General features: G+C 71.9%; 40 protein-coding genes (2 of these 40 only partly in view). 23 read left to right on the forward strand and 17 right to left on the reverse strand.

The features are described 5' to 3' along the window. From P1V51_07620 to P1V51_07645, 6 genes are all read left to right on the forward strand, one after another. A protein-coding gene (locus tag P1V51_07620; protein MDF1562896.1) for a chemotaxis protein CheA crosses the window boundary here: on the forward strand, positions 1–161 show its 3' end. Its footprint begins 1,498 nt before the window's first position; 161 of the gene's 1,659 nt are visible here — the last part of the coding sequence; the start codon falls outside the window, past its left edge; it ends in the stop codon at positions 159–161. A gap of 15 nt (positions 162–176) precedes the next feature. Further along, on the forward strand, positions 177–707 hold the full coding sequence (locus P1V51_07625; GenBank protein ID MDF1562897.1) for a chemotaxis protein CheW: 531 nt from the start codon (positions 177–179) through the stop codon (positions 705–707). Positions 708–775: 68 nt separating this feature from the next. Beyond that, complete coding sequence (locus P1V51_07630; protein MDF1562898.1) at positions 776–3,001, forward strand: methyl-accepting chemotaxis protein; 2,226 nt, start codon at positions 776–778, stop codon at positions 2,999–3,001. Between the two features lie 27 nt (positions 3,002–3,028). Continuing rightward, complete coding sequence (locus P1V51_07635; protein ID MDF1562899.1) at positions 3,029–3,901, forward strand: protein-glutamate O-methyltransferase; 873 nt, start codon at positions 3,029–3,031, stop codon at positions 3,899–3,901. 9 nt (positions 3,902–3,910) lie between these two features. Continuing rightward, on the forward strand, positions 3,911–5,008 hold the full coding sequence (locus P1V51_07640; GenBank protein MDF1562900.1) for a chemotaxis response regulator protein-glutamate methylesterase: 1,098 nt from the start codon (positions 3,911–3,913) through the stop codon (positions 5,006–5,008). Continuing rightward, positions 5,005–5,661: a hypothetical protein gene (locus P1V51_07645; GenBank protein ID MDF1562901.1), complete on the forward strand. Its 657-nt coding sequence runs from the start codon at positions 5,005–5,007 to the stop codon at positions 5,659–5,661. The genes P1V51_07640 and P1V51_07645 overlap by 4 nt, the downstream gene beginning before the upstream one ends. Here the strand turns inward: P1V51_07645 and P1V51_07650 are convergent. Genes P1V51_07650 through P1V51_07670 form a run of 5 tightly spaced genes read right to left on the reverse strand, consistent with a single transcriptional unit; the run spans position 5,647 to position 12,494 of the window. Continuing rightward, positions 5,647–6,885: a hypothetical protein gene (locus P1V51_07650; GenBank protein MDF1562902.1), complete on the reverse strand. Its 1,239-nt coding sequence runs from the start codon at positions 6,883–6,885 to the stop codon at positions 5,647–5,649. The genes P1V51_07645 and P1V51_07650 overlap by 15 nt on opposite strands. A 45-nt stretch (positions 6,886–6,930) precedes the next feature. After that, positions 6,931–8,298: a hypothetical protein gene (locus P1V51_07655; GenBank protein ID MDF1562903.1), complete on the reverse strand. Its 1,368-nt coding sequence runs from the start codon at positions 8,296–8,298 to the stop codon at positions 6,931–6,933. A 25-nt stretch (positions 8,299–8,323) separates the two neighbouring features. Beyond that, positions 8,324–9,067 (reverse strand): outer membrane lipoprotein-sorting protein, encoded by a 744-nt coding sequence (locus P1V51_07660; GenBank protein ID MDF1562904.1) that lies wholly within the window; start codon positions 9,065–9,067, stop codon positions 8,324–8,326. Positions 9,068–9,069: 2 nt separating this feature from the next. Then, entirely contained in the window at positions 9,070–11,904 is a 2,835-nt protein-coding gene (locus P1V51_07665) for an MMPL family transporter (protein ID MDF1562905.1), read from the reverse strand. Beyond that, entirely contained in the window at positions 11,901–12,494 is a 594-nt protein-coding gene (locus P1V51_07670) for a TetR/AcrR family transcriptional regulator (protein MDF1562906.1), read from the reverse strand. The genes P1V51_07665 and P1V51_07670 overlap by 4 nt, the downstream gene beginning before the upstream one ends. A 113-nt stretch (positions 12,495–12,607) precedes the next feature. Here P1V51_07670 and P1V51_07675 point away from each other — a divergent pair, with 113 nt between their 5' ends. Further along, positions 12,608–14,209, forward strand: coding sequence for an FAD-dependent oxidoreductase (locus P1V51_07675; protein ID MDF1562907.1), 1,602 nt, complete (start codon positions 12,608–12,610; stop codon positions 14,207–14,209). A 46-nt stretch (positions 14,210–14,255) separates the two neighbouring features. Next, positions 14,256–14,993, forward strand: coding sequence for a TVP38/TMEM64 family protein (locus P1V51_07680; GenBank protein MDF1562908.1), 738 nt, complete (start codon positions 14,256–14,258; stop codon positions 14,991–14,993). Here the strand turns inward: P1V51_07680 and P1V51_07685 are convergent. Together P1V51_07685 and P1V51_07690 are read right to left on the reverse strand one after the other, a co-directional pair. Beyond that, positions 14,959–15,876, reverse strand: a complete 918-nt coding sequence (locus P1V51_07685; protein MDF1562909.1) for a radical SAM protein — start codon at positions 15,874–15,876, stop codon at positions 14,959–14,961. The genes P1V51_07680 and P1V51_07685 overlap by 35 nt on opposite strands. Before the next feature lie 9 nt (positions 15,877–15,885). Continuing rightward, positions 15,886–16,884, reverse strand: coding sequence for a DUF4388 domain-containing protein (locus tag P1V51_07690; protein ID MDF1562910.1), 999 nt, complete (start codon positions 16,882–16,884; stop codon positions 15,886–15,888). 44 nt (positions 16,885–16,928) lie between these two features. Here P1V51_07690 and P1V51_07695 point away from each other — a divergent pair, with 44 nt between their 5' ends. Then, entirely contained in the window at positions 16,929–18,047 is a 1,119-nt protein-coding gene (locus P1V51_07695; protein ID MDF1562911.1) for a GTPase domain-containing protein, read from the forward strand. A gap of 25 nt (positions 18,048–18,072) precedes the next feature. Here the strand turns inward: P1V51_07695 and P1V51_07700 are convergent, their stop codons facing one another. Both P1V51_07700 and P1V51_07705 read right to left on the reverse strand, forming a co-directional pair. Next, positions 18,073–20,178, reverse strand: coding sequence for a thioredoxin domain-containing protein (locus P1V51_07700; protein ID MDF1562912.1), 2,106 nt, complete (start codon positions 20,176–20,178; stop codon positions 18,073–18,075). Positions 20,179–20,189: 11 nt separating this feature from the next. After that, a complete protein-coding gene (locus P1V51_07705; GenBank protein MDF1562913.1) occupies positions 20,190–21,407 on the reverse strand; it encodes a radical SAM protein in 1,218 nt (405 codons plus the stop codon). A gap of 73 nt (positions 21,408–21,480) precedes the next feature. Here P1V51_07705 and P1V51_07710 point away from each other — a divergent pair, with 73 nt between their 5' ends. From P1V51_07710 to P1V51_07720, 3 genes are read left to right on the forward strand one after another with little or no spacing between them, the layout of a single operon-like run. Beyond that, complete coding sequence (locus P1V51_07710) at positions 21,481–22,620, forward strand: endonuclease/exonuclease/phosphatase family protein (GenBank protein MDF1562914.1); 1,140 nt, start codon at positions 21,481–21,483, stop codon at positions 22,618–22,620. Then, entirely contained in the window at positions 22,617–23,468 is an 852-nt protein-coding gene (locus P1V51_07715) for a hypothetical protein (GenBank protein ID MDF1562915.1), read from the forward strand. The genes P1V51_07710 and P1V51_07715 overlap by 4 nt, the downstream gene beginning before the upstream one ends. Before the next feature lie 22 nt (positions 23,469–23,490). Beyond that, positions 23,491–24,624 carry a hypothetical protein gene (locus tag P1V51_07720; protein ID MDF1562916.1) on the forward strand — a complete coding sequence of 378 codons (1,134 nt, stop codon included), beginning with the start codon at positions 23,491–23,493 and terminating at the stop codon, positions 24,622–24,624. A gap of 8 nt (positions 24,625–24,632) precedes the next feature. Here the strand turns inward: P1V51_07720 and P1V51_07725 are convergent, their stop codons facing one another. Both P1V51_07725 and P1V51_07730 read right to left on the reverse strand, forming a co-directional pair. Beyond that, positions 24,633–25,502 (reverse strand): outer membrane beta-barrel protein, encoded by an 870-nt coding sequence (locus P1V51_07725; GenBank protein MDF1562917.1) that lies wholly within the window; start codon positions 25,500–25,502, stop codon positions 24,633–24,635. 26 nt (positions 25,503–25,528) lie between these two features. Further along, positions 25,529–26,674, reverse strand: a complete 1,146-nt coding sequence (locus P1V51_07730) for a hypothetical protein (protein ID MDF1562918.1) — start codon at positions 26,672–26,674, stop codon at positions 25,529–25,531. 165 nt (positions 26,675–26,839) lie between these two features. Between P1V51_07730 and P1V51_07735 the strand changes: the two genes are divergently transcribed. The 3 genes from P1V51_07735 to P1V51_07745 all read left to right on the forward strand — a co-directional run bounded on the left by P1V51_07735 (position 26,840) and on the right by P1V51_07745 (position 32,730). Continuing rightward, entirely contained in the window at positions 26,840–30,175 is a 3,336-nt protein-coding gene (locus tag P1V51_07735) for a hypothetical protein (GenBank protein MDF1562919.1), read from the forward strand. Between the two features lie 92 nt (positions 30,176–30,267). After that, complete coding sequence (locus tag P1V51_07740) at positions 30,268–31,236, forward strand: hypothetical protein (protein ID MDF1562920.1); 969 nt, start codon at positions 30,268–30,270, stop codon at positions 31,234–31,236. Positions 31,237–31,299: 63 nt separating this feature from the next. Further along, positions 31,300–32,730 carry a hypothetical protein gene (locus tag P1V51_07745; GenBank protein MDF1562921.1) on the forward strand — a complete coding sequence of 477 codons (1,431 nt, stop codon included), beginning with the start codon at positions 31,300–31,302 and terminating at the stop codon, positions 32,728–32,730. Here P1V51_07745 and P1V51_07750 read toward each other — a convergent pair. Next, the gene (locus P1V51_07750) at positions 32,727–34,733 is read right to left on the reverse strand and encodes an OPT/YSL family transporter (protein ID MDF1562922.1); all 2,007 of its coding nucleotides are present in this window, start codon (positions 34,731–34,733) and stop codon (positions 32,727–32,729) included. The two genes, P1V51_07745 and P1V51_07750, sit on opposite strands and share 4 nt — an antisense overlap. A gap of 127 nt (positions 34,734–34,860) precedes the next feature. Between P1V51_07750 and P1V51_07755 the strand changes: the two genes are divergently transcribed. Further along, the gene (locus P1V51_07755; protein MDF1562923.1) at positions 34,861–37,761 is read left to right on the forward strand and encodes a patatin-like phospholipase family protein; all 2,901 of its coding nucleotides are present in this window, start codon (positions 34,861–34,863) and stop codon (positions 37,759–37,761) included. Between the two features lie 7 nt (positions 37,762–37,768). Here the strand turns inward: P1V51_07755 and P1V51_07760 are convergent, their stop codons facing one another. Continuing rightward, positions 37,769–39,334 carry a CARDB domain-containing protein gene (locus P1V51_07760; protein ID MDF1562924.1) on the reverse strand — a complete coding sequence of 522 codons (1,566 nt, stop codon included), beginning with the start codon at positions 39,332–39,334 and terminating at the stop codon, positions 37,769–37,771. Between the two features lie 122 nt (positions 39,335–39,456). Here P1V51_07760 and P1V51_07765 point away from each other — a divergent pair, with 122 nt between their 5' ends. The 4 genes from P1V51_07765 to P1V51_07780 are packed head-to-tail and all read left to right on the forward strand — an operon-like array spanning position 39,457 to position 44,721. After that, entirely contained in the window at positions 39,457–41,502 is a 2,046-nt protein-coding gene (locus P1V51_07765) for a hypothetical protein (protein MDF1562925.1), read from the forward strand. Then, on the forward strand, positions 41,503–42,933 hold the full coding sequence (locus P1V51_07770; GenBank protein ID MDF1562926.1) for a radical SAM protein: 1,431 nt from the start codon (positions 41,503–41,505) through the stop codon (positions 42,931–42,933). After that, positions 42,933–44,180 (forward strand): hypothetical protein, encoded by a 1,248-nt coding sequence (locus P1V51_07775; GenBank protein ID MDF1562927.1) that lies wholly within the window; start codon positions 42,933–42,935, stop codon positions 44,178–44,180. The genes P1V51_07770 and P1V51_07775 overlap by 1 nt, the downstream gene beginning before the upstream one ends. 10 nt (positions 44,181–44,190) lie before the next feature. Further along, entirely contained in the window at positions 44,191–44,721 is a 531-nt protein-coding gene (locus P1V51_07780) for a hypothetical protein (GenBank protein ID MDF1562928.1), read from the forward strand. Here the strand turns inward: P1V51_07780 and P1V51_07785 are convergent. Then, positions 44,703–46,976, reverse strand: coding sequence for an ATP-binding protein (locus P1V51_07785; protein MDF1562929.1), 2,274 nt, complete (start codon positions 46,974–46,976; stop codon positions 44,703–44,705). The genes P1V51_07780 and P1V51_07785 overlap by 19 nt on opposite strands. A 127-nt stretch (positions 46,977–47,103) precedes the next feature. Between P1V51_07785 and P1V51_07790 the strand changes: the two genes are divergently transcribed. Beyond that, a complete protein-coding gene (locus P1V51_07790; protein MDF1562930.1) occupies positions 47,104–49,770 on the forward strand; it encodes a hypothetical protein in 2,667 nt (888 codons plus the stop codon). Here P1V51_07790 and P1V51_07795 read toward each other — a convergent pair. From P1V51_07795 to P1V51_07805, 3 genes are all read right to left on the reverse strand, one after another. After that, entirely contained in the window at positions 49,767–50,918 is a 1,152-nt protein-coding gene (locus tag P1V51_07795; protein MDF1562931.1) for a lytic transglycosylase domain-containing protein, read from the reverse strand. The genes P1V51_07790 and P1V51_07795 overlap by 4 nt on opposite strands. Before the next feature lie 143 nt (positions 50,919–51,061). Next, positions 51,062–53,815 (reverse strand): hypothetical protein, encoded by a 2,754-nt coding sequence (locus tag P1V51_07800; GenBank protein MDF1562932.1) that lies wholly within the window; start codon positions 53,813–53,815, stop codon positions 51,062–51,064. Between the two features lie 37 nt (positions 53,816–53,852). Next, positions 53,853–56,162, reverse strand: a complete 2,310-nt coding sequence (locus P1V51_07805) for a glutamine--tRNA ligase/YqeY domain fusion protein (protein ID MDF1562933.1) — start codon at positions 56,160–56,162, stop codon at positions 53,853–53,855. 212 nt (positions 56,163–56,374) lie between these two features. Here P1V51_07805 and pal point away from each other — a divergent pair, with 212 nt between their 5' ends. Then, on the forward strand, positions 56,375–57,148 hold the full coding sequence (pal, locus tag P1V51_07810; GenBank protein MDF1562934.1) for a peptidoglycan-associated lipoprotein Pal: 774 nt from the start codon (positions 56,375–56,377) through the stop codon (positions 57,146–57,148). 13 nt (positions 57,149–57,161) lie between these two features. Continuing rightward, a protein-coding gene (locus P1V51_07815; protein ID MDF1562935.1) for a tetratricopeptide repeat protein crosses the window boundary here: on the forward strand, positions 57,162–57,671 show its 5' portion. 375 nt of this gene lie beyond the right edge of the window; 510 of the gene's 885 nt are visible here — the first part of the coding sequence; its start codon is at positions 57,162–57,164; the stop codon falls past the right edge of the window.

Below are 57,671 nucleotides of genomic sequence, written 5' to 3' on the forward strand. Positions count from 1 at the left end.
AGCACCAGACGGTCGTGAAGTCCCTGGGCCGGATGTTCGACGAGGTGCCGGGGATCTCGGCCTCGACGGTGCTCGGGACCGGAGACGTCGCCCTCATCGTCGACATCCCCCAGCTCATCGAGACCGTCGAGCTGGAGGTCGAGAGCGCCTCGCGCGCCTGAAGGATCGGAGAAGCCATGACCCTGGAAGAGAGACTGGACGAGCACCCGCAGTACCTGACCTTCGAGATGCTGGGGGAGACCTACGCCCTGGGCATCCTGCGGGTGCGGGAGATCATCGAGTACAGCCGGATCACCCGGGTGCCCCGGATGCCGGCCTTCGTCCGCGGGGTGATCAACCTGCGCGGCCACGTGGTGCCGGTGCTGGATCTGGCCACGAAGTTCGGGCTGGAGGCCGCGCCGGTCACCTCCGACACCTGCATCGTGATCCTCGAGGTCGCGGCGGAGGACGGGAAGCAGATCATCGGGATCGTCACCGACGCGGTGGACGAGGTCATCGACCTCGCCCCGGAGCGGATCGAGCCCCCCCCGACCTTCGGGACCCGGATCGACACCCGCTTCATCGTCGGGATGGGCGTGATGGAGGAGTCGTTCCTCCTGATCATCGACATCGAGCAGATCCTCTCCGACGACGACCTCGCAGCGGTCGTGGTCGCCGCGGAGAGCGGGGACGAGGCGCTGGTGGCCTCCCAGGAGGCCCGCCCCTAGGGCCACGGCGAAGAGACCTTTTCGAATCGGACGCCCGAGCGCGTCACCCATAGTCGAAGGAGAAGAAGATGAGCTGGAAGGACATGCGGATCGGAGGAAAGCTGGCGGTCGGTTTCGGGAGCCTGCTGGTCCTGATCGCGGTGGCGGGCTTCGTCGGATGGCGCGGCATCGAGAACATGGGCGACGCCCTCTTCGTGGTGGGTGACCGGGAGGCGCCGGTCCACCACGTGGCCAACGAGATGAAGCTCTCGGTGATGCACGCCCGGGACGCCACCGCCGAGTACCAGAGCAACTCGACCGTCGTCGCCCTGGCCAACGCCGAGGAGCTGCCCGAGCTCGAGCGCAAGTACCGGGAGGCGATGGAGAGCTACGAGCACTACGCCTCCATGATCCTCAACGGCGGCCGCCTCGAGGAGGGGACGGTGGTCCACAAGACCGAGCACGCCGAGCTGGCCGAGGCCATCCGCGAGGCCGTGCGGATCAACGAGGAGTCCTTCGTGCCCGCCGCGGACGAGCTGGTGGCGGCCGGCAAGGCCCTGATCACGGCGGACGTCGCCAAGGAGGCGGCCATGAAGGGTCTCGAGGAGGCCTTCGCGGTCGTCACCCGGGAGGCCCACGACCTCGAGCGGGTCTACCTCTCGGAGGAGGGCGCCGACGCGGCGGCGGATCTGCAGGGGGCGCTGGCGATGCAGGTCGCCGAGCAGGTGCAGACCGAGATCGCCCACTCCCGGATCTACGCCGAGGAGTACGCCCAGGTTCGCAACGCGCGGGAGTTCGAGGAGCTCGACCGGGAGATGGCGGAGACCCGCCTGGAGTTCGACGCCGCGACCACCCTGCTCCTGGACGGAGGAGAGGTGGCGGGGCGGAAGCTCGAGGCCACCGCGGCCCGCCGCGGGAGGGAGGCCGTCCGCTCCCTCCAGCGCTCCTTCACGGACTTCGACAAGCAGCTCGGCAAGCTGATCGAGGCCCACCGGGTGGCGCTGGCCCAGACCGAGCGCTCCCGCAAGGCCATGGAGCGGCTGGACGCCGCGGGCGACGAGGTCGACGCCGTCCTCGACCGGGTGGAGCGCCTGGCCGAGGAGGCCATGTCCACGGCCAAGGCCGATGGCGCCACCTCCAAGACCAGCTCGGTGACCGTGCTGGTGGTCGTGGTCTTCCTCTCCCTCCTCACCGGCCTCTTGCTGGGGCTGGTCATCGCCCGGGGCATCACCAACCCCCTGGCCCGGAGCATCGGCTTCGCCCAGGCCATCGCCGAGGGTGACCTCTCCCAGGACCTCGATCTCGATCGCGGGGACGAGGTGGGGATGCTCGGGCAGGCCCTCCAGAAGATGTCCGAGTCGCTGCGCAGCATCGTCAGCGACGTGCAGGCCGCCGCCGACAACGTCTCCTCGGCGGCCCAGCAGCTCGGCGCCTCCTCCGAGGAGATGTCCCAGGGGGCCTCCGAGCAGGCCGCCTCCGCGGAGGAGGTCTCCTCCTCGATGGAGGAGATGGCGGGCAACATCCGGCAGAACACCGAGAACGCCCTGCAGACCGACCGCATCGCCAGCAAGGCGGCTGACGACGCCGGCTCCGGCGGGAGCGCCGTGGCCGAGACCGTCGCGGCGATGAACGAGATCGCCCAGAAGATCACCATCATCGAGGAGATCGCCCGGCAGACGAACCTCCTGGCCCTCAACGCCGCCATCGAGGCGGCGCGGGCCGGCGAGCACGGCAAGGGCTTCGCGGTGGTGGCGGCCGAGGTGCGAAAGCTCGCCGAGCGCAGCAAGCTGGCGGCGGCGGAGATCTCCGAGCTCTCCGGCGGCAGCGTCGAGGTCGCGGGGAAGGCGGGCGAGATGCTCGAGCGCATCGTCCCCGACATCCAGCGCACCGCGGAGCTGGTCCAGGACATCCGCGCGGCCAGCCGGGAGCAGAGCACCGGCGCCGAGCAGATCAACCGGGCCATCCAGCAGCTCGATCAGGTGATCCAGCAGAACGCCGGCGCCGCCGAGGAGATGGCCTCCACCGCGGAGGAGCTCTCCAGCCAGGCGAGCCAGATGCAGAGCACCATCGGCTTCTTCCACCTGGGCCGCCACCAGCAGACCCGCAACGGCCACCGGCGCGGCGAGTCTCGCGGGCACCACCCGGAGCTGACCTCCTTCCTGGCCCGCCTGGGCCACGCCGAGGATGAGGAGCCCCGGGAGTCCCGGAACGGAAGCAACGGCCACGGCCACGGCAACGGCAACGGCGTGCACCTCGACCTGGGGATGGTCGCCGGTGACGAGCAGGACGCCGAGTTCGAGCGCTACGCCGACTAGCGGGTGAAAGGAGAGGAGGAGGTCCCCATGTTGGCCACGCCCACCCACGAGAGCGCCCTGCGGGAGTCGGACTACCGGCGCCTGCGGGACCTCCTCCACGAGCGCTTCGGTCTGCACCTGCCCCCCACCAAGAAGGTCCTCCTCCAGGCCAGGATCCAGAAGCGGCTGCGGCGGCTGAAGATGGGCTCCTTCGCCGAGTACTGTGAGCACCTCTTCTCCCCCGAGGGCCTGGAGGAGGAGCTCCCGCGCCTGGTGGACGTCGTCACGACCCACAAGACCGAGTTCTTCCGGGAGTCGGGCCACTTCGAGTGGATGGTCGAGACGCTGCTGCCCGAGCTCTCGCAGAGCGTGGGCCGGATCGGGCCGCTGAAGATCTGGAGCGCGGGCTGCTCCACCGGGGAGGAGGTCTACTCCCTAGCCATGCTCCTCTCGGAGTGGCGCCGGAAGGTCCCCGACTTCGACTTCGAGATCATCGGCTCGGACGTCGCCGCGGACACCCTGGAGAAGGCCCGCCAGGGCATCTACCGGCAGGATCGGATCGTCGGCCTCTCGGACGCCCTGCGCCGGCGCTACTTCATGCGCAGCAAGGACCGCCGGCAGCCGCTGGTCCGGGTGGTGCCCGAGCTGCGATCGAAGTGCCGCTTCGAGCTCCACAACCTCATCGAGGAGCGCGAGGCGCCGCTGGCCGAGGCGGACCTCATCTTCTGCCGCAACGTGATGATCTACTTCGATCGGCCCACCCGGCAGCGGGTGGTCGAGGGGCTGGTGAGCCACCTGGCCCCCTGGGGCACCCTCTTCGTGGGCCACGCCGAGACCCTCGGAGGCATCGACGTCCCCCTCCTCCCGGTGGCGGCCGCCACCTACCGCCACCGGGCGCACCTCCAGGCCCCGGGACGGTAGAGCCAGACCATGCGCAAGCCCATCCGCACCCTCATCGTCGACGACTCGGCCCTGGTGCGCCGCCTGCTCCGGCAGATCCTCGACTCGGACCCCGCCATCGAGGTGATGGGCACGGCGGGGGACCCCCTCATCGCCGCGCGCAAGATGACCCGCGAGGTTCCCGACGTCGTGCTCCTCGACGTGGAGATGCCGCGGATGAGCGGGCTGGAGTTCCTCGAGCAGCTGATGAGCCAGCACCCGATCCCGGTGGTCATCTGCTCCAGCCACACCTCGCGGGACTCCCAGGTGGCCTTCGACGCCCTGCGGATGGGCGCGGTGGAGATCATCGAGAAGCCGAAGGTGGGCACCGCGGCCTTCATCGAGGAGTCCCGCCTGCGCCTCTGCGACGCGGTGAAGGCCGCCTCCCGGGCCAGGCTCGGGCCGCCCCGGGCGGACGCCGCGGCCTGGCAGCCCCGGGAGCGCGCCATGGTGAGCCAGCCGCCGCCGGCCCAGCTCGCGCGGGCGGTCGCGGGCTACCGCAACGTGGTGCTCGGGGCGTCGACCGGCGGGACCGAGGCCATCCGGGGGTTGCTCACGGCCCTCCCGGCGCAGTCGCCTCCCATCGCCATCGTGCAGCACATGCCCGAGCACTTCACCCGGATGTTCGCGCGCAACCTCGACGAGCTCTCCGAGCTGGAGGTGCGCGAGGCCGCCACCGGCGACCTCATGCGGCCGGGCCGCGTCTACATCGCGCCCGGCAACCGGCACCTCGAGCTGCGGCGCCGCCGCCACGGCGTCGTCTGTCAGGTTCGGGACGGGCCCCTGGTGCGGCGCCACCGCCCCTCCGTGGACGTGCTCTTCCAGTCGGCGGCGGACTCCCTCGGGGCTCAAGCGCTGGGCATCCTCCTCACGGGGATGGGCGACGACGGCGCCCGGGGCCTCCAGGCGATGCACGAGGCCGGCGCGCGCACCCTCGCCCAGGACGAGCAGAGCTCGGTCGTCTTCGGGATGCCCGCCGAGGCCATCCGGCGAGGTGCGGTGGACCGGGTGATCTCCCTGCACGACCTGGCCCGCTGCCTGCTGATGGAGTCCGAGCTCTCGGGGGGGAGTCGAGGAGCCGTAGGATGAGAGAGACAGCCCATCGTTCTTTCGAGAGCCTCGTCCCCCTGCAGGAGATGCGCTGCGAGGCGGCCGTGGGGCGCCTGACGCGGAGCTTCGTGCACCAGCTCGCCAACGATCTGGCGATGGTGCAGACCGCGCTGGACCTCATCGGCATGCGGCCCACCGATCCACCCGAGAAGGCTCTCCAGGTCGCGCAGAAGGCGATCGACGAGGCCAGCTGGCTCCTCCACCGGCTGCGGCTCATCGCTCACCACGAGCGCACGGGGCCCTGCCGGACGGATCCCGGGCCCGTGGTGGAAGAGGTCTTCCAGCTGGTGGACCGGGCTCACCAGGCCCGGCTGGCCGTCCGGCTGGAGCTCGCGCCGGAGCTGCCGGTGATGGCCATCCACCCCAACGCGCTGCGGGAGGCCCTGCTCATCCTTCTGACCGACAGCATCCAGGACTTCCAGCGCCGGCACGCCCAGAGCGGCGGCGCCACGCTCCGGGCCGTCGTGAGCGGACGGCGCGCCCGCGCGGAGGGTGCGGGGCCGGTGACCCTGCTGCTGGAGCTCGGCTTCCACCCCGGGCGTGGTGCGACCCGCGAGCAGCTGGCCTCGGCGAGGCCACTGGAGAGCCGCCGGGTCGAGCTCTGCGACACCCCCGCTTCAGAGCAGGGGTAGCGCCGGGAAGCGCAGGGAGTAGACCTGCGCGCCGCCCCTCTGGGAGGTCTCCACTCCGAAGGGGTGGGCGTCGGCGAGCTCCTGGATCGTCTGCCGGGACGCCTCGGGCAGGGGCTCCTCGGCCTCGATCTCGAAGAGGATCGCGAAGGGCGAGGGGCGGGCGACCCGCACCCGGACCGTGCAGGTCTGCCCCGAGCAGGGGCTCTCCCGCAGGCCGGTGGAGAGGATCTGCACCGCCAGCTCGGCGGGGAAGAGCAGGTCGCCCAGATCGTTCTGCAGTCCGTCCACGCAGTGCATGGCGCAGCCGGGGCTCTGGCAGCCCTGGCAGATCGCCGCCGCGGACTCGAGGATCTCGCGGGCGGGGTGGGTGGTGACGACCGGCCGATCCAGGTGCAGGCCGAGCTGCCGCAGATCCCCGAGGAGCGCGCTCATCCGGGAGGCCGTGTTCTTCAGGTGGGTGAGGTGCGCTGCGGGATCCCTGCCCCGCTCCAGCGCGTTCTGGAGGGTGTCGGTCAGGGCGAGGAGCGCCGAGGCCTGGTTCGAGAGTCCGTGGACGGTGCCCCGGGCGAGGGTCAGCGCCAGGTCGGCGGGGGCGAGCTGGGCGAGGCGGGTGGCTGCGAAGCGGCAGAGGAGGGCGCAGCGCTCGAGGCGGGCGATCCCCGGCAGGGAGCCCCCCAGCTCGGCGAAGCCCAGGAGCCGCTCCCCCGCGCCCAGGATCGGGAGCACGGCGCCCATGGCGCTGCCGTACTCGTGCTCGGCGGTGACGCCGTTCTCGAGCAGGACCCGGGCCGGGGGGTAGCCCGGCGCCGTGTCCTCGAGGCCGGCCACCAGCGCCTCGGCCACCTGGATGGGCGCGTGCAGCGCCGAGCGCAGGGTCACCGAGACCCGGCGGTAGTCCCGCCGCGCGAAGTCCGGATCGCCCTCGGGGTGCAGCAGGACGGAGACGAAGACCAGGGCCGGGCGCCGGAGGCGCTGGACGAGGAGCGTGACCCCGCGCCCCTCGCGGCTCTGCCCGCGAAAGCGCAGCGGGCGCCAGCTCTCGCCGATCCGGTCGATCAGGGCGGCGAGGCGCTCGGCGCTGCGGGTCCCCAGCCAGCTCTCCTCGCTGCGGTCGAAGGGGGAGCCGAGCCGGCGGGCGGAGGGAGAGGCCCCGGCCAGGGCGCCGTCCTGGTCGAGAAGCCAGCAGGGGACCGTCAGGTCGCCGACTCGGAGGGCTCCGCTCACCCCTTCACCCTAGGTCATGGCAGGGCCCCTGGGGGACCCTCCACCTCAGAAATCCGCCCGGGCGCGCAGGTAGATCTGATCGAGGCTGGAGAAGCCGTCGAAGGTGGTGCCGGCGTCGCCCCGGGCGGCGAGGCCCCCGAGGGTGAGCTTCACGGCGTCCGAGGGCTGCCAGCCGATCTCCATCCCGGCCAGGCCGCCGAGGCTCTCGCCCTCGTGCAGCTCGCCGCCCAGGCGCAGCTCGAAGGTGAGGCTGTCGTCCAGCACGCTGTAGCGCAGCGCCATCAGGGCGTAGTTCTGGATGTTCTCGGCGGTGAGCTCGTGGAAGAAGCCGTGCAGGTACTGGAGGTTGAGGTAGAGGCCGCCCGGGAGGGTGTAGTCGAGGCCCGCCACCAGCTTGAGGTAGGGGTCGCCGGAGATCACCGGGATCGCGGGCAGCGGCTCGCCGGTGAGGGGGTCGTTCGGATCTCCCATGAGGGTCACCTCGGCGATCAGCTCCTCGGGGAGGAAGACCGCGCCTTCCACCCAGAGGCCGACCCCGAAGAGGGAGGTGGCGGCGTCGAAGCCGATGGCCTGGGTCTTCGGGTAGGCGAGGGAGGCCTCGACGTGGGCCAGCCAGGGGCTCTGGCTCAGGTCGAGGTCGTAGACGTCGATGCCCGCGAGCTGGGGCAGGGTCTGGTAGCCGTAGAAGTAGGAGAGCGAGAGGTCGACGTCGAAGACGTTGGCGGCCAGGCGCAGCGCCACCTGCGTGCTGCGCACCTGGGTCGCGGGGAACTCGAGCCGGTCCCGCTGGCTGCCGAGCTCGACGTAGTCGGGCAGCTCGAAGGGGACGTCCATCTCGGCGGCGAAGAGGTCCACCGGGAGCAGGGAGGGGGTGAAGACGGGCACCACCGCGGCCGAGACGGTGAGGTCGGCCGGGAAGTAGAAGGTGGCCAGGAGGGCCGGCACCCCCAGGCGGGTCGAGAAGTCGAGGGGGTTCTCCAGATCCAGCGGGGCCAGGTAGCTGGTCGGGTTCATCCCGTCGGCGGTGCCCCAGGTGATGACCTGCTTGCCCACCCGCAGATCGAGGTACTCGGTGCCCAGGGCGTAGAGGTCGACGTAGGCCTCCTGCATCCGCAGCCCCAGCGGCTCGACCGAGTCCCGGTCGCCCAGGAGGGCCGAGGTCGTGGCCGAGGTGAAGCCCCGGTGGCGCAGCTCCAGGTTGCCCACCGCTACCACGTCCGGGTTCACCTGGGCCTGCAGCTTCAGGCCGAAGACGTTGGTGTTCCCGTAGTCGAAGAGGTCACCGTAGACGAGGCCGACGTAGTGGTTGGTCTCGACGTGTCCGCCGATCTCCAGCTCGCCCGCCAGGGCGGGGCGCAGGAGGAGACCGGGGACGAGGAGGGCGAGGGCGAGGCGGAGCGGGTGGGTGCGCATGGTGGGGGCCTTTCGGGTGTGCGAGCTAGCGGCGCTTCAGGTAGCGCTGGCTGAACTCATCGTCCGCGAAGCCGTTGTTGCTCTTGGCCTCCCGGATCTCGATCTTGGTGCTCGAGCCCTTCACCAGGTCCTTCACGATCATCTCGTCCGCCACGGCCTTGCCGTCGTCGATCCGGAACTTGCCGCGGGAGAGGGTGCGCTCCTTCTCCCCGGACTTCTTCGCGAAGTAGTCGACCTGCGTGTGGGCGTTGTCCTTCTTGCGCACCGTCATCTCCAGGTGCTTCCAGGGGGAGCTCTCCTTGAGGGGCTCGAGGGTGAGCACCACGGACTCTCCGGCGTCGCGCTCGCTGGTGACCTCGTAGTTGCCCACGAAGGTCATCTCGCCCATGTCGTCGTAGGTGAAGTCGCTGCCCATGAAGCTGTCGTTCCGGGCGGAGGAGGCGAGGCGCTTCACCTTCTTGAAGGCGGGCATGTAGACGTACATGACGTCGTCCTCGAGCACGAGGATGCCCACGCCCTTCATGTCGGCCGGGCTCTCGAACTTGAAGAGGCGCTTGGAGTTGCCCTTCTGCTTGATGGTGGCCTCGCGGACCTTCTCCTGGCCGTCCTTCGAGGTGATGGTCATCGTCATCTTCACGAAGGAGTCGGTGGGGGTCTCGCCGTTCTTGTCGACGGCGGCGAGGCGCTCGGCCCCGGTCATGGCGTGGGCGCCCAGGGCGGGGAGGGTGAGGGCGAGGGCGAAGAGGAGGGTCGAGAAGGGGTGTCGCATGATCAGGACTCCGAGGTGTTCGGGGCGCCTCGGCCGAAGAAGCGCCCGCCGGTCAGGTGGATGGTCGCCGGCAGGGTGGTCAGGGCCCCCGCCGCGCAGACGAACATGTTGAGGGCCACCAGCAGGCCGAAGTGCCGCAGGGCGATGAGGCCGGAGAGCAGCAGCACCAGGAAGCCCAGGGCGACCGAGAGGGTGTTCACCAGGATGGCCCGCCCGGTGGTCTTGATGGTGGTCCGGATGGCCTCGTCCACCGTCGCCCCCTCGCTGATCTCCCGCTTGAAGCGGGTGAGGAAGTGGATGGTGTAGTCGATGCCGATACCGATGGTGACGCTGGCGATCATCGCCGTCGCCATGTCGAGGGCGATGCCCGCGTAGGCCATCACGCCGAAGGAGATCAGGGTGGCCATCGCGATCGGGATCATCGCCAGCAGCCCGCCGGTGAAGGAGCGGAACTGCAGCATCATCAGGGCGAGCACGAAGAGGAGGGCCAGGGCGATGGACTCGAGCTGGTTCTTCACCAGCGCGCTGTTGAGGGTGAGCAGGATCCGGTGGAGGCCGGTCTCCTCCATGGTGGTCGTGATGGGCTCGCCCTCGCCGCTCTCGTCGCTCTCCGGGGCGATCAGATCCCAGAGCTCGGCCTCGATCTCCTTCCGGGGGGCCTTCTCCCCCAGCGCGGCGGAGACCTTCTCGCCCAGGGCCGCGATGCGCGCCCGGCGGGTCTTCTGCTCGATGCGGGCGACCAGGGACTCGGCCATCATCTCGATGCCCTCGGGATCCTCGGCGGCCTCGGTGCCGGCGAGGGCCTCGGTGAGCCCGGCGGCGATGTCGGCCTCGCTCCAGGGCTTCCGGGAGAGGGCCTCGCCCAGCGCGGCCTCGGCCCGGGAGAGCTCCTCCTCGCCGAGGGCGATCTCCGCCTCCTCCGAGCCGAGGTAGGCCAGCGCCGCCGCGCGAGCGGGCGGGGGGACCTCCGCCGCGGTGACCTCGACGGCGAGGCCGGGATCGGCCAGCAGGGCGCGCAAGGTCGCGCGCCGCTCGTCGGAGAAGGGGGGCTCGCCGCTGCGGCGGCGGTGGACGGTCTCGACGCCGTCGAGGACCCAGTCCAGGCGCGCCTCGCCGGTGGGGAGCGCGCGCACGCCCTTCCCCCAGGCGGACTCGGCCAGCATCGCCTTCACCTCGGCGGCGACCTTCCCCATCACCGGGGTGTCGTGGGAGTCGACCCGGGCCGAGAGGACGCCCCGGGTGCGGCCGGAGTTCACCATCTGCTCGAGGAGCTCCTGGCCATCGAGGAAGAACCAGAGGTTGCCGACCTCGGTGCGGGTGTCCGGCACGCGCTTCACGCCGTTCATCACCTCGTTGAGGTCGGCCAGGACGTCGGCGAGGGAGGTGGGCTGCGCGGCGCCCCCCAGGGAGTCGATCTTCTGGCCGAAGCGGCGGAGGTTCTTGAGGACCCAGGGGTCCTTCATGTCGCCCTTCACGTCGATGAAGAGGGGCGCCGAGCCGCCGAAGCGGTCGTGGAGGAGCTCCTCCGACTGCCGGGGGAAGCTGTCCTCGTGGAAGTGGTTGAGCATGTTCACGTCGGTGGTGATCCGGGGAATGCCCGCCGCGCCGGCGAGGCCGGCCACCAGGGCGACGACGACCAGGAGGCCCGGCCGGTTCCTCACCTGCCGCGCGAAGTGCTCGAGGAGGTGATCGATGGCGCCGTGGACCTGCTTCTCCTCGATGGCCGGCCGGGGCGTCTTAACCGGCAGGAAGGAGAGGATCACCGGGAGCAGGGTCACCGAGGCTCCCAGGCCCAGGATCACGCCGACCGCGGTGAGCACGCCGAAGTCGCGGATGATGGTCATCGTCGCGGTGGAGAGGGTGGCGAAGCCGATGAAGGTCGTCAGGCCCGCGGCGATGATGGGCAGGGCGACGGCCCGGATGGCGGCGGTCACCACCTCGGCGGGATCGCTGCTCTGGTGGGCGTCCTCGTTGTAGCGGGACACCATGTGGATGCCGTAGGCCGATCCCACGGCCAGCAACACCACCGGCATGATCGCCGAGACCATGGTGATCGGGTAGCCGAGGTAGGTCATCAGCCCGATGGCCCAGAGGGTGGCCAGGCCCACCGTCGCCAGCGGCAGGATGACCCCCCGCAGGGTGCGGAACATCGCGAAGAGCACCCCGAGGATCACGAAGGCGACCACCGGGATGAGCAGCTTCATGTCCTCCATGATGAGGTCGTTGATGCTCACCGGGGTCATGGGCATGCCGGCGTAGTAGACCTTCACGCCCTCGGGCAGGCGGGCGTCGGTCTGCTTCATCAGCTCGCGGGAGATGAGATCCTTGCGGCCCTCCGAGCCGAGGTTGGCGACCACGAGGGCGACGGTGCCGTCCTCGGAGATGATGCCGCCCCGCACCGTCTCCTTGCCCAGGGCGCGCTCGCGCAGGGCCTTCAGGGCCTCGGGGGTCCGGGGGATCGCGTCGGGATCGACGAGCTTCACGACCTCGACCGAGTCCTCGGTGGCCTTGAAGTCCATCATGTTGGTCAGGGAGATGACCGACTCCACGCCCTCGGTGGCCTGGTAGGTCCGGGTCAGATCACGGATCAGCTCGAGCCCCTGCACCGTGAAGACGTCGTCCATCTCCAGGGCGACCATCGCCACGTGGTTGTTCCCGAAGGCCGAGCCGATCTCCTCGAAGAGGACGACGTCGGGATCGTCCTGGGGCAGGTAGCGCAGGATGTCGCTCTCGAGGCGGGCGTCCGGGAGCTGCAGCGCGGCCAGGACCGTCGCGGTCAGGGAGAGGATCACGATGAGCGCGCGCAGGCGCAGGATGGTCCGGGCGATGGAGGTCATACGTCGCTTTCCTGGCGAGTTCCCCGCAGGCCGATGGCGGTCAGGCGCAGGGCGAGATCGAGGGTCTCGAGCCCGGTCTCGATCCGGTCGGCCTCGGCGAGCATGTCCTCGATGCCCTTGAGCGAGGCGCTCAAGAGCGCCGCGACCTCTCCGGGCTGCGCGAGCCGGCAGGCCCCCTTCGCGTTCGCGGCCTCGAGCAGCCCGGTGAGGAGCTTGCGCTCGCCCTCGTAGAAGCCGCTGCGGGTCTCGACGGAGAGGCGGCCGAGCTCCTGGGCGATCTCGTCGGGGACCCCCATGCTCTCGGAGAGCGCCCGCAGGGTCGTGAAGCGCGCCCGGATCGCCGCGACGAGCGCGTCGATGGGATCCTCCACGCCGGCGGTCGCCGCCCGCATGGACTCGAGGACGTTGTCGCTGATGGCGTCCACCACGGCCGCGAAGATGGCCTGCTTGCCGTCGAAGTAGTGGTAGATGGCGGTCTTGCCCAGCCCACAGGCGCCGGCGATGGCGTCGAGGGTGGTGTGGCGGTAGCCATGGCGGGCGAAGAGGGTCGTCGCCACACCGAGGATCTCGTCTCTGCGGGTCGTGCTCATGGGGCAGGAGTATTGAACGATAAGTTCAGTTGTTCAAGCGAATTCGACCGTGTTCGATTCGATGGCGAATCCCCGGGGGTAACCGCAAGCTCTCTCCTGGCGAAGGAGAGAGCATGCAGGGAACCACCACCAGGTCCGGGGAGGAGCGCACGCGCGGGGCCGGCTCCGGCGTCCACGACCGGGCCCTGCTGGCCGAGGTCGCTCCGTCCGGGTGGCGCAACCCGGCGCCGGAGGGGCGCTACGACCTGGTCGTGATCGGCGGCGGGCCGGCCGGGCTGGTGGCCGCGCTCGGCGCCGCCGGGATGGGGCGGCGGGTGGCGCTGATCGAGCAGCACCGCCTCGGGGGCGACTGCCTGAACGCCGGCTGTGTCCCATCGAAGGCCCTGATCGCCTCCGGCCGCGCCCTGGCCGCCGCCCGCCGGGCGCCTCGCCTGGGGGTGCGCCTCGAGGGGGAGCCCCGGGCGGACTTCCCGGCGGTGATGGAGCGGACGCGGCGCCTGCGGGCCGGGCTCGCGCCGGCGGACGGGGCCGGGCGCCTGCAGGCTGCCGGGGTCGCGCTTCACTTCGGAGCCGCCCACTTCACCGGCCGCGACACGCTGGAGGTGGCGGGGCAGCGCCTTCGCTTCGGCCGGGCGCTCATCGCCACCGGCGCGCGGCCCGCCCTCCCCGCGCTCCCCGGGCTGGAGGAGGTCCTGGCCACCGGCGTCCTCCCGGTGCTCACCAGCGACACGGTCTTCGAGCTCGAGGCCCTGCCGGCCCGCCTGGCGGTGATCGGCGCCGGCGCCATCGGCTGCGAGCTCTCCCAGGCCTTCGCCCGCCTCGGCGCGAGGGTGCACCTGATCGAGGGCGGCCGGGGGCTGCTCCCGGAGGAGGAGCCCGAGCTGCGCGAGCGCCTGCGGGAGGCGCTGGCGGTTGACGGGGTGGAGCTCCACGGCGGCGGGGACGATGCCGCCCTGGAGGTGGATGAGCGGGGCGCGCGGCTCCGGCTGGGCGCAGGGGGGGAGGGGAGGGTCCTCGAGGTGGACGCCCTCCTGCTGGCCACGGGCAGGACCCCGAACGTGGAGGCGCTCGACCTCGAGGCGGCGGGCGTGGCGCGCGGCCCCGCCGGCGTCCGGGTGGACGACCACCTGCGCACCACCAACCCCCGGATCTACGCGGCGGGGGACGTCTGCACCGCGGTGCGCACCACCCACGGGGCCGACGCCATGGCGCGCATCGTGCTGCGCAACGCCCTCTTCCCCTACCTGCCCGGCAAGGCCCGCCTCTCCCGGCGGGTGATCCCCCGCACCCTCTACACCGATCCCGAGCTCGCCCGGGTGGGGCCGACCGCCGCCGAGCTGCGGGCCCGCGGGATCCGCTTCGAGACCCTGAAGGTGGACCTCGCCTCGGTGGACCGCGCCCGACTGGAGGAGGAGGAGGGGGCGCTGATCCTCCACGTGAGCCGGGGGCTGCGCGGCGGCCGGATCCTGGGGGCCTCGCTGCTGGGCGCGCAGGCCGGCGAGATCCTCCCCCTGCTCACCCTGGCCCTCACCGAGGGCATCCCCCTCCACCGCCTGGCCGGGGTGCTGCACGCCTACCCGACCCGCGCCGAGGTCATCAAGCGCGCGGCGGACGCCCACCTCCGGCGGCGCCTGCTCGACCTGCGGGACCGGATCCTGCGACCCTGGACGCTCCTCGGAATCGCTCGGCCGCTCTCGCGGCTCTCACCCCCATGATGATGACGCGCTCCCTCTCCCCGCTCGCGCTCCCCGGGGCTCGCCGATGAGCCCCCGCGCCCGGATCGCGCTCGCCCTCCTGACCCTCGGCGCGCTGATCGCGGGGGTCTTCCTCTTTCCGGTGAAGGCCTGGCTGGTCGCCTTCCTCGACTGGAGCGCCGGCCTCGGGGTGATGGCGCCGGTGATCCTCGGCGCGGCCTACGTGCCCGCCGCCGTGCTCATGCTCCCCGGCTCGGTGCTCACCCTCGGCACGGGCTTCGTCGCGGGGCTGGGGCCGGGCTTCCTGGCGGTCTGGAACGGCGCCACCCTCGGCGCGACCGTGGCCTTCCTCCTGGGCCGGACCGTGGCCCGGCCCTGGGTGGAGGCGAAGGTGAAGGACAGCCCCCGCTTCCGGGCGGTGCAGGAGGCGGTGGCCCAGCGCGGGCTGCGCATCGTCCTGCTCCTGCGCCTCTCGCCGATCTTCCCCTTCAACCTCCTCAACTACGCCCTCGGCGTCACCGGCGTGCGCCTGCGCGACTACGTGCTGGGCACCTGGCTGGGGATGATCCCGGGCGCGCTGATGTACGTCTACGTGGGCACCGCGGCCAAGGACCTCGCCGAGGTCGCCGCCGGCAAGGCCAGCGGGGGGCTCGCGACCAAGGCCTTCTTCGTCTTCGGCCTGCTGGTCACGATCGTCGTCACCGTCTGGATCACCCGCATCGCCCGCAAGGCCCTCTCGGCCGCGGTCGGGGAGGCGGCGGGGGACGCGGTCAGGGACGAGACGCTGGAGGCGGAGGCGGCCTGAAGATCTCGCCCCCGTGGATGCGCAGGTAGTCCGCGCGCGGGCCGCCGCAGCGCGGCCGCAGGGAGCAGCCGGCGCAGGTGTCGAGGAAGGCGCCGCCCTCCATCGGCGAGGTCTCCAGCAGGAAGCGATCGCCGCCCGGGCAGGCCACCATCAGCCCCAGCTCCGGCGGGTAGAAGAGCGCCCGGTGGTGGCTGGCCGGCACCGTGCACGGGGGCGTGTGGTAGGAGGTGATGAAGGCGGGGTCGTCGGAGAGCCCGAGGTCGAGGGCCTCGACCAGCCGGGCGACGACCTCCTCGATGCGGGGCACCTCGCCCGAGAGATCCTCGCCGCCCTGATCGACCGCGGAGAAGAGCCAGAGCTTGAAGCGGTGGACGCCCTCGCCGTGGAAGAAGCGGACGATCTCCGGGATCCGGTGGAGGTTGCGCTGGTAGACGAGGATGTCACCCTCGACCGGGACGTCCCGGGCGCGCAGCTCCCGCAGCCCCTTCAGGAGGTGGTCGAAGCAGCCCTCGGTGGCGGCGAGCTCGTCGTGGAGCGCGGCCTCGCTGTCCATCAGGTGGAGGCTGACCTCGGTGAGGCCCGCCGCGAGGGCGCGCTCGGTGAACTCGGGGTAGGCGAAGAGCATGCCGTTGGTCTGCAGCTTCAGGTCCCGGTAGCCGAGCTTGCGGGCAGCGCGGAGCAGATCGAAGAGGTCGCGGCGCAGGGTGGGATCGCCGCCGCCCATCCAGAGGCCGGTGGCGCCCTCCAGCCGGCCGGCCTTCATCGTGGCGAAGGCCTCCCGCGAGTCCATCCCGGGCAGGGTGTCCGAGACCGAGAAGCAGCCCAGGCAGCGGTTGTTGCAGCGGTAGTCGGCGACCAGCTCGAGCCAGCGGAGACGGCCCATCGGCGCCGCCTAGCTGGCCGAGAGGCCGATGAGGTCGAGGTGGAGCATCTTCTCCAGGGTGCGCAGGGTCTCCAGCTCCCGCAGGGGAGAGGTGAGCACCAGGGTGCCGATGGCCATGCCCCCCTCGATGCGCTCGTAGAGCTCGCGCTCGGTGGCGGTGAGGCCCGCGGCGCCGCCGCGGCCGGCGTGGGAGATGCGGTAGATCGTGAGCTCGCTGACGAAGGTCTGGCGCAGCTCGTCGAGCTGCCGGCCGGACACGTCGTCGAGGAGGGCGCGGAGGCGGGCGTCGCTGGGGTCGGTGGCGAGGACCGTCTCGAGCACGTGCCGGGCCTCGTCGTACTGGCCGGCGGTCGCCAGCTGCATGGCCTGGGCCGTGAGCTGCCCGACCGGGTCGGCGCCGGCGTCGGCGCCCTCGACGCGCAGGGCGCCGAGGCGGACGAGGTCGTGGACGCGCCGCAGGATGGCCGAGCGGGAGAGGGCGAAGCTCACCCGCACCTGGCCGAGGGTCAGGCCGCGCTGGGCGCAGCGCAGCAGGATCCTCCCGAGGCCGCTCACCCCCGCGGCGGCGGCGGCGTCGGCGATGTGCAGGCCGGCCGACTCGTCGGGGTAGGCCGCCTCCACCTGGGGCCACTCGTCGCGGTGGCGCATCCCCTCGTGGACCAGCTGGCGCACCGGGATCTCCACCTGCACGGCCCCCTCCGGATCGGGGACGCCGGGCTCGAAGACGAAGGTGCCGTCGTCCTCGAGGAAGAGGTCGAGGAGGCGCTCGTGGGCCTCGAGCGGGTCGGGGAGCTCCAGCCAGGGCTCGTCCGCGGCCCGGGGCTTGAGGCGGGCGATGACGTCGGTGCCGGCCGGCGCCGGGGAGGCGGCGGTGATCAGCCGGCCGTCCACGTGCATCCAGACCTCGTGCCCCTCGCGGTTGAGCACCAGCAGGCCGCTGCGGCTGCTCAGGTCGATCCACTGAAGGACCTCCGCGAGAGGCATGGTGTCCAGCTCACCCCGTAGCATCGATCCCCTCTCTTCGCCGGCCGGACCCGTGGTACCGTGGCGGCGTGTCTCGTATCAATCCACTCTCCCGAGAGATCTCGGCCAAGATCGTCTACTACGGTCCCGGGCTCTCCGGAAAGACGACGACTCTACAGTACATCCACGACCACGTCCGTCCAGCCCAGCGCGGGGAGATGATCTCCCTGGCCACCGAGGGCGATCGGACGATCTTCTTCGACTTCCTGCCCCTCTCCTTCGAGCGGGTCCGGGGGATGTCGGTGAGGCTCCAGCTCTACACGGTGCCCGGCCAGGTCTACTACGCGGCCACCCGGAAGCTGGTCCTCAACGGCGCCGACGGCGTGGCCTTCGTCGCCGACAGTCAGCCCGCGGCCATCGAGCGCAACCGGGAGTCCCTCCAGGACCTCTCCGAGAACCTCGCCGAGCTGGGCTACGACCTGGCCAGCTTCCCCTTCGTCATCCAGTACAACAAGCGCGACCTGCCCACCGTGATGTCGGTCGAGGAGCTCGACGCCGAGCTGAACACCGGGGCGCACAAGGTCCCCACCTACGAGACCTGCGCCACCGTGGGCACCGGGGTCTTCCCGGCGCTCAAGGAGATCGTCCGCCTCACGATCCGCGACCTGAAGGAGCGGCGGGAGGCCGCCGCCCGGGCGCCGCGCGAGGCGACCTTCGACGAGGTCGAGCCGGGCGAGGGCATGCTCTCGGCCGGCCTGGCCCTGGCGGCGCAGGCGATGGAGGCCGAGGCGGCCAACGAGGCCGAGGCCGCGCGGCCCGCGCCGCCGCTGCCGCCGGAGGGTGTGGCCGAGCCCGAGGCCGCCACCGAGGACCGGGGCAGCATGACCCCGGGGGTGAGCTTCGCCTCCTGCTTCGAGGGGCCGACGCGCGACGTGGTGCAGGTCCTCGAGGCCCACATCATCGAGAAGCGCTGGGCGCCCGCCGTCCGGCTGGCGGCCCAGCTGGTCCACGAGATCCTCGAGGGGCTGCCCGGGGCCACCGAGGCCGACGGTCCGACCGCCCGGGCGGTGGCCCTCGGCCTCGACGGGCGGGAGTTCCTCCGGCTCTCCCGCCTCGCCAGCACCCCCGACGAGGCGGTGCAGCAGGCCGACGCGCTCTTCGCCCTCCACCAGGTGGTCGCGGCGCGGCTGAAGGTCCGCTCGCTCTGAAGCGACGCTCGGTCCGAAGCGACGATCAGGGTAGGGGGCTCGGCTCGGCGAGGAGGGTCGCGAGGACCTCCGGATCCGAGGTCGGCAGCTCGCAGGTCCGACCCCGGCAGACGTAGGCGGTCGCCCGGCCCTCGAGGGCGTTCCTCCCGGCGAGGAGGGGCAGGCGTCGGGCCAGGGCCTCGACCCGCTCCTCGGCGACGACGAGGAGGCTGCGGTTCGGCAGGTAGGTGCGGCGCAGCCGGGCGAGCAGCGCCTCGCCGGGATCGCCCTCGGGGAGGACCACCACGACCTCCGTCACCCGGTCCAGGCGGCGCTCGAGCGCGGCGCCCAGGAGGGGGACCGCCGGGCCGGCCTCGCGCAGCAGGCTCGCCTGGCCGCAGAGGATCCCCTCGGCCCGCGCGAGGTGCGACGGGTCCTGGAGCAGGTCCGCCAGGCGCAGGTGCAGGAGGGCGGCGACCGAGTTCCCCGAGGGCAGGGCGCCGTCGTAGTCGGGCTTCTCGCGGGTGATCAGCGCCTCGTGCCGCGCGCCGGTCTGGAAGTAGCCGCCGGCCTCGTCGTCGCCGAAGCCCGCCTCGAGGCCGCCGAGGATCGCCTCCGCCTCCTCCAGCCACGCGGGCTCGCCGCTGGCCTCGAAGAGATCGAGGAGCCCCTGGGCGAGGAGAGCGTGGTCGTCGAGGAAGGCCGGGCCGCTCCGGCGCTCGCCGGTGAGCGAGTGCAGGAGCTCTCCCTCGACCCGCGCCTCGTCGAGGAGGCGGCGGGCGCAGCGGCGTCCGGCCTCGAGGTAGTCCTCCCGCGCGAGGGCGAAGCCCGCCCGGGAGAGCGCCGAGAGGACGAGCCCGTTCCAGGCCACCAGGATCTTCTCGTCCCGCCGCGGCGCCGGGCGGCCCGCCCGGGCCTCCAGCAGCTTCAGGCGCAGCGGCTCGAGGCGCCGGTGGAGCGCCTCCGGCTCCAGCCCCAGCTCCCGGGCCAGGGCCTCCCGGGGCCGGGGCCGGTGCAGCACCGAGCGGCCGTCGAGGTCGCCCCCCTCGCGCACGCCGAAGGCGCGGGCCACCAGCGCGGCGTCCTTGGCCGGCAGGAGGGCCTCGAGCTCGGCCGGGGTCCAGGTGAAGAAGGCGCCCTCCTCGAGCGCCCCGTGCGGGTCGAGGCTGTCGGCGTCCGTGGCCGCGTAGAAGGCCCCTTCCGGGGCCTGCATCTCGCGCAGCAGGTAGTCGAGGGTGTGCTCCACCACCTCCCGGAAGCGGGGCTCGCCGGTGAGCTGCCAGGCCTCCAGGTAGGTCAGGGCCAGCTGCCCGTTGTCGTAGAGCATCTTCTCGAAGTGAGGGACGCGCCAGCGCTCGTCGACGCTGTAGCGGTGGAAGCCTCCGCCGAGCTGATCGTTCAGGCCGCCGTCGGCCATCGCCCGCAGGGTGTGGACCACCTGCTCGAGCAGCCGCGGGTCACCGGTCCGCCGGTGGAAGCGCATCAGGAGGTCGAGGGTCACCGGCCGGGGGAACTTCGGCGCCCGGCCGTGGCCTCCGTGGATCGCGTCGTAGGAGAGGGCGATCCGCGCCACGGCCTCGCGCAGGGCGCCGGCGTCGGGCAGGGCCTCGGGCGGGCGGGGCGCGGCCCGGGCGACGAGGTGGGCGGTGAGCTCGCCGGCGGCCCGGGCGATCTCCTCGCGCTGCTCGCGGTAGTCGCGGGCCAGGTGCTCGAGGAGCTCCTCCAGCCCCATCCGCACCCCGCGGACGCCGGCCCGGGGCGGGAGGTAGGTGGCGGCGAAGAAGGGCTGCCCCTCGGGGGTGAGCACCACCGTCATCGGCCAGCCCCCCTGGCCGCGCAGGGCCATGACCGCGGCCATGTAGGTGGCGTCCACGTCGGGGCGCTCCTCCCGGTCGACCTTCACCGCCACGTACTCGCGCGCCAGGAGGGCGGCGATGGCCTCGTCCTCGAAGCTCTCGTGCTCCATCACGTGGCACCAGTGGCAGGTGGCGTAGCCCACCGAGAGGAAGATCGGGCGGTCCAGGCTCCGGGCCCGCTCGAAGGCCTCCTCCCCCCAGGGGTACCAGTCCACCGGGTTGTGGGCGTGCTGGAGGAGGTAGGGGCTCGACTCGTGGATCAGGCGGTTGGAATGCGCGGGCTCGTGAGAGGCCATGCGGGGCAGATCTAGGCCCCCCGTCGACCTCGGACCAGCAGGCGCCGCAGCAGACCCCAGAGGCCGCGGGGCGCCGGCCGGGGTTCGCACCCGGGGGGGTGCCGGATCTCCCGCGGGGTCTGGCCACCGCCCTCGAGGTGGGGCGGCTTGGCCAGGCCGGGGTGTTCGGCCGCCGCCAGGCACTCGGCCACGACCCCCACCGGGTAGCCGAAGAAGGGCGAGGTGGGATCGGCGGCGAGCTTCGCCGGATCGTCCTCGTACCTCGGCTCGGGGAGGGGCCTCCCGAAGATCTTGGCCAGCGAGCGGCGGGGGTCGTCGGCGGGCTCCCGGAGCACCTCGGTGAGGCGCTCGAGCTCCAGCGGGGCGTCATGGGGGATCAGCGAGGGATCGAGGTGGTCCCGGTGGATCGCGTCGTAGCCCACCGGGAGCCCGGCGCAGGCCTCGCCGCCGGGGCAGCTCTCGCAGGGCGCCCGCGGCAGGTCCCCGGGGATCAGGCTCAAGCGCAGGTTCTCGGGCGGGGCGGGCTGATCGCGGCGCAGGCACTCGGGGAGGTTCGCGAGGAAGAACATCCGCCCGGGGTGCTTCCGGGCGGTCTCGCAGGCCACCCGGTAGACTCCCGAGAGGGGGGGCTGGAAGGCCTCGGCGAGGCCGATCTGGGTGGTGGCGTTGGGCAGGAGGGTGAGGGGCTCATCCGGCCCGAGGGCCTCCGCGTAGAGATCGACGATCTCGCTCAAGCGCAGGTAGTTCGCCCGCATCAACAGCACGTTCGGCATCAGGGTCAGGCCGAGCCGGCGGCACTGCTCGATGAGGCGGCGCTTGGCGTCCGCCACGCCCTCCCCGTCGCAGAAGAGGTCGGCGGAGGCGCGGTCCCAGGCGAAGAGGGAGAGCCGGACCTCGTCGAGGCCGGCGTCGACCAGGGCCTGGAGCAGGGCCGGATCGCTGATCCGCACGCCGTTGGTCACGATCGCCTGGTGCTCGATGCCCCGGCTGCGGGCGTAGGCGAGGGCCTCGGGGAGGGGCGCGAAGGTGCCCGGCTCGTGGTCCCCGGCCCCCCAGACCACCTCGGTCACGCCCTCCTCGACGGCGCGGTCGATCTGCTCGCGGAGGGAGGCCAGCGCCTCGGCGTCCACGGGGGGCACCTGCTCCCGGAAGTAGGAGACGCAGAAGACGCAGCGCAGGTCACAGGGACCGGGGGCGGTGAGGAATGCGACCTTCGGGGCTGCGGGCATGGCAGGAGAATAGTATCCTCCCGCCGCCCGGCACGAGGGGTGCCGTGGGTGTCCTCGAACGAAGGAAGGCACGATGCGCCAGCGATGGTTCCTGCTCCTGCCCGTGGCTCTCGGGCTCGCCGCCTGCGAGCCCTGGTCCGACGTCCTGAAGGAAGAGCTGGTCGATGCGCCGATCTTCAGGGCGCTGAGCGTCGACGAGCCCACCAGCGTGCCCGGCCACCTGCGGGTGATGACCTGGAACGTGAAGTACGGCGGCGGCCGCCTCGACTTCTTCTTCGACGGCTGGGGGGACCGCACCGAGATGAGCCTGGACGAGGTCCGGGCCAACCTCGAGGCGAACTACCAGCTCATCGAGGAGGTGAAGCCCGACATCCTGATGGTCCAGGAGATCGAGGTGAACTCGCGCCGCTCGGCCTACGTGGACATGGTGCAGGACCTCCTCGACAACACCTCGATGAACTACGGCGCCTACTACCCGGTCTGGGACACCCGCTACGCGCCGGACGAGGCCTTCGGTCGGGTCGAGATGGGCAACGCCATCTTCTCGCGCTTCCCGATCACCGAGGCCCAGCGCCACCGCTCCGCCGACCGCACCGATCAGGCCTTCTACGAGGACTACTTCCTCCTCCACCGGGGCATCGGCCGCGCCGTCCTCGACGTGGGCGGCCGGGAGCTGGCCGCGTGGGTGGTGCACGCCGAGGCCTACGACGACGACGGCACGAAGAAGAAGCACGTCGACCAGGCCCTGGAGCTCTTCACGGCCGAGACCCTGCCGGCGGTGATCGGCGGCGACTTCAACAACCTGCCCCCGGGCACCGTGAAGACCGAGGCCTTCAACGACGACCCGCCCGACCTGGTGGGGACCCGCTACGAGACCCCGCCCTACGAGCTCGACGCGATGGACGGCTTCTTCACCCCGGACTTCCTTCCGGCGATCGACACCGCCCGCTACGGCACCGCCGTGGCCTCCCAGGAGCGCTACTACACCCACACCGTCATCGGCCCGGCCCACACCGGCACCGACGGCGAGCCCGCCTTCTGGAACCGCAAGCTCGACTACCTCTTCATCAAGAACGCCGATCGCTGGATCCCGGCGACGACCGACGTCATCCAGGCCGCCGGTCGCGGGCCGGTGGACATCGCCGTGACCGTCGATCCGATGGAGCTCTCCGACCACTGCCCGGTCGTCGGCAACTGGGAGCCCGCGCCATGAAGAAGCTCGCAACCGCTCTGGCGCTCGCCGGCGCCCTCGTCCTCCCCGCCGCGGCCCTCGCCGAGGCCCTGCCGGCCCGGGAGACCGCCCACCCCCTGGGGAAGAACCACGGTGAGGTCGGTATCTTCAACGAGCTGCAGTGGGGGCTCACCGACGAGCTGTCGATCGAGGCGCACCCGATCCTCTTCCTCGCGGGCGACTTCCACGCCACCCTGCGCTTGCGCCACGCCGAGGTCGCCGGCTGGACCCTCTCGGGCGAGTACGGGCTGGCCGTGCCGACCCTGGGGATGCGCCTGACCCAGAACCTGGGCTTCGCCAGCCCCTTCTTCCCGACCTGGGAGGACTCCGACAACAAGGTCGGCCTCTTCGTCGTGCCCCACGTGGGCCTGCTGGCCTCCTCGGGGAAGCCCACCGGCGCGGTGATCACCGCCCGGGCGGACCTCACCGTCGGGGTGCCCCTGGGGCAGAACGATGCCCTGCCGGTCGACTCGGTCTTCGCGCCCCTCGAGCTGGTGATGGCCCCGATGCTCACCGGCTTCCGGCTGCGGATCGGCGGCGGCTACGACCACCCCCTGATGGACTGGCTGCGCCTGCGCGGGCAGGTGAACCTCTTCGTCACCGGCAAGCACCCGGAAGGCTACGCCCAGCTCTCGACCTTCTTCCTCGAGCTCTACGCCGGGGTGGATCTCCGGGTGACGACCAACACCCGCTTCACCCTCGGGGTGAAGATGTTCAACTGGGATCAGCACGCGACGAAGGTGAAGGTCGGCGCCGACGGCTACGCCACGCGGGAGCACGTCCGCTCCACCGACTTCTGGCCCACGATCGACTTCATCTGGCGCTGGTAGCTTTGCGTTACAATCGGTCCCGATGATCCGGACCGGCCCGCTCTCGATCGCCCTCGCCGCGCTCCTCCTGCTCCCCGCCTGCGGGCCGGAGGGAGGGGGCGACGATGGGGGCTCGGGGATGGACAACCCCTGGGTGCGGGACGGCGGCGCCCCCGACGGCAGCAGCGACGGGGGGCTGCCGGATGGCAGCAGCGACGGCGGTGGGCTCACCCCCGGCGTGGACAGCGACGGCGACGGCCTCGACGACGTCTGGGAGGACGCCGCCGGGATGCCCGGGGTCCTCGACTGGGACCTGGCGGACACGGACGGCGACGGCACCCCCGACGGAGACGAGGATCCGGACGGCGACGGGCTGACCAACCTGGAGGAGTTCGCCCTCTCGCGCCTGACCTCCTCGCCGGCCGGCCACGCGCCGGACCCCACCCGGATCGATCTCGTGGTCGAGCTCGACGCGATGGACGCCCGGGCGCTCTCCGACGCGATCCTCGCGGAGGCGGTGGCGGCCTACGACGCCGCGCCGCTGGTGAACCAGCTGGGCGTCGAGGGGATCGGCCTCACGATCTACCGGGACCAGGAGTCGATCCCGGTGCGGGCCTTCGATGGCGCCTTCGCCCCGCGCCACGCCCTCCTGGCGGACAACGGTCCGCGCTTCGGAGATCAGGCCGATCCGCCCATCCCCTACGGCAAGCTGATCCACGTCGTCGTCGCGACCCAGCGCACCGACCTCCCCACCCGGGGAGGCGAGGTGGTGACCGACGGGAACGACGTGCTGACGAACACCGGGGTGATCCTCTACCCGGACGCCCTCGCCCCCCTCCACCCGGCCTGCGACGGCCTGGGCGATCCGCCGATCACCCTGGACGAGGCCATCACTGCCACCTTCGTCCACGAACTGGGGCACACCCTCATGCTCGGCCACGAGACCGACCTGAACGGCGGGGTGAACGACTACAACATCATGGCCGTGCCCGGCTCGTGCGGAGAGGCCCAGCGGCGCTTCCACGGCCTGGGCAACACCGACCCCGACCTCGGCAACACCGAGGCCGTCGCCGCGCCGCGCTTCTCGGTGGAGGCGGCCGCCCTGATGGACTTCACCCAGATCCTCTCGGTGCACCGGGCCACGATGGGCGGAGGCGGCGACGGCTTCGAGATGTAGCGGCGGTCCTAGAAGTGAGCCATGACGCCGAGGGAGGCGCCCTGGCCGAGCCCGAGGCCGAGGTTCAGCCACCGGGTGGTGATGGCCTCGGTCTCGCTGCGGGTCGTGGTCGGCGTGCCGCCGGCGCTGTTCTCGATGGTGGTCTCACCGCGCACGGAGGTCCACCGGAAGACCGTCAAGCCCAGCGTGTACTCGGCGTAGAGCGAGAAGCTCTCGTGGACGCGCCAGCTGATCCCGGCGAGGCCCTCGAGGCCGACCCCCCAGGAGCTGGTGCGGTCGTTCACCTGGGTCACCTGGTCGGTCACGCTCACGTCGTCGGTGTAGCGCAGGGCCGAGTGGCTCATGTCGACGAAGAGGCCGACGCCGGCGAAGGGCGCCACCTTCCGGCGGGAGAGCCGCCGCACGAGGTCGGCGCCCACCGAGGCCCCGAAGTAGTCCGTCGGGCCGCTGATGGTCAGCTGGTAGTCGGTGACCGTGGTGTTGCCGGTGATGGTGGTCACCCGCTCGACCCGCACCGGGTTGGTGATGCGGGTGACGTCCAGGCCCAGGCGCAGCCCCCAGACCTCGCCGAGGTCCAGCAGGTAGCCGAAGCCGTAGCCCCGGTGCTCGTCGAGGATCGCCCCGCTGGTGAAGACGTTGTTGAGGTTGAAGAGGAGGGCGGCCCCGACCATCTCGTCGGCCGGCGCCTCCTCGCTCTTCTTCGCCACGACGGCCGCCGCCGGCTCGGGCTCGGAGGCCGGCGCCTCCTTCGGGGCCTTCGGGGGAGGGGCGTCAGCGGTCGCCTCGACCGTCTGCACCGTCACCGGGTTCTGTTCGGCCAGCGCCGGGAGGGCCACGAGCAGGCAGCCCACCATCAACACCCTGGAAAAGGATCGCATCACTCGCCTCCTTGGCAGGGTTCCGGTCAGGGCGCCGCCCGGACGTGGATCTCGGTGTCGACCACCGGCCAGCCGCCGGTGTTCCGCAGGGGGACGTTGTCGAGGTCGGTGCAGCTCCCGGCCGAGGCACCCCTCGGTCGCAGGCTCACGCCCCAGAACTCGACGTAGAGGGCGTCGCCCGCGTCGTCGTTCTCGGTGTCGAAGGCGAGGGTGAGCTCCGTGTTCCCGGCGCCCAGGGTGGCGGTGACCGGCGTCACGGGGTGGGGAGAGGTCACGGTGCCGTCGAAGTCGGTGTCGACGTTGGTGTGGCGCCCGGTGGTGTTGCTCCACCCGTGGTCGGCGTCGGTGCTGCAGAGCTCGACCGCGAAGGGGAAGGTCACGACCAGCTCGGCGTCGAAGCCCTCGTCCTCGTTGTTCACGGTCAGCGCCACCGGCGTCAGGGTCGGCCGGGAGAGGAAGACCACGATCTCCTGGACCTGCTGCCCGACCGTCACCGTGCGGTTGGAGACCGGGACCAGGTAGACGCCGTCGGCGTCGAGGGCGCCGAAGACGTCGATCTCGTAGCGCCCGTTCATGATGAGGGTGTCGAAGCCGAAGGTCGCCTTGCCGTCGACGCCGCTGGTCGCGCCGAGGGTGGGGGGCAGGATGCCCATGTTCGGCGCCAGCGGGCTGTCGATGTCGATGACCGCGCTGACCGACTCCAGGGAGACCATCACCGTGGCGTCGGGCACCGGGGCCCCGTTGGTGCCGTCGTAGACCGACACGACGAGGTCGGCCGGCACGGTGCCCACGGGGTACATCAGGACGTTGTTGAACTCGTAGTCGAGCGCGTCGCCGCGGGTCAGCGAGCCGTTGCGGGTGAAGGTCCGCATCGCCCGGAAGTCCGTGTAGCCCTCGGCGCTGACCAGCACCCGGAAGGAGCCCGCCGGGATGCCGTAGACCGTGTAGAAGCCGTTGTCGTTGTTGGCGTCCAGATAGTGACGGCCCACCTGGATCCGCATCGTGGCGTCCGTGATCAGCGTCCCGGTCAGGCCGTCGACCACCTGCGCCTCGAAGACGTTCACCCCGTTGTCGAACAAGGGACGATCGGTGAGATCGATCTGAGTTCCGGTGTTGCAGCCGGAGACCGCCAGCAACAGCGCCAGGACGAGTCCTCTACCCCTCCCCATCATCTCGGCACTCCTTTGCCCGGGTGTTCCCGGGCGTGCTATCTGTGGAATCAACACGTTCAGGGAAGCACCAATAGTAGCCGAATGCAAGCTCCCGGCTGCCTCCCGCGGGCCGGAGCATCACCAATTGAGGGGCGACGCGCCGGCAGGTGCGTCGGGGGTCTCGTGATGAGCCAGTCGATCCGTTTCGGAGTCGCGTTTCTCTTCCTGTCGTCGCTGCTGGTGGGCTGCCCCGGTGAGCCGACCCCGGACTGCGTCGACGCCGACGGTGATGGCCGGGGGGCGAACTGCGACGAGGGCCCCGACTGCAACGATGCCGACCCGCTCCACTTCAGTGACTGCTTCACCTGCGCCGACCCCGACGGCGACGGCTTCGGGGCCGGCTGTGACCCCGGCGCGGACTGCGACGAGACGGACGGCAACCACTGGGCCGACTGCGGGGCCTGCACGGACGCCGATGGCGACGGCCGGGGCGGTGGCTGTGACCGCGGCGCGGACTGCGACGACGACGCGCCGAGCGCCTGGGAGGCCTGCGGCACCTGCACCGACGCCGACCTCGACGGCAGCTGGGCGGGCTGCGACGCCTACGTGGGGATCGCCGGCCCCGACTGCGACGACGCCGACCCCGACAACTGGTTCGGCTGCGCCACCTGCGTGGACGCGGACGGTGACGGCGAGTATGCGGGCTGCGATCACTACGGCAGCGTCGCCGGGCCCGACTGCGACGACGGCAACCCGGACGCCTGGGACAGCTGCGCCACCTGCACCGACGCCGATCGGGATGGCTGGTGGGCGGGCTGTGATGCCTACGGGAGCGTCAGCGGTCCGGACTGCAACGACCGTGATGCCCTGCACTGGCAGGACTGCGGGACCTGCTCCGACCTCGACTTCGACGGCTATGGCGCCGGCTGCGACCTGGGCGCCGACTGCGACGACACCAACCCCAACAACTTCTCGAGCTGCGGGAGCTGCGTCGACGTCGACGGGGACGGCCGGTACATCGGCTGCGACGCCTACGCGACGGTGGCGGGCCCCGACTGCGACGACGCGCGCCCCGAGACCTGGAGCACCTGCGAGGTCTGCGTCGACCAGGACGCCGACGGCGCCTACGGCGCCTGCGATGCCTACGTCGGCGGCATCTTGGCCGACTGCAACGATCGCAACCCCAACGCCTGGGGCTCCTGCACCACCTGCCGGGACGACGACCACGACGGCCAGTACGCGGGCTGCGACGCCTACGTCACCGTGGCGGGGCCGGACTGCTCCGACGCCGACCCCAACGTCTTCTCGTCCTGCGGCGCCTGCCTCGACGCGGACGGCGACGGCTGGTTCGTGGGCTGCGACGCCTACGTGACCGTCGACGGTCCCGACTGCGACGATCAGGCCAGCGACCACTGGCAGGACTGCGGCCTCTGTCAGGACGCGGACGGCGACGGCTACGGGGCCGCCTGCGACATCGGCGCGGACTGCGACGAGGGCGATCCCGCCCACTGGGCCGACTGTGGCCTCTGCCAGGACGGCGATGGTGACGACCGCGGCCCCGGCTGCGACCTGGGCGTCGACTGTGACACCCTCGACCCCAACGTCTGGGCGGCCTGCGGGACGTGCCGCGACCTCGACGGCGACGGCGCCTACGGGGGCTGCGACGCCTACGTGACGGTCGCCGGCCCGGACTGCGACGACACCGATCTGAACGCCTGGACCACCTGCGCCACCTGCCAGGACACCGATGGCGACGGCTGGTGGGGGGCCTGTGACGCCTACACCACCGTCACCGGCCCGGACTGCGACGAGACCAGCGTCGCCCACTGGGACGACTGCCTCGTCTGCACCGACGCGGATCAGGACGGCTACGGCGACCAGTGCAACCTCGGCGGAGACTGCGACGACGGCGCCCCCGCGCACTGGAGCGACTGCGGGGTCTGCGTGGACCTCGACCTCGACGGCTACGGCACGGGCTGCGACCTGGGGGTCGACTGCGACGACGGTGATCCGCAGCGCAACGCCGGTGCGGTGGACGACACCTGGGACGGGATCGACCAGGACTGCAGCGGCTTCGACGGCCCCGGGCTCTACGACGACTTCGACACGGGCGCCACCAACGCCGCGGTGTGGTCCTCCCTCACCGGCGACGGCGCCATCAACGCGACCTACTCCTACTCCTCGAGCTACTCGCTGAACATGGGGGGCGGGAGCGCGACCCTCACCAGCAACACCCTGGACACCAGCACCTGCGCCACGCTGGTCTGGTCCTACCGGGTCAAGCGCGGCCCGGAGTCGCCCGACAGCGGAGACTACCTGATGCTCCAGTACTTCGATGGCGTCACCTGGGTGCAGGCGGACTACCTCGCCGGCAACAGCGGCACCGACGCCAGCTTCAGCCTCCGGAGCGGCACCCTGAGCGGCGCCAGCGTCTCCCACCCGGCCTTCCAGGTGCGCTTCACCACCCGGGGCTCCGGCACCGGCACCGACGACTTCTACATCGACGACTTCTTCGTCGGCTGCGCGGTCGACACCGACGGCGACGGAACCTACGACGGCCTGGACTGCGCGCCCCTGGACGGCGCCCACTGGAACGACTGCGCCACCTGCCTCGACCCGGACGGTGACGACCGGGGCGCGGGCTGCAACCTCGGCGCCGACTGCGCCCCCGACGATGGCCTGCACTGGGCCGACTGCGGGCTGTGCACGACGGACACCGACGGCGACGGGCGAGGCGGGCCCACCTGCGACCTGGGGCCGGACTGCGACGAGAGCAGCCCGCTGCACTGGGCCGACTGCGGGCAGTGCACCACGGACACCGACGGCGACGGGCGCGGGGGCCCCACCTGCGACCTGGGGCCGGACTGCGACGAGTCCTCCGCCAGCCACTGGGCCGACTGCACGACCTGCCTCACCGACACCGACCTCGACGGCTACGGGCTCGGCTGCGACCTGGGCCCCGACTGTCTGGAGGGGGACGCCAGCTACAACCCGGAGGCCAGCGACACCTTCGGTGACGGCAACGATCAGAACTGCGACGGCGTGGACGGGGTGCTCACGGTGACCACCCACTCCCTCTCCCCGGCCCTCGCGATCCCCTACACCGGCGCGGCCATCGGCTGCGGCGCCGCGAACGCGGTCTCGAGCAGCCTGGTGACGACCGATCTCGGGTCGATCCTCGACGTCGACGTCACCCTGGACATCACCCACACCTACGACTCCGACCTCGACATCTTCCTCGAGTACGACGACGGGGTGAACCCCCCCATCTGCGTGGAGCTCTCCACCGACAACGGCGGCTCCCTCGACAACTACTCGGGGACGATCTTCGACGACGAGGCCAGCACGCCCATCTTCTCGGGGACCCCGCCCTTCACCGGCCGCTACCGGCCCGAGGGCCTGCTCTCGAGCCTCGACGGGCAGAGCGAGGCGGCCACCTGGACCCTCTGGGTGAGCGACGATCTCTCGGGCTTCACCGGGACCCTCTGGAGCTGGGGCCTGACCATCGAGGCCGGGCGCTAGCCCCGCGTTCCGGGTCAACAGGATCTGGGCTCCAGGGGCCCTTCTTGCTAGGGTCGCCGGCTTCCAACGCGCCCTTCGAGAAGGAGAGTCCCATGTCCGATTTCATCAAGCACCTGCTGGTCTTGGCCCTGCCCGCCTCCGGAAAGTCCGAGGCGCGGAAGTACATGGCCTCGCTCTCCCCGGAGCAGTGCCGGGAGACCTTCCACATCGGGCCCACCGTGCAGCTCGACGACTACCCCTACGTCGAGTTCATGCGGGAGGTCGACGAGGTCACCGACAAGATCCTCCACCTCGGCTGCATCTTCTTCGAGGATCACGATCGCTCCTTCGCCGACGAGCACGAGTGGGGCACCCTGGTCGAGCTGCTCAACGAGGACTACGCCGACCTGGTGGCCCAGAAGGACACCACCTCGGACCACCCGGCCCTCGACCTCTTCGCGCGGATCGACGCCGCCCAGCAGCGCGCCGGCGCCAAGATCAAGCTCGGCCGCCTGCCCCAGGACGTGCTCGACGTGATGGACGTGCAGCTGGACAAGGCGGCCCGCAAGGTGAACGACCACAAGGTCGCCCTCTGCAAGGCCGGCCTGAAGGCGGACGAGACCCTGGTCATCGAGTTCGCCCGGGGCGGCCCCGAGGGCCCGATGCCGCTGGATCCCCCCTTCGGCTACGCCTACTGCGTCAGCCGCCTCTCCCCCCAGATCCTGCGGGAGGCCGCGGTGCTCAACGTCTGGGTCGATCCCGAGGAGTCCCGCCGCAAGAACTTCGCGCGCGCCGTGCCACCCCCGGGGGTCGATGACACCTCGATCTACCACGGGGTCCCGCTCTGCGTGATGCTCGACGACTACGGCTGCGACGACATGGAGTGGCTGCTGGAGACCTCCGGCAAGCCCGACCACATCCGCATCGACGCCCACGGCGAGACCTTCATGCTGCGCACCGCCCGCTTCGACAACCGGGACGACAAGACGACCTTCGTGCGCGAAGAGCCCTGGGACGACGCCGACGTGAAGACGATCCACGACGAGCTGAAGCGCGCCATGGACCTCCTGATCGGGGAGTAGGCTGCCCGCGAGGTGTTCTCGGGGACAGCAAGGACGAATAGCCAGAGGAGAGAGGGAGGCGCCGTGGCGGACCTGAAGGCACTCATCAAGGACATCAACGACGGGCTCCGCAAGGGGCAGAACCAGTTCTTCGGCGGCAAGTTCGACGAGGCCTACGCCCTGCTCGACGGGGTCGAGGCTGCCCTGGCGCAGGCCGCGCAGGTCGATCCGGACGACTTCCAGGTCAAGCAGGGCACCAACAAGGCCGCCAAGCTGCGCAAGGACCTGGACAAGCGCACGGGGAAGGCGACCTCCGGGCCGCTCTCCACCCAGGCGCTGCCCACGCCTCCTCCGGCCGCGGGGCCCGCGAAGTCCACCCAGGCTCCGCCTCCCCCGGTGAAGGCGGCCGCCGCTCCGGCCGGTGAGGCCGCCACCCCGTCGGCGGCCGCCGCCGCGCCGGCGAGGCTCCCCGGGGGGGTGAGCAAGCGCATCCAGGACACCCGCGACTTCCTGGCGCGCGGCAAGCTCGACTACGCCCGCAACACCCTCGAGGAGATCGAGCGGATGTATGCCGGGCAGTTCGACGACCAGGACCCCGACTATCAGGACGTCCGGCGAGCCTACGACGAGGCCCTCGCCGCCGCCGAGCAGGCCGGGGCCGAGGCTGCGGCCGCTGCCGAGGCCAGCGCCGAGGCCGAGGCTGGCCGCAGAGCGCTCGAGGAGGAGTGGGGAAGCCGCTTCCAGGCGTTGACGACCTTCGGGCACCGCACCGGGAACGCCTCGGAGCTGATGGAACAGCTGCAGCGCTTCGAGGCCGCCCTGCCGGTGGTCGAGGCCTACCGGGCGGCCGAGGCCTTCGAGGCCGCCCCCCACATCCAGGCGAAGATCGACGAGGTCTCGGCGGCCGTCGATGCCTGGCCGGCCTTCTTCGAGGAGAGCAAGCAGCGCTTCCTGAAGGCCTGCCTGGACGAGATCGAGAGCCGCTCGACGCAGCTGGACCGGCCGGTGGAGGGCAAGCCCTCCTTCATCAGCGAGAAGAACCTCGAGATCCTCGCGGCCTTCCCCGATCAGTATGCGCCCGCCTTCGCCGAGGATGGGCCCGAGCGGCAGGCCATCGCGGCCGCGATGGAGGCCCTCCGGGAGAAGAACCTCGCCAACCGGCGGGAGCGGGCCAAGCTCATCACGCTGCGCGAGGACGTCTACCCCGGCGAGGACGCCGGCGAGATCAAGGGCTGGTGCACGCAGCTGGCCATGAAGCACGCGGGCACCGAGGAGGTGCTGCGGGTGAACCTGGTCAAGGACGACTGGGCGGAGAAGACCGGCTGGGAGGATGGCTCGGGGGAGCGCCTCTGGGTCACCCGGCGGGAGCTCTACGCCGAGGTGGCGGCGCGGGTGAAGGGGCAGGCGGTCCTGCACGCCCTCTACGTGACCAAGACCCTGCGCTCGGATGAGACCTGGTCCTCGCTCGATGGCAACATCATGTGGAGCGAGGAGATGCTGGCCGAGAACGCCTAGCCGACCAGGACCAGGTTGTTCAGGGCGGCGACCAGCACGCCGATGATCGAGACGCCGGCGATCACGCCGGCCGCCACGGGCACGAGGTAGTTCTCGGCGCCCTCGGCGTCGCGCTTCGTCCAGATCGCGGCGCCCACGGCGCCGATCAGCATCGAGAGCGGGTACTGGAAGGGCAGGATCAGCCCGAGGCCGATGCCGGTGGCCGAGGGCAGCCAGTCCCGGTACTTCGGCAGGAGCTGCTCGAGGGCGACCATGGCGGCGCCGAGGACGAGGCCCCAGATGATCGCCTGCTGGTGCATGGGGTGCATGTTCTCCAGGCCCATGCGGAAGACCTCGGCCACGGCCTTCCAGGCCTGGGCGGCCGGGGCCGGGAACTTCGGCGCGGCGCCATCGACGCCGGTGAGCACCGTGGCGTCGGGCACCAGCAGGTACCAGCCCGCCACGGTGGCGATGGTGCCGGCGAAGATGCCCATGAACTGCGCCAGGAACTGCCGGCGGGGGTTGGCGCCCAGGAGGTAGCCGCTCTTCAGGTCGTTGAGCAGATCCGCCGAGGAGCCGGCGGCCGAGGCGGTGATGCTCGCGGTCATCAGGTTGGCGGTGGTCGACTGGGGGATCAGGACGCCGTAGGTCAGCTGCATGATCTTGCCCATCGGCCCCACCGGGGTGATGTCCGACTCGCCGGTGGCCCGGCAGGCGACCAGGGAGAGGACGAAGGTGAGCGCCACGGCGAGCACGCCGTAGTACCAGGGGATGTTGAAGAAGGCGGCCGAGACCGTGACCACCGCGGCGCCGGAGAGGGCGGTCCCCCAGCCGAACCAGGAGAAGGGGACCTCGGTCCTCGCCACCAGGTCCGACTCCTTGCCGCCACCCAGCAGGCCCGTGAAGGCCCGGGCGATGGTCCGCCACTGCAGGGCGAAGGAGAGGAGGCCCGACGAGACCATGATCGGCACCCCCAGCCAGATGCCGATCTCCTTCCAGGCGCGCCAGGGCTGGGTCGTCGCCCGCACCATCTCGCCCGCGGCGGGAGAGAGCCACTCGGACTCGTAGCCCAGGGGCCCGACGACGTAGACCAGCAGGAGCGCGCCGATCGTCATGTAGATGGCGACCCGCAGCCCGACCAGGGCGCCGGCGGCGATCATCACCGGGTTGTGGTCGAAGACCATCGTCCAGTCCGAGGGCTTGTTGGCCACCGCGGCGCCGTCGGCGAGGTGGGTGCCCGGTACCGGGAGGTGGAGCAGATCGAAGAGGTGGGACTCGGCGGGGAGCAGCGCCCGGCGGGTGGCCTCGACGGCGCCGGCGGCCTTCTCCTTGATGACCTGCAGCTCGATGAGGAGGGGGAAGGCGCCGCCGAAGATGGCCGACCACATCAGGGCCCGGGCCTTCTTGAGCGCCTCCGAGCCCCGGGAGAAGAGCGACTGCAGGGTCACCGCGGCGGCGGTCCCCGAGGGGAACTTCAGCTTCTCGCGGTTGATCATGTTGCGCTTCATCGGGATGGCCATCACCGTCCCGAGGGCGCCGAGGAAGAGGGTCCAGGCCGCCAGCACCGGCCAGGAGAGGTGGGCCCCGCCCGGGTTCTCGGGCGTCGCCGAGAGCATCAGCAGCGCCGCGATCGCCGAGACCATGGTGCCGCCGGTGGCGTAGCCCGCCGAGGAGGCGGTGGACTGCATGCAGTTGGTCTCGAGGATGGTCATCGGCGAGCGCGCGATGCCGGCCTTCATCAGCACGTTCCAGAAGGCGTAGGCCAGGATCGACGCGGTGATCGCCACGCCCAGGCCCCAGCCCGTCTTCAGACCGATGTAGAGGTTGGTGAAGGCCAGGAGGAAGCCGAGCAGCGAGCCCATGGCCACCGCCCGCAGGGTGAGCTGCGGGACGTCGTCGCCCCGGTAGACCTCGGCGTACCACTGCTCCTCGTCGTACTCGAGGACCTTGCCGGGAGGCAGGTCGAGGGGGCGGGCGAGCTCGTGCTCCTCGGGCGTGGAGGGCGGCTTCTGGAAGAGGGCCATAGGGGTGGGTCTCCGGCGGTCGGTGGAGGTGCGCCGCGCATCATGCCGACCTCTGGCCCGAGGGCAAGGGCGAAAGGGAGGGCCACCGGGGATGGTTCCGGGGGCGGCTCCGTCGCATGATTGAGCGGTGAAGCGCGCCCGCCTCCCGCTGCTCCTCGCTCTCCTCCTCGTCACGCCGGCCTCCTCGCCGGCCCAGACCCCGGAGCCCGCCGCGATCGGCGGGGAGCCGGAGCGCCCGGCGGAGCCCGGGCCGCTGCCCGAGGCGGCGGCGGAAGCTGAGGCGGAGGCGGAGGCGGAGGCTGGGTTGGTGCCGGGACCTGAACCCGCGCTGCGCTTCGCCCTCGCGATCAGCGGGGGCGCGAGCAAGGGGGCCTACGAGGCCGGGCTGACCTGGGGGTTGCTCGAGCTCCTGGCACGGACCTCGGGGGAGGCCGGCGTGGACGGCGGCCGCCTGCGCACCTTCCGGCCCGCGAGCTTCTCGGGGGCCTCGGCGGGGGCGATCAACACCCTGCTCGCCGGGCTCTCCTGGTGCTCCCTCCCGGAGGAGGAGGGCGGCCTGCCCGATCGGCTCACCGACAACGTCTTCCGCGACGCCTGGATCCCGCCGGACCTCAACCGGATGCTGCCCTCGCGGGCCGACTCCGACCTCTACGCCGCCGACGACGCGCTCTTCGCCCGCCACGATCTGCTGGTCGGGGCCCGGGCCCTCAAGCGGGCCTGGCGGCAGCCGCGCTTCCGGCCGGGCTGCGAGATCTCCCTCGGCGTCACCCTCACCCGGGTCGAGCCCGAGGTCGTCAGCCTCGGCAACGTCGAGGTCGAGAACCAGAAGTTCTTCGTGCCCTTCGTGATGCGGGTGGGGGAGGACCGCCGGGTGCGCTTCGTCTTCGAGCCGGACGCCTTCCCGGGCCTCGCCGACCCCGACATGCTCCTCCTGCCGCGCCACGAGCACGCGCGCCCCTTCCTCCTGGACGACGAGCGGGTGCTGGACGCGATCTTCACCAGCAGCGCCTTCCCCGTGGCCTTCGGTCGCCGCCGCCTCCTCCACTGCCGCCCCGGGGCGGTGCTCGGCGACGCCCAGCGCCGGCGGCTGCCGCCCGAGGCCGATCAGCTGGTCTGCCCGGCGGGCTACGTGCTGGCGGAGGCCGACTTCGCCGACGGCGGCCTCTTCGACAACCTGCCCATCGGGCTGGCCCGCCGCCTCGCCGAGTCCGGGCGGGGGGACGCCGAGGAGGCGCTGCCCGCGACCTACCTCTACGTGGATCCCCACCGGGTGCGCTCGACGCCCGAGCCGAAGCGGGTGCAGCCGCAGTGCGAGCGGATGCCCCACCTGCCGGTCTGCCGCGAGCGGGAGTTCAGCGTCGGCACCGAGAGCTCCATGCTCCTGGGCGCGGTGGGGACGGCCCGGACGATCCAGCTCTACCAGGAGCTCGCCGGGGAGAGCTGGCGCAACCAGCTGCCCGGCCTGGCCCGGGAGACCGCCGACGCCCTGGAGCGGGAGATGCGCCTCTCCCGCTGCGACGCCCTCGCGGCCTTCTTCGAGGAGGTGCCGGACTGCCCGGCGGCGCTGCGCCGGGGCGCGGCCCTCCTCGGCCTGCTCCAGGAGCACCAGCGGGTGCCGGTCGACGGCACCCTCGCGCGCGAGGCCCTGGAGGCCGAGGGCATCCTGAGCGACTGCCTCCCCGAGGAGGGGAGGGAGAGCCGGGTGGAGTGCCGCGGGCATCCCACGCTCTTCCGGGAGCGCCTGGCCTGGGGCATCGCCGAGGGGCTGCAGGCCCTCGGGGACAAGGCCGGCGATCTGGCCCGGCGCCTCTCCCTGGGTCGGGCCTCGGTCCACGCCGACCGCCACATCCTGGTCACGAGCCGCGGGGCGCCCATCACCGGCGCGCTCCTGGGTGACTTCGCCGCCCTCCTGGAGCGGGAGTTCCGGGAGTACGACTACCAGGTCGGCGTCTACGACGCGGTGGTGCTCACCGCCTCCTACCTCTGCGAGCGTCGGTGGGAGGCCAACCCGCACCCCACCGGCGGCCCCTCCCGGGGCTGCCTCTCCCGCACCGCCGAGCGCCTGCACGACGCCCTCGGCCTCGACCGGAGCCCGCGCGGCCGCTACCTCTTCGCCCTCCTGGCCCGCCGGGAGTTCGGCCCCTCGGGTCAGCTGGCCTTCGCCTACGCGAAGATGCCCGTGCCCGACCGGACCTTCCAGACGATCTACGAGGGGCTCGAGAAGGCCCGCTCCGCGCCGCCCCCCGAGGCGCCCGTGCGCACCTTCCGGATCGAGTACGAGTTCTTCCAGCACCTGAAGGCGGAGGGCTTCGAGCCGACGCCCCTCGACGATGGAGGCCAACCCCTGCTGGCCCAGATCATGGCCGACCCCGGCCGCTGGGCGCACGAGATCACCCGGCGGATGACGACCCGCCTGGTGCTCCTGGAGAAGCGGGCGCAGAAGCTCTACCGGAAGCGGGAGCCCGATCGGCGACTGCGCCAGCGCGCCTCCCCCGGCGGGGTCGGGGCCGCCGCCCACGCCCTGCAGTCGGCCACCTACATCTACCCGCGCTTCAGCTTCGCTCCCTCCACCGCGCCCGAGCAGTGGTACTGGCGCTACGTGATCCCCTACGAGGTCGCCCTCGACCTGCACGAGGGAGACATCCTGCTCTCCTGGCAGCCGACCTGGTCGGCCTCGGCCCGCACCAAGGTCGGCCTGCGCGCCAGCTTCGGCATCGCCGGCGGCCTCTTCCCGCCCGCCTACGCCGAGGGCCTCGAGAACTACTTCGTCCTGGGCCTCGACCTCACGGGGCTCTTCGACCTGGGGCCGATCTCCAGCCTGGGGGCCACCCCCATGTACCACCGCACCATCTTCCGGCCCGACAACGGCCTGCGCGACGGCGCCGGCATCGGGGTCCACACCTGCTGGCTGGGCAACCGCCTCCGGGTCGGCGTCGGCTTCCGCAACGTGAAGGCCGTCACCGACACCTGGTTCATCCTCGTCGGGGTCACCGACATCCCCGGCTTCGTCTACTGGCTCTCCCGCTGACCCCGGGTCAGCGCCGGCGCCGCCGGAGGAGGAGCCCGCCGAGCAGGGCGGCGAGCAAGGCTGCGGGGGCCTCGCCGCCGGGCGTGCCGCACTCGGCGCCGCCGCCACGGCCGGTGATCACGAGGTCGACCTGGGGCGAGACGACCTCGTAGGCCTCGCTGCTGCCCTCCAGGCCGAAGCCCACCACCACGAGGCTGGAGGCGGAGAGGCGGCCGAGCTCGGGCATGGCCTCGATCTCGAAGGTCCGCTGGTCGCCGGCCTGCATGGCTCCGACCACCACGCTTCCGTCGAGCCCGCTCACCGGCACGCCGTCGATGGCGAGGGTCTGCAAGCCCACGTGAGCCGGCTGGATCACGACCTCCTCGAGGGGCAGCTCCGAGGGGACCGTGACCGAGAGCTGCAGCCGCACGGCCTGGCCGGCGACGGCCTTCCGGGAGAGCTGCACGTAGTCCAGCGTGACGTAGGTGCCGCCCTCCTCCGGGGCCTCGACGATGAGCTGGGTCTGGCGGGCGCTGATCAGCTCGGGCGCCGTGACCTCCACGGTCCTCCGCCCCGGGTGCGGGTAGTCCACGTAGAAGGTGGCCAGGTTGGAGCTCGCCTCGAGCACGGCGAAGTCGGTGTCCCGGGCGCAGAGGGGGTCGGGGCGCGTGTAGAGGCTCGAGCGGATCAGGGTGATCTTGGTGTCCTCCGGCGGGGGGCGCGGGTTGCCCTCCAGGTCCTGGGCCTGCACCCGGATCGGCGGCGAGCACTCGGAGGGGCCGAGCACCCGGGGCGGGGTCACGAAGACCAGGCGGCCGCTGGGGTTACGCACCTGGAAGGGGGCGGTGAAGGCGTTGTTCGTCTCGTCCAGCTCGGGGATGCGGTCGTCGAGGTCGGCCAGGAGGCCGAGCTGGTAGGTGCCCAGGGGCAGCTCCTCGGGCAGGCTGAAGGCGACGGTGATCTGGTCTCCCTCGCCCGGGAGGAGGTTGCCGATCCAGCGGGTGTGGATCCGGGTGTCGTTGTTGGTGACCTGCTCGTTGTCGGAGAGGAAGACGCCGAGGTCGAAGCAGCAGACGGTGCCCGTCCCCTCGTTGGCCAGGGTCACCTGTAGCTTGACGAGCGCCCCCGCCGCGGCGCTCGAGGGGATGCTGGCCGAGCGGATCGTGATGTCGGCGGACACCTCGAAGGTCATCGTGTCCTGCTCCAGCCAGTTGTTGTCCTCGTCGGTCTCGTCGACGTCGCCCTCGGCGTCGACCTTCGCGGCCAGGTAGTAGACGTCGTCGCGGTAGTCGCCCGGGCTCTGGATCTCGAAGGTCACCGGGAGGGAGGCCCCGGCGGGCAGGCTCGCGACCACCGTGCGGCCGAGGTAGTCGCAGGAGGTGGTCACCACCGGGTGGTCGTCGCTCCAGATCCGGATGGCGAAGGCGCCGGCGTCCACCGTGCCCTGGTTCTCGACCGTGACCGTGACCTCGAAGGGGGTGCCGGCGGGGGCCGAGGGCGGCGCGGCGAGCTCGGTGACGATCAGATCCTGGGCCAGGGCGGGAGCCCCCACCCCGAGTGCGGCCAGACAGACAACGATCCGCTTCCAGCTCATCCGCCCCTCCCGTGCCCCGCACGAAGTCACGCCGATCCAGGGTAGTCGATGCGCCGCACTAGGAGCCACCCACCTTCGGCCGTAGAATCCCCGCGCTCTCGCGAAACGAAGAAGGAGAGGCCATGCGATCCGCGCTCCTGCCCGTCCTCCCGCTCCTGCTGGTCCTGCTCGGCTCGGTGCCCACCGCCGCCGGGGCGCAGCCCGTGACCCTCCTCGAGCAGGACACCCAGGCCTTCGTCCAGGACGACGGGGGGATGGACGTCATCTATGCCCTCACCTTCCGGGACAACGAGGGGCGCAGCTTCATCCGCCAGGCTGGGCCCTTCTACTCGCCGGTCCACTTCACCCGCGCCCTGCTGCGCGAGGGTGAGGCCACCCACGAGGCGAGCGTCTCGGCGGTGGGCGGGGACTACTACCGGATCGACTTCGGCGGCTTCTCCACCCGCGCGGGCGGAACCTACACGATCGAGCTGCACCACCGCTACGACAAGCTCTTCGTCGAGCCCGCCGGTGCGGTCGAGGGCGTGGAGACGGTCGCGGTCTGGTTCAACCCCATCCGCTGGGTCCTGCCGATCGGGAAGTCGGTGATCCACCTGGTGCTGCCCCTGGCCCTCGATCCCGCGGTCGTCGCGGAGCACGAGGACATCACCCCCGCCATGGTCGACGGCTTCGGGCTGAAGACCGATCCGGCGACCTTCGGGCAGCAGGATCACCAGGCCTGGGTCTACACCGACTACCGCGAGGAGCGCCGGCTCACCGTCTACGCCGAGCAGAAGGGGATGGCCGCCGAGGACGTGCACCTGCTTCGGCTCTACCTCCCCCGGGAGGCCTTCCCCGAGCTGCGCCTCACCGAGACCGTCGAGCACCAGCCGGACGGCGTCCCCGACCTCGCGCAGGGCTACCCGGGCGAGGACTCCTCTGCGGAGTACGACGAGTCCCTCACCCTCGAGGAGGTCATCGGCGGCCTCGTCCTCTGGACGATCTTCGCCTTCGTCTTCAACGCCCTCCTCCTGGGGATCGCCTTCCTGATCCTGGGGCTGCCGCTCTGGATCATCGACCGTCTCGCCGGGACCCGCCTGCTCCGGAGGGTCTTCCTGCCGGCGGGCAAGTTCAAGGTCATCGGCCTCTTCTCGGGGACGATCTTCGGCCTGACCGGGACCCTGGTCCCCCTGCGGCTGCTCTGGATGCTGATCGCGGGGATCTTCGCGGGCGTCGTCTCGCTGCTGCGCCTGCATCCCGTGATCGGCCGGTGGCTGGAGAAGGAGGGCCCCGAGTACCTGGCGCCGGAGATCACGGTCGCCACCTTCCAGAAGCCCGGGCACGTCGTGGACCTGGAGGCCGAGGAGGCCGCGCTCCTCGGGCACCGGCCGATCAAGGCCGTCAACCTCCTGGTGCTCCAGCTCCAGGAGGCGGGGGCGGTGCGCATCGTCCGGCGCAACCCCCTGCAGCTGGAGATCGTCGACGCCGGGGAGGCGGCCACCGAGGCCCAGCGCACGCTCCTCCAGCACATCGACGAGCGTGGCCTGCTCTCCCGCAAGGGGGTGCAGGAGGTGCTGGCGCAGCTGGCGACTCAGACCCGGGCGAAGACCTGGCGGGCCGACACCGAGGCGACCCTGGCCCGGGCGCAGGGCCGCTCGGAGGAGGCCTGGCGGGTCCTCGAGGCCACGCCCGAGGTCCGGCGCGGCGAGACCTTCCAGCACCACTACGCCTGGCTCTACCTCCACGACGGCTTCTTCGATCGCAGCAGCGACACCCTCGGCACGGTGGCCCCGAGCGCGCCCGCGGACTCGGCCCTCGCCGCCCTCACCTCGGCGCGCACCGAGCCGACCCTGGGCGGGGTTCCCGCGCAGGTGCAGGGCTTCGCCGAGGGGCTGGTCACCAGCATCGAGTCGGGGGCGGCGGCGACGGTCGAGGGCCTGGAGCGCTTCTTCAACTTCGACAACGACGCCGTCGCCAGAGCCGAGGCGACCGAGGCCGCCCGGGCGGCGGGCGCGAACATCGCGCTGCCGGCCATCGCCACCCAGGGCTACGACGCCTGCCACTCCGCCTGCCACTCGGCGTGTCACTCGGCCTGCCACTCGGCGTGTCACTCGGCCTGCCACTCCGCCTGCGCCTGCCACTCGGCCTGCCACTCCGCCTGCGTCTCCTCCTGCGCCGGGAGCTTCTAGATGGAAACGGCACTCCACCAGCGCATCGACGACTTCGTGGCCTCCACCCGGGAGGTGCTCTTCGTCCGGGAGGCCGACGGGGTCCTGATGATCCGGCCGGACAAGACCCTGGGGCTCAACGAGAGCGCCGCCACGATCCTGCGGGCGCTCTACCGGCCGGGGAGCGAGGGCGCCGCCCGCGAGCTGCCGCGCCTGGCGAAGAGCTTCCGGATCCCCGTCGAGCGCCTGGAGTCCGACGCCTCCGATCTCATGGGCGCCGTGCGGGCGCTGCTGAACGAGGACTACAGCCCCCGCCCGGGGCTGCGCTTCGACGTCTTCGATCCCGGCACGGTCCGCTATCCGACCCTGGCCGAGATCGCCCTGACCTATGGCTGCCAGAACCGCTGCCTCTTCTGCTACGCCTCCAGCCCGCACCGGGAGAAGTCCCAGCGGACGATGAGCACCGAGGAGGTGAAGCGGGTGATGGAGATCATCTACCGCGAAACCCACGTCCCCTCGCTCTCGTTCACCGGGGGCGAGGCGACCCTGCGCAAGGACCTGCCGGAGCTGATCGCCCACGGCAAGGCGCTGGGGCTGCGGATCAACCTCATCTCCAACGGCGTGCGGCTGGGCGACGAGGCCTACGCCGCCTCGCTGGCCCAGGCCGGCCTGGACTCGGCGCAGCTCTCCCTCGAGGCCGCCGAGGCCGGGCTCCACGATCGGATCGTCGGCAAGCCCGGGGCCTTCGCGAAGACGGCGGCGGCGGTCGGGCACCTGCAGCGGCACGGCGTGCACGTCCACACCAACACCACCCTCAACCGGCTCAACCTGGAGCACGCCGAGGCCCTGGTGCGCTTCGCCGCCCGCGAGCTGAAGACCTCGGTCTTCTCCATGAACCTGGTCATCCCCACCGGCGAAGCCCTGCGCGACGAGGAGGAGATCGGCGTGCGCTACGACGCGGTCGCCGGGCGCCTGCCGGCGATCCTCGCCACCTCGAAGGAGGAGGGGATCCGCTTCGTCTGGTACTCGCCCATCCCCTACTGCCTCTTCAACCCGGTCCTCCACGAGCTGGGCGCCAAGTCCTGCGCCTGCGTCTCGGGGATCCTCTCGGTCGATCCGGCCGGGCGGGTGCTGCCCTGCTCGAGCTTCGAGGCGAGCGAGGGGATGGGCTCGCTCCTGGAGGAGGGCTACGAGGCGATCCGGGAGAAGGAGGCGGCGCGCTACTGGAGCGAGCGGCGCTACGTGCCCGAGGCCTGCAAGGCCTGCCCGGACCTGGACGTCTGCGCCGGCGCCTGTCCGCTCTACTGGGACGCCGCCGGCAGCTTCGAGCAGATCCCCGGCGCCGCCGGGCGGGGCGACCGTGAGGGCTACGCTCGCTGGAAGGCCGGCCGTGAGGCGAGCGCCACCTTCGGGGTCCGCCCGGTCGAAGAGGACGAGAGGAGGGTTTCCTGATGGGTGACCTGCAAGGCTTCGGATCGCAGCTCGAGGGCTGGAAGCGCGTGCTGGCGCGCACCGAGAAGCGGCTCTGCGAGGTGCAGGAGAAGTACGAGAGCTTCTTCGCCGAGATCGAGAAGGCCCGGGAGGGAGAGCTGGCGCAGCTGGGCGCGCACCTCCTGGAGAAGCGCGGCAGCCTGCCCGAGGGGCTCGACGCGAAGCTCGACGCGGCCTGGAAGGAGGCGGAGGCGGCCCTGGAGAAGGAGCTCGCCGCCCTGCGCGAGCGCCAGGCGCTGCTCGACCTCCAGGCTGAGGAGGCCCGCCGACGCTCCGAGGAGGAGGAGCAGAAGGTGCACGCGAAGAACGTGGACCTCGACCTGAAGGAGGAGGCCCTGAAGGTGAGGGCCGCCGAGCTCCTCTCGCGGATCGAGGGCTACCAGCAGCAGCTCCGCGAGCTCGGCTCCGGCTTCGGCTTCTTCTCGAACCTCTTCGCCCTGCGCGACCTGAAGCGGGAGCGGGACGTGCTCCGGGAGGAGCAGGAGGACGTCCTCGGCCGGATCGAGGGCCTGCGGAACTCCTGGCAGAAGGCGGACGGCAAGTGGGCCGAGCTCGAGGTCCAGCTGCGGGAGATGTGGATCGAGCGCACGACCCAGGCCCAGGCGGTGCAGGCCAAGATCGACCACATCGAGCAGGTCCGGCCGCAGCTCCTGGAGCGCAGCGCCCTGGAGAAGGTGCTCTTCGAGCGCGAGCCGGTGCTCCCGGCGGTCCCGACCACCGGGGCCCGACCCTGCGAGCGCTGCCAGACCCCCAACCATCCCGAGCAGCACTTCTGCGCGATCTGCGGCAAGCGCCTGCTGGAGGACCGGCCGGACCTCCTCGGCTCCCTCCTCGAGGTCGCCGAGCTCAACCTGCACCACCGGCGCTTCTCCACCGGCGTGAAGGCCTGCCAGGAGATCATCGGCCTGGTGCGGGGCCTCATCTCCGGGCTCTCGAACTTCAAGGAGAGCGTCGAGGGGATGATCGACACCGAGAACCGCTACCCGGTGGGCAAGCTCGACATCGACGTGCCGGGCGCCGCCGTGCAGTACGCGAAGCATTTCGGGCAGCTGGAGTCCGCCGCCAACGTGGAGAAGGGCTTGCACCCCCGGGACTTCGCGGCGCAGATCGAGGCGGTGATGGAGAAGACCTACACCGAGGAGAAGATCCAGAGCTTCTTCGAGACCATGGGCGAGGAGCTCTCGCGCCAGGCGGACAGCCAGTGGTGAAGGGGACGAGATGAAGCGGCTCTCCGGATCCCTCCTGACCCTCTGCGGCGTCCTCGGTGTCCTCCTCGGGCTGCTCTTCCTGGTCGGCGCCGACGGCCAGCTGCGCCGCCTGGCCATCGCCGCGGTGGGCCTCTTCGGGGGCGCCGCTGCCACCGGCCTGGGTCTGAAGCTCCTGCGGGTGGCGCGCTCGGAGGAGCCGGAGGTCCTGGCCTCGCGGATCCTCACCCTGGCGCGCACCTCGGAGGGTGAGCTCTCCCGGGGTGAGCTGCTGGCCGAGCTCGGAGCCCTCGGCGGCAAGATCGACGCGGCGATGCTCCTCCTCGAGGCGCGGGGGGTCTGCCAGCGGACCGAGGCGGGCGCGAACCCCACCTGGATCTTCCCGGCCTTCCAGACCGAGGTGCTGGTGCGCCGCTGCGAGTTCTGCGGCGCCGAGCTGCCCCTCCACGAGCAGCTGGCCAGCTGCCCGAAGTGCGGCGGCACCATCGCCACCGGGGTGGAGCGCTTCGCCGCCGGCGGCGACAGCTACTCGATGGACGAGTAGCGCTCTCCGCCCGACTCGCCGTCGAGGATCTCCCGGACGAGCCGCGCCAGGGTGAGGACCGAGAAGGGCTTCTCCAGCAGGGCCGCCAGGGCTCCCCGCTCACGCTGGTGGGACTCGAGGCCGGCGCCGTAGCCGGTGGCGAGGATGCAGGGGAGCTCGGGCCGGCGGGTGTGGAGCTCGTGGCAGAGCTCCAGGCCGGTCATCCCGGGCATCCCCTGATCGGTGACGATCAGGTCGATGGCCTCGGGCGAGGCGTCGAAGAGCTCCAGCGCCGCGGCGCCGTTCGTGGCGCTGAGCACCTTGTAGCCCAGGCCCTCGAGGTACTGCCGGCTCATGGCGAGGATCACCGGCTCGTCGTCCACCAGCAGGAGGGTCTCCTGGCCCGTGGGCAGCAGCGCGGCCGCCCGGGCGCTCGCGGTCACCTGCTCGCCCCCCTCCACGAGCGGCAGCATCACCGAGAAGGTGGTCCCCACCTCGGGCCGGCTGTCGACCAGGATCCGTCCGCCGAGCCCCTGGACGATCCCGTGCACCACCGAGAGCCCGAGCCCCGTCCCCTGGCTCCCCTCCTTGGTGGTGAAGAAGGGGTCGAAGATGCGGTCCAGGACCGAGGGGTCCATCCCGCAGCCGTCGTCGCGGACCTGGAGCCGGACGCTGTGGCGGATCGGCGCGGGCTCCGCGCCACCTTGCTCGAGGGGATCCTCGATCCGGTCCAGCCACACCTCGATGGTGCCCTGATCGGCGCCGATGGCGTGGGCCGCGTTGGTGCAGAGGTTCAGGATGATCTGGTGCACCTCGGTCGGCTCGGCCGCCACCACCAGGGGCTCCTGGGGGAAGTGCCGCTCGAGCTCGATGTTCGCCGGGAGGGAGGCGCGCAGGAAGCTCAGGCTCTCGCCGACGAGGGGCGCCAGGGTCAGGGGGGAGCGGCACTTCTGCTCGCCGCGGCTGAAGGTGAGCATCTGGCGCACCAGATCCCCGGCCTGCTCCGCCGCCACCACCACCTGCCGGAGCTTGTCGCGCATCGGGCTGTTCTCGGGCAGCTCGTGCATCGTCATCTCGGAGAGCCCCAGGATGGGCGTGAGCAGGTTGTTGAAGTCGTGGGCGATCCCCCCGGCGAGGACGCCCAGGCTCTCGATGCGTTGAGTGCGGCGGCGGTGAGCCTCGAGGCTCTCGCGCTCCTCGGCGATCCGGCGCTCGGCGGTGAGGTCGATGATGATGCCCCGCAGCTCCACCGGCTCGCTCTCTCTCGCCAACACCGAGACGATGTCCCGGACGAAGAGGATGGTGCCGTCGGGCTTGACCATCCGGTACTCGAGCGCGTGATCCTCGAGGCGGCGGGTGGCGCCCAGGCAGGTGTCGATCGCCTCCTGCCGGTCCTCCGGGTGGATCATCCCGGCCCAGGCGTCGAGGTCGGTCCAGGCGGCGGCCGGGTACCCGGAGATCGCCCCGGCCTGGGGTCCCACGTAGGTGAAGCGGCGGCTCTCGAGGTCCAGCTCCCAGGTGATCACCTGGGTCGACTCGACCAGGAGCTGGTAGCGCTGGGCGGACGCCAGGAGCGCCTCCTGGTCGGCGTCGTGCTGGCGCATCGCCCGCCACCGCCTCCGGCCCCAGAGGGCCAGCCCCAGCAGGCCGATCCCCCAGACGGCGCCGTGCCAGCCCAGCATCAGCCGGGTGTGGGTGTCGGCGATCGCCTGGTGCCGGACCATCGGCAGCTCCGTGAGGATCACGCCGAGGAGCTCGCCCTCGCGCTTGTCGGAGTGACAGCGGATGCAGCCGGGCCCGGCCCGCAGGGCGGCCAGGCTGTGGACCATCGGCTTCCCCTCGTGGTCGAACACGGCCGAGGAGGTGTTCGCGCCCGCCAGGATCGGGGCGAGGGTCCCCGCCAGATCGGTGTGGCCGGTGAGGGCCAGACCGTCGATCCGGTGTAACTCCAGGGAGGCATCCGCGTGATCTCCCGGGGGCGCCGCGCCGGAGGGGTGGGGGTGGAGCTGCTGCAGCAGGGTGGTGGCCGTGACCCGCTCCCAGCCTTCGGGGATGGGGGTGTCCTCGGTGGGCGGCGTGAAGATCCCCGGAGGCTGCATGATCCGCCGCAGCACCCGCGCGAAGCCGCGCAGCTCACCCTCGGCCTCCTCGATGGAGTGCTCCCGCGCGTTCTTCTGCTCCTGCGTGATCTGCGTCCCGAGCGAGATCCCGAGGATCAGGGTCCAGGCGAGGGCCAGCACCACGGGGGGCTGGAAGGGTCCCTTGTCAGCGGCCATCTCTCACCACCTGCGCCTCGCTCGTCCGCCCGGCCCCGCTCCAAGCTGTCTTCGAGGATACCCGATCCAGCCCGGAGCGTGCCGGCGCGGGTGACACCCCCCCCGGGGTGATGGATATGCTGCCCGGGTGAGAGCCGCGCCCTGCCATCCCACCGCCCTGCTCCCGCTCCTGCTCCTGCTGCTGGCCGGCCTGCCGGGCTGCCGCTGCGGGGATGCCGAGGCGGGGGAGAACACCGACCCGACGGCGGCCATCATCTCCCACCGCGATCGGGATCCGGTGCGGGAGGGGGTCGTGGTGGACGTGGTGGGCAGCGTCAGCGACGCCGAGGACGAGGCCCTGGCTCTGACGGTTCGCTGGCTCCTCGACGACGCGGAGGTCTGCGGCCCGGCGCCGCCGGAGACGACCGGCATCACCAGCTGCACCCTCTCCCTCCCGGCCCCCGGGGACGCCCGGGTGGTGCTGGAGGTGACCGATCGCGACGGCGCCTTCGCCCGGGCGGCGGTCTGGCTCTACGGGGTCGCCACCGCCGCGCCGCAGGTGACCATCCAGCGGCCGGCCGAAGACCAGGTCTTCGCGCCCACCGAACCGGTGGACCTCGTGGCCCTCGTGAGCGACGCCGAGGACGCCCCCGCCGATCTCACCGTCACCTGGCGCAGCGACCTGGCCGGGGCGCTGCCGGCCCTGGCCGGCCCCGACGCCGGGGGAGAGGTCACCGGGCGGGTCACCCTGGCCCCGGGAGCCCACCGGCTGACCGTGGAGGTCGCGGACACCACCGGCAAGACCGGCAGCGCAGTGGTCGACGTCGAGGTGCTGGCGGCGAACCTCCCGCCCACCTGCAGCCTGGGCTCGCCGGCCAGCGGCGGCGCGGGGCCGGCCGAGGACGGGGTGCTGCTGGTCGGGACGGCCACCGACGCCGACGACGGCGCCGACAGCCTCCAGGTGACCTTCTCCTCCGATCTCTCCGGCGTGCTCGGGACGCTCACCCCCACGAGCGCCGGGGACGTCTCCCTCTCGGTGGCCAGCCTGGCCGGGGGCACCCACGCCCTGCGCCTCGAGGCGCGGGACCCCGACGGCGCCACCTGCTCGGACCAGGTGCTCTACACCGCGACCCTCCCGCCCCAGGTGCAGATCCTGGCGCCGAGCGCCGGGACCCACCTGGAGGGCACGGCCCTCGACCTCGACGCGCAGGTGAGCGACGACCGCGACGCCCCGGGCCTCCTCACCCTCAGCTGGAGCAGCGACCTCCAGGGGGCCCTCGGCAGCCCGAGCGCCGACGCCACGGGCTTCGCCCGCCTGCCGGGGGTGGTCCTCCCGCTGGGCACCCACCGCCTCACGCTCCTGGCCGTCGACACCGATGGCCAGCAGAGCGCGGCCACCCGCGACCTGACCATTGCCCAGGTGGTGGACGACCCACCGAGCGCGCCGACGATCCACCTCGAGCCCCTCCCCACCCACGAGAGCGACACCCTCTCGGTGGTGCTCGACGCCCCGGGGGTCGATCCCGAGGGGGCCGGCGTGACCCACCGCTACGCCTGGACCGTGGACGGGAGCCCCACCGGTGAGACCGGCACCTCGATCGCGCCGGCCCTCACCGGCGTCGGGGAGGTCTGGGAGGTCAGCGTCTGGGCCTCCGACGGCGGCCAGGAGGGCGCCCCCGCGACGGCCGCCACCACCATCGTCGAGGATCCGGTCGGGCCGGCGGGCTGCGCCCTGCCCGTGTCCTTCAGCCGCGTCACCCACACCCAGGGCGCGGTGGACTTCCAGCGGGTGAGCTGGGCTCCCGACGGCAGCCACGCCCTGCTCCTGGGCTACCCCCGGGGGCTCTACCGCTACGATCCCGCCACCGGCGCGATCGATCTCGTCGCCGCGGGCAGCGGCGCCGAGCGCTGGCACGCCCTCTTCCACGAGGAGGGCGGGGGCTTCGCGCTGGTGGGCGGGGACGACGGCGCCTCGACCTTCGCGCCGGTCCTCTACCGCTACGACGACGGCGTGGGGCTCACGGCGATCACCGATCTGACCGGCGTGGCGCAGGGCAAGCTGCTGGCGAGCTCGCGGCTGGTGGATCTGGTGCAGCGGCCGGGCACCGACACCTTCACCCTCCTCTCCGACAACGGGGCGATCACGCCGGGCATCGCCTACCTCAACGAGGTGGTCTTCGACTGGGCCGGCGGCGCCCACGCCTGGACCTACGAGGGCGGGCTGAACATCTCCCAGGGGGCCTCGAGCGTCGACTGGGGGAGCAAGCTCGGGCAGCCCCTGGCGCTGGCGGTCTCCCGCTACCTGGAGGTGATGCAGTACGAGCCCCTCCTGGCCTCGGGCAACTTCCACCTCGAGACCGGCACCCCGAACCACGGCAACCTCAAGCGGGTCATCTTCGATCCGGTGGGCCGGGCGCAGGCCTGGGTGCTGCAGTGGAGCGGGCAGGGGAGGGTCTACCCCTGGGAGGGGCAGCTGCGGTCGAGCACCGAGAGCTTCGGCTTCACCGGCTGGAGCATGTACGACTTCGCCGTGCGCGAGGACGGAAGCTGGAAGGTCTTCGTCGGGCGCAACGGCAACGTCTGGTTCTCGGACTCACCCTTCCTGCCGATCGACCCGAGCCGCTTCACCAACACGCCGCTGGCGAGCTTCGACGCCGAGCCCGGGGCCACCTTCGATCAGGCGCCCTGGTACGGCACCAGCAGCGACTACCTCCAGGGAGCGGCCTTCCGGCCGGGCACCTGCGAGGGGCTCATCGTCGGGGACGCGACGGCCTCGATGGGGCTCGTCGCGCACTTCGCGCTCGTCGAGAACTAGCCCTCGTCGATCTCGGCTGCCATCGCCAGCTTCGGGCCCTTGCGCGGCGGCAGGGCGAGGACGTAGCCCCGCGGCACCAGCTGCTTGCCCCGGAGGATGGCGCCCTGCAGGGCGGGGTTCGCCTGGGCCAGCCGGGTGGGGTGGCGGCCGACGCAGCGGGCGAGGTGCTTCAGGCCCACCGGCCTGGCGAGGCGGAGGTGCCGGGGCGGGCGCCGCGCCGGCCGCAGGCTCCAGTCCCGGGAGACCCGGGCGACCGCCACGATCTGGGCGTAGTAGTTCTGGGCGTCGAAGCCGAAGGCGGGATCCGAGGGGCTCGCGACCAGCGGGGCGAGGCCCCGCACCTGCTGGTGCCGCAGCATCCGCGCCACCCGGGTGGGTCCGGCGTTGTAGGCGGTGACCGCCACGTCCCAGCGGTCGAAGCGATCGCCGAGGCGGCGCAGGTAGCGGGCGGCCGCCCAGCCGGCGCGGATCGGATCGGTGCGCTCGTCGATGGCGCCTTCGACCGAGAGGTGCTCGCGGGCGGTGGCGCGCACGAACTGGTAGGCCCCCACCGCCCCGGCGCGGCTGCGGCTGTCCGGGCGGAAGAGGGACTCGACCACGGCCAGCCGCGCGAGGGAGGCCGGAACGCCCTCGTGGGCGAAGATGCCCTCGAGCTCGGCGAGGTGCGCCTCCCCGCGCTCGTAGGCCCGGTCGAGGGCGTCGGCGCGGCCGCGCACGAGGCGCAGGTTCCAGCTGGCGGAGCGGGCCAGGGCGTGGCTCCCGAGGCGCTGGACGAGGCGCCCGGGGTTCTTGCGCCAGGTCTTCTCCAGGCCACGCCGGACCGCGGCGAGGCGCTCACGGGTGCGAGCGGTGCAGGCCTCCTCGGCGACGTCGCTGCAGTCGACCCAGGCGTGGACCACCCAGGGGCGCCGCTGATCGACGATGGCGACGTCGTCGTCCCCGCGCTCGCCCCAGACCTCTTCCCAGAAGGCGACCCGCCGGGCCAGGCCCTTGCTCACCGGCAGGCTCCCGCTCTTCACCGGGGCGCGCCGGGCCCAGGGGGGCACGGTGGGCTGCAGGTCCGGGCAGCTCGCCTCGGCCCACAGGGGCGTGGGCGGGAGGAGACCGCAGAGGGCCAGGGTGACCAGGAAGGGGACGGTAGACCGCATCGTCCCAGCGGCTCTGCAGGAACGGTGCCGCAGCCCCGCGCCCGGCCCAAGCCCCCGGGATCAGGTGGCCCCAGCGCCCGGCGACCTGTCGTCGCCTGGACGCTGGAGCACCGATGCACCAGCTGGCCTGGGGGTGGAGACCCCTACTGGCAGAGACCCGCGGTGCAGGTCAGGTGGGTCCAGGGGGTGGCCGCCGACGAGTCGTAGGGCGAGATCGGGCACTGCTCGCTGCTGGTGCAGGCCAGCTCGCACAGGTTCTCGGTGTTGACCCCGTAGCTGGTCGTGCAGACCTGGCCGCCGGTGCACTGGCCGGCGCCGGAGCAGGAGCTGGTGCAGAAGGCCCGGGTGTCGGCGTTGGCCACGTAGATGGCGTCGTACTCGTAGGTCGAGCTGTCGGTGTCGTAGGCGCCGTAGGTGCAGTAGCCCGAGGCGCAGTCACCGGCCGAGTCGCAGGTGGTGCCGTCGGCGAGCTGACCGGCGCCCTCGATCGAGATGCAGGCGCCGCTGGCGTCGCAGTTGCCCCGGAAGATCTGGGTCGCGTACACGGCGGCGCAGTCGGCGACCGAGGTGCAGGCGTTCCCGGTGGTCATCGAGAGGTTCACGGTGTAGGCGGTCGCCGCGGCGGCCGGGGTGGCCACGGCGTACTTGGAGACCTGGATGTAGACCGGGCCGGCCGGGAGGTAGGAGAGGGTGACGACCTCCGGGTAGGCCCACCAGGTGTGGCCGAGGAGGCGGCCGCTGGCGTCCACCACCGAGAGGTCGTAGTCGAGGGCGCTGTTCGTCCAGTTCACGGTGATCGTGGCGTGGTCGCCGGCGGCGGCGGTGAAGACGAACCAGTCGGACTCCCCGGCCATGTCGCAGAGCATGGCGTTGGTCGTGGAGGTGGTGGCCGGCGAGACCGGGGTGATGTCCACGGCGCCCGCGGGGCCGTCGTTGCCGTTCTCGGAGGCGTCGTCGCCGGTGCAGTCCGAGTAGGCCACGCAGGAGGAGGCGCCGGTGGTGCGATCGAGGTTGCAGGAGGGGGCGGCCGGATCGGTGCAGTCGAAGGAGTTCGCGCAGGTGGTGCAGACCTGCCGGGCGTAGCAGTTCGGGCCGGCGGCGTTGCCGGCGCAGTGGCTGTCCTCGGTGCACTGCACGCAGCCGAAGGCCTCGTGGCAGGCCGGGGCGGCCGCGTCGCTGCAGTGGGCGTCGGTGAGGCACTCGACGCAGGAGTAGGTGCTGGTGTCGCAGGCCGGGGTCGCGGCGTTGGTGCAGTGGGTGTCGTCGGTGCACGCGACGCAGGAGCCGGAGACGGTCTCGCAGATGGCGGTGCCGGCGGGGCACTGGCCGGCGCCGGTGCAGGGGCCGCAGGTGGCGTCGGGGCGGCAGACGTCGCCGGTGTTCACGCAGTCGCCGAGGGTGAGGCAGGCCACGCACTGCCCGGTGCCGGCCGCGTCGCAGCGGGGCAGGGCCGGGTCGGTGCAGTCGGTGTCGTTCGAGCAGGCCACGCAGGCGTTGCCCGAGCAGACGCCGGAGGCGCAGTCGGCGGTGGTCAGGCACTCGACGCAGGTGCCGGCGCCGCCGGCGAGGTTGCAGAAGGTGGCGGCGGGATCGGTGCAGTCGCCGCTCTCGAGGCAGGCGCCGCAGTCACCGGTGCTGGCCCGGCAGACCTCGCCGGCGGTGCTGCAGTCGGCGGTGGTGGCGCAGGCCACGCACTGGCCGAGGACGGTGCTGCAGCGGGTGAGGCCCGGGGTGGTGCAGTCGGCGTCCGAGCCGCAGGCGCTGCAGATGCCGAGGCCGACGCAGTAGGGCTCGGAGCCGCCGGTGCAGTCGGTGCCGGAGAGGCACTCGACGCAGGTCCCGGTGGTCAGCTCGCAGCGCGGGGTGGCGCCGCCGCAGTTGCCGTCGCCGAGGCACTCGACGCACTCGCCGGTGGTGAGCTTGCACTCGGCGGTGGGGGCCAGGCACTGGCCGGGGGCGGTGCAGGGGCCGCAGGCGCCCTGGACGCAGACGTCGCCGCCGCTGCAGTGGGTGGCGTCGCGGCACTCCTGGCAGAGGCCGGTGGTGGTGTTGCAGTAGGGCGCCGCCGCGTCGCCGCAGTCGGTGTCCGCGGTGCAGGGCGAGCAGATGCCCGAGCCCAGGTCACACAGGCCGGTGGTGCAGTCGCCGGCCGAGAGGCACTCGACGCAGAGGCCGGTGGTGGTGTTGCAGAGGTCGGCGGTGGGGCCGTCGCAGTCCGCGGCGGCCAGGCAGACGCCGCAGGTGGCGTCCTGGCGGCAGACCTGGCCCGGGGTCGTGCACTCGGTGTCGGCCGAGCAGGAGAAGCAGGTGCCGGTGGCGGTGTCGCAGGTGCCGGTGTCGCAGTCGGCGGTCGACTGGCAGCCGCCGCAGGTGTTGTCGGCGCGGCAGACGGCGCTCATGCCGCAGTCGGCGTCGACCACGCAGTCCACGCAGATCCCGTTGGCGCGCCAGCACAGGCCGCTGTCGCAGTCGGGGGTGGTCTGGCAGGTGCCGCAGCTGCCGTCCTCGCGGCAGATGCCGTTGGCGCACTCGCCGTCGTTGCTGCAGATGACGCAGTTGCCGGTGGTGGTGTTGCAGACCGGGAAGGCCGGGTCGCCACAGTCGGCGCTGGTGTTGCAGCGGGTGATGGTCTGGCAGGTCTGGGTCGCCAGCTCGCAGAAGCCGTCGGTGCAGTGGGCGTTGTTCAGGCACTCGACGCAGTCGCCGGTGGTGGTGTCGCAGGCGGGCAGCGCCGGATCGGTGCAGCTGTCGTCCGAGAGGCAGGCGGTCGAGCCGCCGTCGTTGCCGCCGCCGCCGCCGTCGGGTGTGTCGTCGTCGGTGCCGTCGGGGCAGCCGAGGCTCCCGGTGAGGAGGAGGAGGGAGAGGGCGACGAAAAGGACCTTCTGGAGCTGGCGCATGGGCCGCAGCTAGCAGCCGCGGCAGAGGAGCACAAGACTACGAGTCGAGCGCCTCCTGGAGGGCCGCCCGGAGGGCGCCGGGATCGGCCGCGCCGCCGCTCTTCTTCATCGCCATCCCCAGGAAGAAGCCCAGGAGGTTCTTCTTGCCGGCGCGGTAGCGCTCGAGCTCGTCGGGGTGCTCCGCGAGCACCTCGCTCACCAGGGAGGCCAGGGCGTCGCCGTCGGCCACCCGGGCGAGGCCCCGGGCCTCGACGATCGCCTCGGGCCGGCCGCCGCCCCCGACCATCTCGAGGAGGACCTCCTTGCCGGCGGTGGCGGTGATCGTGCCGGCGTCCAGGAGGGCGCAGAGCTCGGCGAAGGCCGCGCCGTCGAAGGGCAGGGCCTCGGCGCCGGCCTCGTCCATCTGGGCGACCAGCACGTTGGCGATCCACTTGCCCGCGGTCTCCCGCGACGCGCCGGCCTCGAGGGCGGCCCGGTAGAGGGCGAGGCGGCCCTCGGTGGCGCAGAGGGCCTCGGCCACCGCCTCGTCGAGGCCGTCGGCCGCGGCGAGCTCCCGGGCGGCCTCGGAGACCTTCCGGAGGGCGGGCGCGGCGGCCTCGGCGGCCGGGCGCCGGGGGGCCGGCTTCCCGGCCGGCGCGTCCTTCCGGCCCCAGGAGTCCTTGAGGGTGACCGTGCGGTTGAGGACCGGCCGCCCCGCCGCGCTGTCGGCGGGATCGGCGAAGAAGTAGCCCTGCCGCTCCAGCTGCACGTGGCCCCCGGGGGGGAGGTCCTTCAGGGAGGGCTCGGCCAGGGCGGTGAGGGTCTTCAGGGAGTCGGGGTCGAGGTGGTCCTCGAACTCCCCCTCGGCGGCGTCGGGGCGCTCCGGGAGGAAGAGCCGGTCGTAGAGGCGGGCCTCCAGGGAGAGGGCGTCCCGGGCCGAGACCCAGTGGATGGTCCCCATCACCTTGCGGCCGTCGGGGGCCTTGCCCCCCCGGCTCGCCGGGTCGTGGGTGCAGCGCAGCTCGGCGATCTCCCCGTCCTCCCCGCGCACCACCTCCTGGCAGGTGACGAGGTAGGCGTGGCGCAGGCGGACCTCCCGCCCGGGGGCCAGGCGCTTGTAGCCCTTCTCCGGGGTCTCCTGGAAGTCGTCCCGCTCGATGTAGAGCTCCCGGCCGAAGGGCACCTCCCGGGAGGTGCTCGTCGCGCCCTCCTCGAGGGCGTCCGGGGGGAAGTCCGGGCAGTCGAAGCGCTCGGTCTTCTCCTCCGGGTAGTCGGTCAACACCACCTTGAGGGGGCGCAGGACCGCCATCCGCCGGGGGGCGGCCCGGTTGAGGTCGTCCCGGATGCAGTACTCGAGCTTCTCGAGGTCGACCATGCTGTTGGCCTTGGCGACCCCGATCATGTCGGCGAAGGCCCGGATGGCGCTCGGCCGCACCCCGCGGCGCCGCAGGCCGGCGATGGTGGGCATGCGGGGGTCGTCCCAGCCCGCCACCAGCTCCTCCTCGACCAGGCGCAGGAGCTTGCGCTTGCTCATCACCGTGTGGGTGAGGTTCAGCCGGGCGAACTCGTACTGGTGGGGCCGGGGCAGCGGGATCTCGACGTTGTCGAGGATCCAGTCGTAGAGCTCGCGGTTGTTCTCGAACTCCAGGGTGCAGATGGAGTGGGTGATGCCCTCGATCGAGTCCGAGAGGCAGTGAGCGAAGTCGTACATCGGGTAGATGCACCAGGCGTCGCCGGCCCGGTGGTGGGCGGCGTGCCGGATCCGGTAGAGGGCCGGATCGCGCATCTTCATGTTGGCGTTCGCCATGTCGATCTTCGCCCGCAGGGTCAGGGCCCCGTCGGGGAACTCGCCGGCCCGCATCCGCCGGAAGAGGTCGAGGCTCTCCTCGACGGGCCGGTCCCGGTCCGGGCTGGGCCGCCCGGCCTCGGTGACGGTTCCGCGGGCCTCCCGCATCTCCTCCAGGGTCTGGGAGCAGACGTAGGCCAGCCCCTTCTCGACCAGCTCCACCGCGTAGTCGTGCAGGCGCTCGAAGTAGTCCGAGGCGTGGTAGCGGTGCTCGCCCCAGTCGAAGCCCAGCCAGGCGATGTCCTCGGCGATGGAGCGCTCGTAGAGGACGTCCTCCTTGGTGGGGTTCGTGTCGTCGAAGCGCAGGTGGCAGCGCCCCCCGTACTCGGCCGCCAGCCCGAAGTTCAGGCAGATGGACTTGGCGTGGCCGATGTGGAGGAAGCCGTTGGGCTCCGGCGGGAAGCGGGTGACCACCTGGGTGTGGCGGCCGGCCTGCAGGTCGGCGTCGATGATCTCCCGGATGAAGTCCCGGCCCCGGGGGGCGCCCTCGGTGCTCTTCTCGTCCAGATCTGCCTTGCCCACGGCTCTCTCGCTCCTACCGGAAGATGGATTCGTCGAAGTTCGAGTCCATAGCGTACTTCCGCCCGTTGCAGGGAGTGGAGAATGACCACCCTCCCTCGGCTGTTGACCACCGGTCAGGGCTGGCGTTATAGCCATTGCGCGCCAGAACCTGGCCAAATCGCAAGATTTCAACCCATTGGCACCCCGGGAGGGGCGCCGAAGGAACTCCCGCCATGAACGCGTCTCGCCTCGTCGGCATCGGAAGCCTGATCCTCGCAGTCTTCGTCCTCTCCGGCTGCCCTCCCAAGTGGCCCCAGTGCAAGAAGGATGACCACTGCAAGAAGAACGCGGACGGTGAGGAGGTGAGCTTCGTCTGCATCGCCGGCCAGTGCGTGGAGTGCGGCACCGACGCCGACTGCTCCGAGGGCTTCATCTGCCGCGAGAACGCCTGCGTGCCCAAGCCCGAGTGCCTCTCCAGCGCCGACTGCAGCGGCGGGATGCTGTGCAAGAACGAGAAGTGCGTGCCCGAGTGCACCTCCGCCTCCGACTGCGCCTCCGGGATGAAGTGCGAGGGCAGCCGCTGCGTCCCCGACGTCGAGTGCTCGAGCAACTCCGACTGCGCCGAGGGTGAGGAGTGCGACGCCGACGGCAAGTGCGTCGCCGCCGCCGTCCCCGAGTGCAGCGTGCAGACCGTCTACTTCGACTTCGACTCCTCCGAGCTCACCAGCTCCACCCGCAGCACCCTCGAGGCCAACGCCGACTGCCTCAAGCAGAAGGGCGTGCGCGTCACCCTGCAGGGGCACGCGGACGAGCGCGGCACCGAGGAGTACAACCTCGCCCTCGGCGAGAAGCGCGCCGACGCCGCCCGCAAGTACCTCTCCAACCTCGGCGTGAGCGACGGCCTGATGAAGGTCGTGAGCTTCGGCGAGGAGCGGCCCGCCAACCCGGGCAGCGACGAGGGCGCCTGGGCCGAGAACCGCCGCGTCGAGCTCGACCTCGACGAGTAGGCGCACCCCGACCATGTCGTACCGTCGTCGTCTCCTCCCTGCGCTCCTCGTCCTGCTCGGGACGGGCTGCATCACGACCGCCGAGCAGGGCCGCCGGATGCAGCAGCGGATCGAGGTCCTCGAGCGCCGCCAGGCCGAGCAGGTCGAGGCCCAGGCGGCCGCCGAGGCCCGGCAGAAGGCCGCGCTCGACGAGGCCCTCGGCCGGATCGACGCCAAGCTCGCCGAGGTCACCCGCGCCATGGATGCCCTCGGCCTCTCGGCCCGGAAGACCGACGCCAACTTCGGCGCCACCCTCGACGGGATGCTCACCGACATCCAGAAGTTCCGCGGGGAGCTCGAGGAGCTGAAGTACCGCACCGGCCAGGTCGAGCAGGGCCTGACCGACACCAAGAGCGAGGTCGCGACCCGCCTGGAGAACACCCTCACCGAGGCCCAGCAGCAGATCGAGGCCCTCAAGGGCGACGAGGCGGTGGCGAAGCTCCAGGCCAAGCAGAAGGCCCAGCGCCTGGCCGAGTCCGGGGAT

Source organism: Deltaproteobacteria bacterium (genome assembly GCA_029210625.1).
Taxonomy (GTDB): Bacteria; Myxococcota; Myxococcia; order SLRQ01; family SLRQ01; genus JARGFU01.

Coding starts and splice junctions, on each gene's coding strand:
- P1V51_07625 (MDF1562897.1), top strand. CDS start 177: ATGACCCTGGAAGAGAGACTGGACGAGCACCCGCAGTACCTGACCTTC.
- P1V51_07630 (MDF1562898.1), top strand. CDS start 776: ATGAGCTGGAAGGACATGCGGATCGGAGGAAAGCTGGCGGTCGGTTTC.
- P1V51_07635 (MDF1562899.1), top strand. CDS start 3,029: ATGTTGGCCACGCCCACCCACGAGAGCGCCCTGCGGGAGTCGGACTAC.
- P1V51_07640 (MDF1562900.1), top strand. CDS start 3,911: ATGCGCAAGCCCATCCGCACCCTCATCGTCGACGACTCGGCCCTGGTG.
- P1V51_07645 (MDF1562901.1), top strand. CDS start 5,005: ATGAGAGAGACAGCCCATCGTTCTTTCGAGAGCCTCGTCCCCCTGCAG.
- P1V51_07655 (MDF1562903.1), bottom strand. CDS start 8,298: ATGCGCACCCACCCGCTCCGCCTCGCCCTCGCCCTCCTCGTCCCCGGT.
- P1V51_07660 (MDF1562904.1), bottom strand. CDS start 9,067: ATGCGACACCCCTTCTCGACCCTCCTCTTCGCCCTCGCCCTCACCCTC.
- P1V51_07665 (MDF1562905.1), bottom strand. CDS start 11,904: ATGACCTCCATCGCCCGGACCATCCTGCGCCTGCGCGCGCTCATCGTG.
- P1V51_07670 (MDF1562906.1), bottom strand. CDS start 12,494: ATGAGCACGACCCGCAGAGACGAGATCCTCGGTGTGGCGACGACCCTC.
- P1V51_07675 (MDF1562907.1), top strand. CDS start 12,608: ATGCAGGGAACCACCACCAGGTCCGGGGAGGAGCGCACGCGCGGGGCC.
- P1V51_07680 (MDF1562908.1), top strand. CDS start 14,256: ATGAGCCCCCGCGCCCGGATCGCGCTCGCCCTCCTGACCCTCGGCGCG.
- P1V51_07685 (MDF1562909.1), bottom strand. CDS start 15,876: ATGGGCCGTCTCCGCTGGCTCGAGCTGGTCGCCGACTACCGCTGCAAC.
- P1V51_07690 (MDF1562910.1), bottom strand. CDS start 16,884: ATGCTACGGGGTGAGCTGGACACCATGCCTCTCGCGGAGGTCCTTCAG.
- P1V51_07700 (MDF1562912.1), bottom strand. CDS start 20,178: ATGGCCTCTCACGAGCCCGCGCATTCCAACCGCCTGATCCACGAGTCG.
- P1V51_07705 (MDF1562913.1), bottom strand. CDS start 21,407: ATGCCCGCAGCCCCGAAGGTCGCATTCCTCACCGCCCCCGGTCCCTGT.
- P1V51_07710 (MDF1562914.1), top strand. CDS start 21,481: ATGCGCCAGCGATGGTTCCTGCTCCTGCCCGTGGCTCTCGGGCTCGCC.
- P1V51_07715 (MDF1562915.1), top strand. CDS start 22,617: ATGAAGAAGCTCGCAACCGCTCTGGCGCTCGCCGGCGCCCTCGTCCTC.
- P1V51_07720 (MDF1562916.1), top strand. CDS start 23,491: ATGATCCGGACCGGCCCGCTCTCGATCGCCCTCGCCGCGCTCCTCCTG.
- P1V51_07725 (MDF1562917.1), bottom strand. CDS start 25,502: ATGCGATCCTTTTCCAGGGTGTTGATGGTGGGCTGCCTGCTCGTGGCC.
- P1V51_07730 (MDF1562918.1), bottom strand. CDS start 26,674: ATGATGGGGAGGGGTAGAGGACTCGTCCTGGCGCTGTTGCTGGCGGTC.
- P1V51_07735 (MDF1562919.1), top strand. CDS start 26,840: ATGAGCCAGTCGATCCGTTTCGGAGTCGCGTTTCTCTTCCTGTCGTCG.
- P1V51_07740 (MDF1562920.1), top strand. CDS start 30,268: ATGTCCGATTTCATCAAGCACCTGCTGGTCTTGGCCCTGCCCGCCTCC.
- P1V51_07750 (MDF1562922.1), bottom strand. CDS start 34,733: ATGGCCCTCTTCCAGAAGCCGCCCTCCACGCCCGAGGAGCACGAGCTC.
- P1V51_07760 (MDF1562924.1), bottom strand. CDS start 39,334: ATGAGCTGGAAGCGGATCGTTGTCTGTCTGGCCGCACTCGGGGTGGGG.
- P1V51_07765 (MDF1562925.1), top strand. CDS start 39,457: ATGCGATCCGCGCTCCTGCCCGTCCTCCCGCTCCTGCTGGTCCTGCTC.
- P1V51_07770 (MDF1562926.1), top strand. CDS start 41,503: ATGGAAACGGCACTCCACCAGCGCATCGACGACTTCGTGGCCTCCACC.
- P1V51_07775 (MDF1562927.1), top strand. CDS start 42,933: ATGGGTGACCTGCAAGGCTTCGGATCGCAGCTCGAGGGCTGGAAGCGC.
- P1V51_07780 (MDF1562928.1), top strand. CDS start 44,191: ATGAAGCGGCTCTCCGGATCCCTCCTGACCCTCTGCGGCGTCCTCGGT.
- P1V51_07785 (MDF1562929.1), bottom strand. CDS start 46,976: ATGGCCGCTGACAAGGGACCCTTCCAGCCCCCCGTGGTGCTGGCCCTC.
- P1V51_07795 (MDF1562931.1), bottom strand. CDS start 50,918: ATGCGGTCTACCGTCCCCTTCCTGGTCACCCTGGCCCTCTGCGGTCTC.
- P1V51_07800 (MDF1562932.1), bottom strand. CDS start 53,815: ATGCGCCAGCTCCAGAAGGTCCTTTTCGTCGCCCTCTCCCTCCTCCTC.
- pal (MDF1562934.1), top strand. CDS start 56,375: ATGAACGCGTCTCGCCTCGTCGGCATCGGAAGCCTGATCCTCGCAGTC.